Source organism: Brevibacillus sp. MER 51, from assembly GCF_023714195.1.
Lineage (GTDB): Bacteria > Bacillota > Bacilli > Brevibacillales > Brevibacillaceae > Brevibacillus.
This window is the reverse complement of record NZ_JAMAUS010000013.1, coordinates 1-55,270: the sequence shown is the minus strand read 5'-3', so window position 1 is coordinate 55,270 and position 55,270 is coordinate 1. Positions and strand designations below refer to the sequence as shown.

The 55,270-nt window shown below is 48.2% G+C and carries 61 protein-coding genes, 15 tRNA genes and 1 rRNA gene (1 of these 77 cut by a window edge); 13 read left to right on the top strand and 64 right to left on the bottom strand.

Annotation, left to right across the window (positions count from 1 at the left end; translation table 11 throughout):
- The 3 genes from M3630_RS23835 to M3630_RS31235 form a co-directional block, all read left to right on the top strand.
- Positions 1-536 carry the 3' portion of an RNA polymerase sigma factor gene (locus tag M3630_RS23835; protein WP_007716978.1) on the top strand. It extends 34 nt beyond the left edge of the window, so only the last 536 of its 570 coding nucleotides appear in the window; its start codon lies beyond the left edge, outside the window; the stop codon is at positions 534-536.
- Complete coding sequence (locus tag M3630_RS23830; RefSeq protein WP_251253745.1) at positions 517-1,911, top strand: hypothetical protein; 1,395 nt, start codon at positions 517-519, stop codon at positions 1,909-1,911. The genes M3630_RS23835 and M3630_RS23830 overlap by 20 nt, the downstream gene beginning before the upstream one ends.
- Positions 1,912-2,035: 124 nt before the next feature.
- The gene (locus M3630_RS31235; protein ID WP_353057258.1) at positions 2,036-2,236 is read left to right on the top strand and encodes a DUF1835 domain-containing protein; all 201 of its coding nucleotides are present in this window, start codon (positions 2,036-2,038) and stop codon (positions 2,234-2,236) included.
- Here the strand turns inward: M3630_RS31235 and M3630_RS23825 are convergent.
- Positions 2,199-2,459, bottom strand: a complete 261-nt coding sequence (locus M3630_RS23825) for a DUF2573 family protein (RefSeq protein WP_047068533.1) — start codon at positions 2,457-2,459, stop codon at positions 2,199-2,201. The genes M3630_RS31235 and M3630_RS23825 overlap by 38 nt on opposite strands.
- Before the next feature lie 146 nt (positions 2,460-2,605).
- Between M3630_RS23825 and M3630_RS23820 the strand changes: the two genes are divergently transcribed.
- Complete coding sequence (locus M3630_RS23820) at positions 2,606-3,064, top strand: GNAT family N-acetyltransferase (protein WP_251253812.1); 459 nt, start codon at positions 2,606-2,608, stop codon at positions 3,062-3,064.
- 48 nt (positions 3,065-3,112) lie between these two features.
- On the opposite strand, the gene M3630_RS23815 is transcribed toward M3630_RS23820, so the two are convergent.
- From M3630_RS23815 to M3630_RS23805, 3 genes are all read right to left on the bottom strand, one after another.
- Positions 3,113-3,553, bottom strand: coding sequence for a small multi-drug export protein (locus M3630_RS23815; RefSeq protein WP_173612287.1), 441 nt, complete (start codon positions 3,551-3,553; stop codon positions 3,113-3,115).
- 88 nt (positions 3,554-3,641) lie between these two features.
- On the bottom strand, positions 3,642-4,637 hold the full coding sequence (locus M3630_RS23810; RefSeq protein WP_251253744.1) for an ABC transporter permease: 996 nt from the start codon (positions 4,635-4,637) through the stop codon (positions 3,642-3,644).
- Positions 4,603-5,562: an ABC transporter ATP-binding protein gene (locus M3630_RS23805; RefSeq protein WP_251253743.1), complete on the bottom strand. Its 960-nt coding sequence runs from the start codon at positions 5,560-5,562 to the stop codon at positions 4,603-4,605. Before M3630_RS23805 ends, M3630_RS23810 begins: the two co-directional genes overlap by 35 nt.
- Positions 5,563-5,691: 129 nt before the next feature.
- On the opposite strand from M3630_RS23805, the gene M3630_RS23800 reads away from it, so the two are divergent.
- The gene (locus tag M3630_RS23800) at positions 5,692-6,480 is read left to right on the top strand and encodes a GDSL-type esterase/lipase family protein (protein WP_173612285.1); all 789 of its coding nucleotides are present in this window, start codon (positions 5,692-5,694) and stop codon (positions 6,478-6,480) included.
- Here M3630_RS23800 and M3630_RS23795 read toward each other — a convergent pair.
- The 9 genes from M3630_RS23795 to M3630_RS23755 all read right to left on the bottom strand — a co-directional run bounded on the left by M3630_RS23795 (position 6,472) and on the right by M3630_RS23755 (position 15,336).
- Positions 6,472-7,707 (bottom strand): MDR family MFS transporter, encoded by a 1,236-nt coding sequence (locus tag M3630_RS23795; RefSeq protein WP_173612284.1) that lies wholly within the window; start codon positions 7,705-7,707, stop codon positions 6,472-6,474. The two genes, M3630_RS23800 and M3630_RS23795, sit on opposite strands and share 9 nt — an antisense overlap.
- 230 nt (positions 7,708-7,937) lie before the next feature.
- Complete coding sequence (locus tag M3630_RS23790) at positions 7,938-8,786, bottom strand: YtnP family quorum-quenching lactonase (protein WP_251253742.1); 849 nt, start codon at positions 8,784-8,786, stop codon at positions 7,938-7,940.
- Positions 8,787-8,859: 73 nt separating this feature from the next.
- Positions 8,860-9,156 (bottom strand): hypothetical protein, encoded by a 297-nt coding sequence (locus M3630_RS23785; RefSeq protein WP_173612308.1) that lies wholly within the window; start codon positions 9,154-9,156, stop codon positions 8,860-8,862.
- A gap of 165 nt (positions 9,157-9,321) precedes the next feature.
- Entirely contained in the window at positions 9,322-11,325 is a 2,004-nt protein-coding gene (locus M3630_RS23780; RefSeq protein WP_251253741.1) for an FAD-dependent oxidoreductase, read from the bottom strand.
- A gap of 147 nt (positions 11,326-11,472) precedes the next feature.
- Positions 11,473-11,943, bottom strand: coding sequence for a hypothetical protein (locus tag M3630_RS23775; RefSeq protein ID WP_251253740.1), 471 nt, complete (start codon positions 11,941-11,943; stop codon positions 11,473-11,475).
- 75 nt (positions 11,944-12,018) lie between these two features.
- A complete protein-coding gene (locus M3630_RS23770; RefSeq protein ID WP_007717017.1) occupies positions 12,019-12,333 on the bottom strand; it encodes a hypothetical protein in 315 nt (104 codons plus the stop codon).
- A gap of 175 nt (positions 12,334-12,508) precedes the next feature.
- Positions 12,509-13,957: an LCP family protein gene (locus M3630_RS23765; protein ID WP_251253739.1), complete on the bottom strand. Its 1,449-nt coding sequence runs from the start codon at positions 13,955-13,957 to the stop codon at positions 12,509-12,511.
- Between the two features lie 230 nt (positions 13,958-14,187).
- Positions 14,188-14,325, bottom strand: a complete 138-nt coding sequence (locus M3630_RS23760) for a hypothetical protein (protein ID WP_007717021.1) — start codon at positions 14,323-14,325, stop codon at positions 14,188-14,190.
- Between the two features lie 57 nt (positions 14,326-14,382).
- Entirely contained in the window at positions 14,383-15,336 is a 954-nt protein-coding gene (locus M3630_RS23755) for a carbohydrate kinase family protein (protein ID WP_251253738.1), read from the bottom strand.
- A gap of 221 nt (positions 15,337-15,557) precedes the next feature.
- On the opposite strand from M3630_RS23755, the gene M3630_RS23750 reads away from it, so the two are divergent.
- Positions 15,558-16,775 (top strand): MFS transporter, encoded by a 1,218-nt coding sequence (locus M3630_RS23750; RefSeq protein ID WP_221868813.1) that lies wholly within the window; start codon positions 15,558-15,560, stop codon positions 16,773-16,775.
- Positions 16,776-16,846: 71 nt separating this feature from the next.
- Here M3630_RS23750 and M3630_RS23745 read toward each other — a convergent pair whose 3' ends face one another.
- The 7 genes from M3630_RS23745 to M3630_RS23715 all read right to left on the bottom strand — a co-directional run bounded on the left by M3630_RS23745 (position 16,847) and on the right by M3630_RS23715 (position 24,212).
- Complete coding sequence (locus tag M3630_RS23745) at positions 16,847-18,916, bottom strand: YecA family protein (RefSeq protein WP_251253737.1); 2,070 nt, start codon at positions 18,914-18,916, stop codon at positions 16,847-16,849.
- Positions 18,917-18,997: 81 nt separating this feature from the next.
- Positions 18,998-19,273: a hypothetical protein gene (locus M3630_RS23740; RefSeq protein ID WP_173612276.1), complete on the bottom strand. Its 276-nt coding sequence runs from the start codon at positions 19,271-19,273 to the stop codon at positions 18,998-19,000.
- Positions 19,270-20,265 (bottom strand): hypothetical protein, encoded by a 996-nt coding sequence (locus tag M3630_RS23735; RefSeq protein WP_173612275.1) that lies wholly within the window; start codon positions 20,263-20,265, stop codon positions 19,270-19,272. The genes M3630_RS23740 and M3630_RS23735 overlap by 4 nt, the downstream gene beginning before the upstream one ends.
- Before the next feature lie 166 nt (positions 20,266-20,431).
- On the bottom strand, positions 20,432-21,994 hold the full coding sequence (locus tag M3630_RS23730; RefSeq protein WP_251253736.1) for a YcdB/YcdC domain-containing protein: 1,563 nt from the start codon (positions 21,992-21,994) through the stop codon (positions 20,432-20,434).
- Between the two features lie 123 nt (positions 21,995-22,117).
- Positions 22,118-23,065: a 3'-5' exoribonuclease YhaM family protein gene (locus M3630_RS23725; protein ID WP_173612273.1), complete on the bottom strand. Its 948-nt coding sequence runs from the start codon at positions 23,063-23,065 to the stop codon at positions 22,118-22,120.
- A gap of 18 nt (positions 23,066-23,083) precedes the next feature.
- Positions 23,084-23,602: a YkvA family protein gene (locus tag M3630_RS23720; protein ID WP_173612272.1), complete on the bottom strand. Its 519-nt coding sequence runs from the start codon at positions 23,600-23,602 to the stop codon at positions 23,084-23,086.
- Positions 23,595-24,212, bottom strand: coding sequence for a DedA family protein (locus tag M3630_RS23715; protein WP_255688732.1), 618 nt, complete (start codon positions 24,210-24,212; stop codon positions 23,595-23,597). Before M3630_RS23715 ends, M3630_RS23720 begins: the two co-directional genes overlap by 8 nt.
- Positions 24,213-24,437: 225 nt before the next feature.
- Between M3630_RS23715 and M3630_RS23710 the strand changes: the two genes are divergently transcribed.
- Positions 24,438-24,923 (top strand): DUF2062 domain-containing protein, encoded by a 486-nt coding sequence (locus M3630_RS23710; protein ID WP_251253735.1) that lies wholly within the window; start codon positions 24,438-24,440, stop codon positions 24,921-24,923.
- 63 nt (positions 24,924-24,986) lie between these two features.
- Here the strand turns inward: M3630_RS23710 and M3630_RS23705 are convergent, their stop codons facing one another.
- The 3 genes from M3630_RS23705 to nadE all read right to left on the bottom strand — a co-directional run bounded on the left by M3630_RS23705 (position 24,987) and on the right by nadE (position 26,852).
- Positions 24,987-25,208 (bottom strand): hypothetical protein, encoded by a 222-nt coding sequence (locus M3630_RS23705; protein ID WP_017250368.1) that lies wholly within the window; start codon positions 25,206-25,208, stop codon positions 24,987-24,989.
- 64 nt (positions 25,209-25,272) lie between these two features.
- The gene (locus M3630_RS23700) at positions 25,273-26,097 is read right to left on the bottom strand and encodes an MBL fold metallo-hydrolase (protein WP_251253734.1); all 825 of its coding nucleotides are present in this window, start codon (positions 26,095-26,097) and stop codon (positions 25,273-25,275) included.
- 2 nt (positions 26,098-26,099) lie between these two features.
- The gene (gene nadE, locus M3630_RS23695; RefSeq protein ID WP_173612269.1) at positions 26,100-26,852 is read right to left on the bottom strand and encodes an NAD(+) synthase; all 753 of its coding nucleotides are present in this window, start codon (positions 26,850-26,852) and stop codon (positions 26,100-26,102) included.
- A gap of 132 nt (positions 26,853-26,984) precedes the next feature.
- Between nadE and map the strand changes: the two genes are divergently transcribed.
- The 3 genes from map (at position 26,985) to M3630_RS23680 (ending at position 29,547) form a co-directional block, all read left to right on the top strand.
- The gene (map, locus tag M3630_RS23690) at positions 26,985-27,731 is read left to right on the top strand and encodes a type I methionyl aminopeptidase (RefSeq protein ID WP_173612268.1); all 747 of its coding nucleotides are present in this window, start codon (positions 26,985-26,987) and stop codon (positions 27,729-27,731) included.
- A 179-nt stretch (positions 27,732-27,910) separates the two neighbouring features.
- Complete coding sequence (locus M3630_RS23685) at positions 27,911-28,936, top strand: LLM class flavin-dependent oxidoreductase (protein WP_173612267.1); 1,026 nt, start codon at positions 27,911-27,913, stop codon at positions 28,934-28,936.
- A gap of 14 nt (positions 28,937-28,950) precedes the next feature.
- Positions 28,951-29,547, top strand: coding sequence for a TetR/AcrR family transcriptional regulator (locus M3630_RS23680; RefSeq protein WP_251253733.1), 597 nt, complete (start codon positions 28,951-28,953; stop codon positions 29,545-29,547).
- A gap of 66 nt (positions 29,548-29,613) precedes the next feature.
- Here M3630_RS23680 and M3630_RS23675 read toward each other — a convergent pair whose 3' ends face one another.
- From M3630_RS23675 to M3630_RS23620, 12 genes are all read right to left on the bottom strand, one after another.
- The gene (locus M3630_RS23675; protein WP_047068559.1) at positions 29,614-29,793 is read right to left on the bottom strand and encodes a hypothetical protein; all 180 of its coding nucleotides are present in this window, start codon (positions 29,791-29,793) and stop codon (positions 29,614-29,616) included.
- Between the two features lie 149 nt (positions 29,794-29,942).
- Positions 29,943-30,293 (bottom strand): PspC domain-containing protein, encoded by a 351-nt coding sequence (locus M3630_RS23670; protein WP_173612265.1) that lies wholly within the window; start codon positions 30,291-30,293, stop codon positions 29,943-29,945.
- 115 nt (positions 30,294-30,408) lie between these two features.
- Complete coding sequence (locus tag M3630_RS23665; protein WP_173612264.1) at positions 30,409-31,029, bottom strand: flavin reductase family protein; 621 nt, start codon at positions 31,027-31,029, stop codon at positions 30,409-30,411.
- 19 nt (positions 31,030-31,048) lie between these two features.
- Complete coding sequence (locus M3630_RS23660) at positions 31,049-32,209, bottom strand: homogentisate 1,2-dioxygenase (RefSeq protein WP_173612263.1); 1,161 nt, start codon at positions 32,207-32,209, stop codon at positions 31,049-31,051.
- Between the two features lie 25 nt (positions 32,210-32,234).
- A complete protein-coding gene (locus M3630_RS23655; protein WP_251253732.1) occupies positions 32,235-33,152 on the bottom strand; it encodes a fumarylacetoacetate hydrolase family protein in 918 nt (305 codons plus the stop codon).
- A gap of 391 nt (positions 33,153-33,543) precedes the next feature.
- Positions 33,544-34,464 carry an RluA family pseudouridine synthase gene (locus M3630_RS23650; protein WP_251253731.1) on the bottom strand — a complete coding sequence of 307 codons (921 nt, stop codon included), beginning with the start codon at positions 34,462-34,464 and terminating at the stop codon, positions 33,544-33,546.
- An 83-nt stretch (positions 34,465-34,547) separates the two neighbouring features.
- On the bottom strand, positions 34,548-35,027 hold the full coding sequence (locus tag M3630_RS23645) for a hypothetical protein (protein ID WP_173612260.1): 480 nt from the start codon (positions 35,025-35,027) through the stop codon (positions 34,548-34,550).
- Positions 35,028-35,101: 74 nt separating this feature from the next.
- On the bottom strand, positions 35,102-35,806 hold the full coding sequence (locus M3630_RS23640) for an MBL fold metallo-hydrolase (RefSeq protein ID WP_221868807.1): 705 nt from the start codon (positions 35,804-35,806) through the stop codon (positions 35,102-35,104).
- A 7-nt stretch (positions 35,807-35,813) separates the two neighbouring features.
- Positions 35,814-36,443 carry a TetR/AcrR family transcriptional regulator gene (locus tag M3630_RS23635; RefSeq protein ID WP_251253730.1) on the bottom strand — a complete coding sequence of 210 codons (630 nt, stop codon included), beginning with the start codon at positions 36,441-36,443 and terminating at the stop codon, positions 35,814-35,816.
- A 176-nt stretch (positions 36,444-36,619) separates the two neighbouring features.
- A complete protein-coding gene (gene tpx, locus M3630_RS23630) occupies positions 36,620-37,141 on the bottom strand; it encodes a thiol peroxidase (RefSeq protein ID WP_015892342.1) in 522 nt (173 codons plus the stop codon).
- Positions 37,142-37,230: 89 nt separating this feature from the next.
- Positions 37,231-37,764: a hypothetical protein gene (locus tag M3630_RS23625; protein ID WP_237898889.1), complete on the bottom strand. Its 534-nt coding sequence runs from the start codon at positions 37,762-37,764 to the stop codon at positions 37,231-37,233.
- Between the two features lie 48 nt (positions 37,765-37,812).
- Entirely contained in the window at positions 37,813-38,256 is a 444-nt protein-coding gene (locus M3630_RS23620) for a gamma-glutamylcyclotransferase family protein (protein ID WP_251253729.1), read from the bottom strand.
- 112 nt (positions 38,257-38,368) lie between these two features.
- On the opposite strand from M3630_RS23620, the gene M3630_RS23615 reads away from it, so the two are divergent.
- Entirely contained in the window at positions 38,369-41,815 is a 3,447-nt protein-coding gene (locus M3630_RS23615) for a pyruvate carboxylase (protein ID WP_251253728.1), read from the top strand.
- A 73-nt stretch (positions 41,816-41,888) separates the two neighbouring features.
- Positions 41,889-42,575, top strand: coding sequence for a hypothetical protein (locus M3630_RS23610; protein WP_251253727.1), 687 nt, complete (start codon positions 41,889-41,891; stop codon positions 42,573-42,575).
- Positions 42,576-42,643: 68 nt separating this feature from the next.
- Here the strand turns inward: M3630_RS23610 and ytfJ are convergent, their stop codons facing one another.
- The 13 genes from ytfJ to M3630_RS23545 form a co-directional block, all read right to left on the bottom strand.
- Positions 42,644-43,126: a GerW family sporulation protein gene (gene ytfJ / locus M3630_RS23605; protein ID WP_173612254.1), complete on the bottom strand. Its 483-nt coding sequence runs from the start codon at positions 43,124-43,126 to the stop codon at positions 42,644-42,646.
- 108 nt (positions 43,127-43,234) lie between these two features.
- A complete protein-coding gene (locus tag M3630_RS23600) occupies positions 43,235-43,894 on the bottom strand; it encodes a DUF2953 domain-containing protein (protein ID WP_173612253.1) in 660 nt (219 codons plus the stop codon).
- A 66-nt stretch (positions 43,895-43,960) separates the two neighbouring features.
- A complete protein-coding gene (locus tag M3630_RS23595; protein WP_251253726.1) occupies positions 43,961-44,941 on the bottom strand; it encodes an S-layer homology domain-containing protein in 981 nt (326 codons plus the stop codon).
- A 146-nt stretch (positions 44,942-45,087) separates the two neighbouring features.
- On the bottom strand, positions 45,088-45,735 hold the full coding sequence (gene sleB, locus M3630_RS23590; RefSeq protein ID WP_232773785.1) for a spore cortex-lytic enzyme: 648 nt from the start codon (positions 45,733-45,735) through the stop codon (positions 45,088-45,090).
- A gap of 94 nt (positions 45,736-45,829) precedes the next feature.
- Positions 45,830-46,180, bottom strand: coding sequence for a stage V sporulation protein AE (gene spoVAE / locus M3630_RS23585; RefSeq protein ID WP_007717126.1), 351 nt, complete (start codon positions 46,178-46,180; stop codon positions 45,830-45,832).
- Between the two features lie 4 nt (positions 46,181-46,184).
- Positions 46,185-47,201 carry a stage V sporulation protein AD gene (gene spoVAD, locus M3630_RS23580; RefSeq protein ID WP_173612251.1) on the bottom strand — a complete coding sequence of 339 codons (1,017 nt, stop codon included), beginning with the start codon at positions 47,199-47,201 and terminating at the stop codon, positions 46,185-46,187.
- A gap of 3 nt (positions 47,202-47,204) precedes the next feature.
- Positions 47,205-47,678: a stage V sporulation protein AC gene (spoVAC, locus tag M3630_RS23575; RefSeq protein ID WP_173612250.1), complete on the bottom strand. Its 474-nt coding sequence runs from the start codon at positions 47,676-47,678 to the stop codon at positions 47,205-47,207.
- Between the two features lie 15 nt (positions 47,679-47,693).
- Positions 47,694-48,554, bottom strand: coding sequence for a DUF421 domain-containing protein (locus M3630_RS23570; protein WP_173612249.1), 861 nt, complete (start codon positions 48,552-48,554; stop codon positions 47,694-47,696).
- Between the two features lie 82 nt (positions 48,555-48,636).
- Positions 48,637-48,843, bottom strand: coding sequence for a DUF1657 domain-containing protein (locus tag M3630_RS23565; protein WP_007717150.1), 207 nt, complete (start codon positions 48,841-48,843; stop codon positions 48,637-48,639).
- Between the two features lie 150 nt (positions 48,844-48,993).
- Complete coding sequence (locus M3630_RS23560; RefSeq protein WP_047068578.1) at positions 48,994-49,200, bottom strand: alpha/beta-type small acid-soluble spore protein; 207 nt, start codon at positions 49,198-49,200, stop codon at positions 48,994-48,996.
- A gap of 88 nt (positions 49,201-49,288) precedes the next feature.
- On the bottom strand, positions 49,289-50,410 hold the full coding sequence (locus M3630_RS23555; protein WP_173612248.1) for an MGDG synthase family glycosyltransferase: 1,122 nt from the start codon (positions 50,408-50,410) through the stop codon (positions 49,289-49,291).
- Positions 50,410-50,994, bottom strand: coding sequence for a YkoP family protein (locus M3630_RS23550; RefSeq protein ID WP_251253725.1), 585 nt, complete (start codon positions 50,992-50,994; stop codon positions 50,410-50,412). Before M3630_RS23550 ends, M3630_RS23555 begins: the two co-directional genes overlap by 1 nt.
- Before the next feature lie 121 nt (positions 50,995-51,115).
- Entirely contained in the window at positions 51,116-51,766 is a 651-nt protein-coding gene (locus M3630_RS23545; protein WP_173612246.1) for a TerC family protein, read from the bottom strand.
- A 213-nt stretch (positions 51,767-51,979) separates the two neighbouring features.
- Between M3630_RS23545 and M3630_RS23540 the strand changes: the two genes are divergently transcribed.
- Positions 51,980-53,146: a sensor histidine kinase gene (locus M3630_RS23540; RefSeq protein WP_173612245.1), complete on the top strand. Its 1,167-nt coding sequence runs from the start codon at positions 51,980-51,982 to the stop codon at positions 53,144-53,146.
- 291 nt (positions 53,147-53,437) lie between these two features.
- On the opposite strand, the gene M3630_RS23535 is transcribed toward M3630_RS23540, so the two are convergent.
- The 16 genes from M3630_RS23535 to M3630_RS23460 all read right to left on the bottom strand — a co-directional run.
- Positions 53,438-53,511: transfer RNA gene (locus M3630_RS23535), tRNA-Gly, on the bottom strand.
- A gap of 14 nt (positions 53,512-53,525) precedes the next feature.
- Positions 53,526-53,613, bottom strand: a tRNA-Leu gene (locus tag M3630_RS23530).
- Between the two features lie 25 nt (positions 53,614-53,638).
- Positions 53,639-53,715, bottom strand: a tRNA-Pro gene (locus M3630_RS23525).
- A 34-nt stretch (positions 53,716-53,749) separates the two neighbouring features.
- A tRNA-Arg gene (locus M3630_RS23520) sits at positions 53,750-53,823 on the bottom strand.
- 6 nt (positions 53,824-53,829) lie between these two features.
- Positions 53,830-53,905 (bottom strand) — tRNA-Gly (locus M3630_RS23515).
- A 19-nt stretch (positions 53,906-53,924) separates the two neighbouring features.
- Positions 53,925-54,011 (bottom strand) — tRNA-Leu (locus tag M3630_RS23510).
- 65 nt (positions 54,012-54,076) lie between these two features.
- A tRNA-Lys gene (locus M3630_RS23505) sits at positions 54,077-54,152 on the bottom strand.
- 8 nt (positions 54,153-54,160) lie between these two features.
- Positions 54,161-54,245: transfer RNA gene (locus tag M3630_RS23500), tRNA-Tyr, on the bottom strand.
- Positions 54,246-54,252: 7 nt separating this feature from the next.
- Positions 54,253-54,328 (bottom strand) — tRNA-Thr (locus tag M3630_RS23495).
- 100 nt (positions 54,329-54,428) lie between these two features.
- Positions 54,429-54,505 (bottom strand) — tRNA-Asp (locus M3630_RS23490).
- Positions 54,506-54,582: 77 nt separating this feature from the next.
- Positions 54,583-54,659: transfer RNA gene (locus tag M3630_RS23485), tRNA-Met, on the bottom strand.
- 78 nt (positions 54,660-54,737) lie between these two features.
- Positions 54,738-54,813, bottom strand: a tRNA-Val gene (locus M3630_RS23480).
- A 34-nt stretch (positions 54,814-54,847) separates the two neighbouring features.
- A tRNA-Glu gene (locus M3630_RS23475) sits at positions 54,848-54,921 on the bottom strand.
- 17 nt (positions 54,922-54,938) lie between these two features.
- Positions 54,939-55,014, bottom strand: a tRNA-Thr gene (locus tag M3630_RS23470).
- Between the two features lie 6 nt (positions 55,015-55,020).
- Positions 55,021-55,096: transfer RNA gene (locus M3630_RS23465), tRNA-Asn, on the bottom strand.
- Positions 55,097-55,148: 52 nt separating this feature from the next.
- A 23S ribosomal RNA gene (locus M3630_RS23460) occupies positions 55,149-55,270 on the bottom strand; the annotation flags it as partial.

Genomic DNA, 55,270 nt, shown 5'->3' with positions numbered 1-55,270 from the left:
TTCAAGGCGACATCGAAGCGTATCGCGACCTCATCCAGCGATATCAGCATATGATCTACGTTTTCATTTACAAAATGGTAAACAATCGCTCTGATGCAGAGGATCTCACTCAAGAAGTATTTGTTAAAGCGTATGAAAAATTGTCCACATTCCGTGGGGACAGCCAGTTTTCTTCTTGGTTACATACGCTTGCCCGAAATAAGAGCATCGACTTCTTGCGTCGCCGAAAGTATCATGACTCGGATGAACAATTGGCCTATGTGCCATCTAATACACGGGACGAATCCCCTCAGGAATCGCTCATGACAAAAGAGCAACGTCGAGAAATTCAGGAAGCCTTTGCTCTACTGTCAGATTCTTATCGTGAAGTGATCGTCCTTCGCTGTACGCACGAATATCCGTTTGAAAAAATAGCTACACTCCTCGGCATCGCCGAATCTACAGCTCGCGTCCGTTACTTGCGTGCTCGTCAGGAACTCGCAAAATTGTTATCCCGCAAGGAAGGGGGGCTCGTACATGAACTGCCAGGCATTTAGAAAAGCATGGCTAGATGACACAGATAGCGATTCATACTCACATATTGAAACCTGTGACGAATGCATCGCTTGGATAGAAACGCAAATGACAACAGAAGAGGAGGTGCAGTTCTTGAAGGAGGTTCCACTGCCTCAAGCGAACCTGGAAGACAGAATCATGCAAGCAATCTACCAGACCGCCGGAAAAGGTGTACCCCCTCACGCCGCTACTGCATCTTCAGAACAACAAACGAGCACAGTGATTTCAAAGCCAAACAAGCGTTGGACCAAAGGCTTCCCTTCATACGCTTGGGTTAGCGCAGCGGCAGTCTTGCTCGCAGTCGGTTTCGTCGGTTACCAACAACTGACACCAAGTAATATTCAAATGGCTGCCATACAAGAAAACGGAATGAAAGACACCAGGAACACGATTGCACACGACGAAACGGAATCAAAATCGGAACCGCAAGCTCCAGCACCTGCTATCGCTTCACTACCAGCAGCCGCTGATAGTCCGACGATGAAAAAAGCAGAAAGCAATCCAGAGTCTGCGGCTACACAATCGCAGGTCGCTCCGACTGCGCCTTCAAAAGATACACCTCCTGCCTCACCTGCCCAATCGAACAATGCGATTGCAATGGTGAAACCTGAGGAAAAAGCAACCACACCAGAGCCACGTACGATCAATAAAGACGGGCAGAACAGCGTGGCATCTCGCGGATTACAGGGGAACTCAGCTGATCAAGCGGCAAAAGCGAAATCAGAAGTTCCAGCGGAGTCAGCTAATACGGGTAACCATATAGCCGCTAAGGAAGCCAATGGGGCTGCTGCTGAGAATCCTACGACATTTGGGATCGCTTCCCAATTGGAACCAGACACGGCTGATGGCGGTGCGACTGAGAGCGCATTGGTCGGTCCAACGTTGCCGACGGCAGCGAAGCAGCCCATTACGCTCTCTTCCTTCACAGATTTGAACACCGCTGTACAAGCATCAGATATGCCCGTTCCAGCCCTGTCGCAATCACCGAATGGGTTCTCGATGAGTACGGTATCGGTCCAATATGAATCCGAAACCAGCCAGAAGGTGACTCGCTTAACTTCAGATTACAAGCGAAACAACGACTGGATTCGCATAGATGTTGTGCGAAATACTGAAGGCAAGCGCAGCCTCTCTATCCCAGGTACTTTCTCGGCTACTCAGTTGTTCGCGGTCAACGGAGAGCAAGCTATTGCTGTTTCTTTTGATCAAACGGATTCAAAAGCATCAACAGCCCAGCACTCGGCTCATTTTAACGCTCAATCCGACAACCAATCGTTGTATGTAGTCATGACGGCACATGGTGTCACCTTAAATGAATTAATGGATGCTGCCAAACATATCACATGGAATCCGTAAAAAGATCCCTACGATTAGAAAAGACACGACTTGATTTTCAGGATCGTGTCTTTTTTCTGTTCTGTCTTTTGATCCAATCCAACTTACGATATACTGAAGGAAGATAATTCTGAGGAGCTAACGAATGGACAAGTTTCACATCTGCTTCGGCCTATCTGCCTACGGTACACTTCGATCCGTCTTCCGCAAACAGAATCTACTACAAACGGAAAGCATCATCTGTATCGAGGATGATTTTTCAGTTGGACCGCCTCTACGCTGGTTAGTGACAGCGTTTTTTCCTACTTTTAATGCTTTTGATTTTTCTCCTGATTCCACTGCTTGATCTGCTCGATGATTTCCCGAATTTGATTGCGTGCTTCCATATGCTCAGGCTCGCTTCCCCAATGCTGAATCAGCGGTGGCATTGCTTTTGCCATTGTCGTGTATAGGCACCATATTTTTACCATCTCTACGCGCTCAGGGGTCGCTTCTCCTGTCAACAGCTCTGTAAATTTATGAACTAGATCCTCCAATTCAGGGACCAACGCTTCTTTTTTCTCGTCCATGTCAGTTACCTCACTTTCGGGAACTTTTCTATTTGTATCCTTGGTTTATTTTACGAAAAAACACCCACGCGGAAAAGGAAGATTTTTCAGGTGGGATCTGTTAGGCTTAAGCTATCAGAGGATCGAGGTGAAGACTTATCAAGGGCATTCGTATTCGACTGGTGCCAACAACCAGAGATAACTGGCAAGATGCATTACGCTTGCAGGTACAAGATGAGCAGCAGCGCTTTGTTCCGTCTGTTGCCGTTTCACTGGCGAAGGTCCATATCCGACCTGATGGTGACAACTGCGAATATGAACCATTTTGCTTGTATGATGCTGATAAAATGGTTGGGTTTGTCATGATTACCTATGACGCCTCAACAGATTGGTGTTACTGGTTCAACGGTTTTTTGATCGATCACCGGTACCAAGGTAATGGATATGGCAGAGCGGCTCTCGTAGCGATCCTGGATACGGTTCGGAACCGTTTCCCACAGAGCAGATTTATCAATCTGACCGTATGCCCGGACAATGCAGGTGCTAGAGATTTATACAGTCAAACCGGTTTTGAAGAAACAGGCGACGTATACGATGGAGAGATTGTCTACAGACTCACATTATGAACTGCATAAACAAAAACCGCCAGAAATTGGCGGTTTTCATGCGTATAGCTATTTCGTTTCTGGTACCATGAATTGCAAAAGACCAAAAGCCACTCCTGCCGTCAATAGCGCACTCCAGATAATAATGCCCACTGACATCCACAGCATGAGCTTTTTGGTAGGGGCTCCCAGCGAGATACCGATAGCAGCTCCCAGCGGGGCTCCTGTTAAGAGCGGCGAAGCGAGACCAAGCCCGACCACTCCGTATTTATCCCATATCTGCCACATGCGCCCCTGACGATTGCTCCGTTTCTCTACACGCTTTAAAAGCCAGTTGCGCAACGAACCTCCCACAAAAATAACAGCACCTGCGCTGATGATCGCACCCACCGCACTAAATATTCCGATCAGAATCGGTGGTAGCTGCAACATAAAACCTACAGGGATCGCTGCCCACAGCTCAAACATGCCAGATAGTGTCACCGAGCCTGCTTTCCATAATACATCCATTCTATTTCGCCTTTCTCCTCTCGCTGTCTATTTCATTCGTCATGATAAAGACGAGCAGACTTGCGATAAAGTAACGAAAAAGGTCAAATTAGGATGTGACATCCCTTCGGATAAAGGTTGCGTACGCAATGATCAGCGCTGCGATCGCCCATACACTCAACACGGTCAACGAGAAGGGCAACGTCATCCCCTTAATCGGAGGCAGTGTTCCATTGAGATAATCCGTCAGCTGCAAATTAACCACGAACAAGTATTTGGACGATTCCCAGGAGGATGCCATCTGCGTCAGGATCGTTCCGCTAATTAACGCGGCCATCATAATTCCCATCCCCGCAGCCGCACTCCGAACCCAAACAGAGACCATAAGTGTTACCGTTGCAACCACAACGCAGACGAACCAGCCCAGACCATACTGCATCAGCAAAAATTGCCATTGTGGCAGCATGAAAGCCCCAGATGTCTCCAGTTCTCCTCCCGATACTTCAAAGCCAGTCAAAATAGGAAGGTCCCAACCCGAATAGCCAAACACGACCCCAGAGAGCAAATAAGCGAGAATTAGTGTCGTGAGAACCGTTAGAGAGGTAAATAGCAACAAGGTGATGTATTTGCTGGTCAGCACCTTCCAACGCCGTACAGGCCGCGTCAATAGCAGCTTGACTGTCCCCTCGCTAAACTCAGAAGATACAAGGTCAACTGCGAGTACGACGATAATCATCGGCAAAAACATCGAAATGGCTTGGTCCATAAAGCCACGGGCAAAAGTAGGTCCACCTGGCGCCATCGGGTTAATGTCGTGATCCAAATAATATTGCTGCTGTGCGATCCGGACCTTGATAAAATCTCTCCACTCTTCTGGAAGACGGCTTGATGCCAGCCTGTTTTGCATATCGACGATTTGTTGGGTTAAGAGCGGGCGCCAGTCGGTCGTCCCCATTCGTTCTTGTGCAGTGACAACCGAGCGGTACTGTGCGTATGTAAAAATCGGAATCAGAATCGCCAAGATGAGCACAACAACGAGAAAACGGCGCCTGCGCAGCAATTTTATGGTTTCATTCTGTACGAGCCCCACCATGCTCTGCTCCATGACTTCCCCCTCCTCCCGTCAATGTAAGGAACAGGTCTTCCAGTGTAACCGTCTTCGTCGCAATTCCCATCACAGGTATGCCGCCATTGACCAACGCTTGGTTAGCCTCGCTTACTTTTTCAATATCCATGCGGGATTTCAGACGCTCTTCACTGACCACCCACACTTCTGTCACTGCTGGTAGGTTTCGCAAGAGCTGCTCGGCCTTTTGTATATAGGAAGACGGGATTGTCCAATCGACCTGATCAGCAAACTGCTCCATCAGTTCTTTGACTAATCCAACCGAGATGACCTTTCCTTGGCTGATAATCGCCACCCGGTCGCACATCATCTCGATTTCACTGAGAAGATGGCTCGAAATAAAGACAGCGAGCCCTTCCTCCTCGGCAAGCTTGCGAATAAACTGACGCAACTCACGAATTCCTGCCGGGTCCAAACCGTTCGTCGGTTCGTCCAGGATCAATATTTTCGGCCGGTGCAAAAGTGCCTGCGCAATCCCAAGGCGCTGTCTCATTCCGAGTGAGTACGTTTTTACCTTATCATCAATCGCCCGTTCCAAATCAACAAAGCGAACAATTTCCTCAATACGCTCAGGCGTAATACCACCGCTCATTCTCGTAAACTGCTCCAGATTCTCTCTGCCCGTCAAAAACTTGTACAGCTCCGGGTTTTCGACGATACAACCAACCTGCGCAATCGCTTGCGGAAACTGTTCCTGAAGGGAGATGCCTCCGATGCGAATATCTCCCCCATCCGCTTTTGCCAATCCAACGAGCATGCGGATCGTGGTCGTTTTGCCTGCGCCATTCGGCCCGAGAAATCCAAATACCTCTCCGGCGAAAACGTCAAACGTAATATCATGAATGATCGGCTTTTTGCCAATCGCTTTTTGCAATCCTTTTACTGAGAGGACCGTTTCGGCCAATGTGCGCCCTCCTATCTGAGTCTCCCCTCGTCAACTGACGATGGCGTTCTGTTTATGGTACACTGTCATAAGATGTCCATCCACATTATACCATGACCATACACTTTACAACGAATAGGAGGATACCCGATGCGCACATCCGGCCAATTTCTTTGGCGCACGGCAGGTCTCTTGTCTTTACTCTCCTTTCTCTTATTTGCGACAGGTTTTGTCCTCGCGATGAATCCGCAGCAGCTGGCCCCATCCACAGCTAACCCACCTGCGCAAAAAGAGCAGCCACCCTCTCCTTTACCAGAAAAGGGTGTCCACAAAGTAGTCGCTCTAGGGGATTCCCTCACGCGCGGTGCCGGAGACGCAAACGGCCAAGGCTATGTCGGACTCGTTCGCCAAGCATTGGAGAAAAAATCGGGACAGTCGATTACGTTCACAAACCTCGCGATAAATGGACAGGAATCATCTGAGCTGCTCAAGCAAATGTCCCAGGAGCAAGTGAAGAAGCTCCTCGCTGAAGCCGATCTAATTCTTTTTACCATCGGCGGCAATGACTTGTTCAGGCAGACAGGCGGGCTGTATACCATTGAAAAAGAAAAAGTGACCACGGCTCTTAATAAGCTCGCGGTCAACTATGAAGAGATTCTCAAACAAATTCGCAGCGTTAACAAGACCGCGACGATCGTTTACACTTCCCTGTACAACCCTTTTGGCAATACGGAAGCATCCGTCGACACCATCGGGCCCGTGCTCGATTGGAACAATCAGGCGTCCCAAATCGCCTCACGATACCCGCAAGTATTCGTGGTGCCGACCTACGACTTATTCTTGCGTAAAGAACAAAATTACCTGTATACAGACCACTTCCACCCGAATGCGGAAGGCTATAAACGGATGGCTGATCGCATCTTGCAAGCCCTAGAGTGATTCAACCCTCGCTTCATTCAAGGATTTGCCCCGGGTTGCCTCAAAAGCACGAGCACCCGCCCATTGGAAGGCACTACTCATCATCGAAGTCGCTGCTACCACCAGGAACAAGGTCGTACCTCCGTAATGTGCCAACAGCAATCCGCCCATCCACGGACCGATGAACTGGCCAAGGTTGCTGAAGCTTTTCGCACCGTAATAGCTGCCCCGCATATTCTCCGGGGCCATTCGGTCGATCAGGACGTCTCCTGCGGTAAATGTAAGGATTTCGCCAATCGTAAAAAACACCATTGCCACAATGAATATCAGCCACGAATTGGCAAAGGCATACCCAACGTCACCAACTGCATACATGGCGTTTCCCACCAAAATGGCGGTGAGAGGCGTCTTTTTTTCTGCCCAGGTCGTCAACGGAAGCTGCATCACAACGACGACAATCGCATTGACTGTCATCAGGATGGCAAACAGCTCTGTTCCATTCACGACCGTCATTTCTGCGAATTTGGCCAGCGTAGAAGACATTTGCGAGTAGCCAATCGCTCCTAAAACACCGGCGAGCATGTACAAACGAAACGCTTTATCTTGCACCACCACACTGAATGCTCGGCCGAATGTAACAACTTCTTTCTTTTGGCCTTCAATTTGCTTAATGCCGAACTTGTTCAATAATCCTTGCAAGCTAATCACATAAATGAGATATATCAGTGCAGTCACCAAGAAAGGTAGAGCGACAGAGCTTTTCGCAAGCACTACCCCTGCGATAGGCCCTACCGCTACCCCAACATTAATCGCCATGTAGCGAATACCGAATACACGAAGCCTCTTCTCTTGTGGCGTTACATCTGCCATCAGCGCCTGTGAGACCGGTTCGTAGAAGGATCGACAGAGTCCCCCTGCTATATTGAGCAAAAGCAGAATCCACGGGTCTTTACTAAGCGCAAACCCGACGAACACGAGTGTCCACACGTACAACGCACCTAGCATGACTCGCCTGCGCCCGATTCTGTCCGACCATGCTCCCGCAATAAACCCCCCGATTGTACCCGCGAGCGGTCCTGCTCCAATCGTCAATCCGATCATTGCCAAGCTCATATCTGTTTGATTGGACAAGTATAAAAACAAAAACGGCATGCTCATCGAGCTGGCAGCCCGGACGAACACGGTCCCGACGACTAATGACCAGACGATCGGGTGAAACTCCTGTAAACGCATCTTGATCCAGCTCATTTTCTCTCTCTCCCCACGACTGTTATGTGCTCCCACCTCTGCCAGAACAGATGCTCTGTGATGTTCCCATTGTAGAGAGGCAATGGTCGTTCGTCAATGAGCATTCAAAATTTTTTGATTATGAAACTTTTCTATGAGAGTAATCAACAATTCGATAAGGTTGGACACGCTAACCCTAGAGAACGCAAAAGACCGCCAGAAAACGCTGACGGTCTTTGCCTATCCTTTTTTTATAAAACAACTTCGATACGATCAATTATTTCTCCCTGTTCGTTCCATTTCACCGCGCGGTAAACGCTATCATGGTAAAACGTGAACCAAGCGCCTTGCTTGATCCCGTTGATGATCCATTCTTCTTTTGCATAGATGGAGGTCATCGGGTAATCGTCGTAGGCCATCACCCATAATGGATTTTGGTGAGCGTGTGTAGGCATGATGTCCGCCAGATGCAAAAGCACCTGCCCCTCTGTCTCCATCCGGACGATAGCATGTCCCTGGCTGTGACCACCTGTATGATGAAGCGTGATTCCTGGCACAACTTCGTGCGAAGCTCCATACGTCTTCACCTGATTCTCAATCGGACGCCAGTTTTCTTCCCAATATGTATTTTTCGAGCGAACATTCGGCTCTCTCATCTCCGCCCATTCCTGCTCCTGTACGTAGATGACGGCTTTTGGAAATGTAGAGACAAGTTGTCCTTCACGTATAGAGACAAGTCCGTTGGCATGATCGTAGTGCATATGTGTCATGATGACAATATCAATATCGGCAGGAGTCAACCCTTTCGCGGCAAGGGATTCCACCACTTGAGACTCTTCTTCCAAGCCAAAATTGCGCTTCTGTTTTTCCGTTAGCCGATCATTCCCCATACCTGATTCAATCAAAATACGCTTGCCATGAGCCTGTACCAGGATCGGGTCGGCACGCAAAGGGATTTGATTGAGATCATTCGATGGGTATCTTTTGCTCCATAGCGGCTTGGGCACCACTCCAAACATGGCGCCTCCATCCAGCTTCGTGAGCCCCCCTCTCAGCCAAGACAATTGAAACTGACCTACCTGCCATTCGTTCCCTATCATGATCCTGACGCCTCCTCGATTGCTCGGAATGATGATTGAAGTTCGAAAGCGAAAAGCACCCCGTTCAGGGTGCCTACAGCTTTTCTGCTACACTTACAGTTCTAGTCGCCGGGGCGATTTCTAACAGGAGATCACTCGATACAGCCTGCACTGTGACATCTGAATCACTTCGTCTATGATGAAGCACGAGTTGCGCTACCTTTTCAGTCTCTCGGTAAACGCTGATTAATGTCTGTAATGGATTGGCACTCCCGCCCGCGATCAACTTAAACCCCGGGGCTATCGTAAACGTCCATCCCTCCACCTCTACTAACGGTGCTAACGAGTACAGGAAGTAACGTTTCCCTAAGAGAATGCCATTATGGTTCATCAAGGCGAGAGCCCCCAATCAAATGAATTTGAACAGTATAACTTCATTTTGCAAAAATTAGCGGTGGTTGAAAAGCGATTCGACAAAACTTCTAAAAAGACGACATACTTTTCTTAATCATATCCGATTCGCCTTGTTTTCGAAATAGAAAATCTTTTCAGCACCTTAAATCGCTCTTCCGACGGTCGCACCCTCCAAAATAGCTCGCTTGGCATCGAGCTCTCCCGCTTCTTTCGCCCCGCCTATGAGGTGCACAGGCAGCCGATCAAGCAATGCGTGGTATAGCGCATTGTTGGAGGTCGCTCCAGCCGCTACAATGACCGTATCAGCGGGTATCATGCGTTCCTCGCCGTTCTGAATAAAATATACCCCTTCTTCTGCAATCCGGCTATATTCAATTTGTGTCAGCATCTCCACGCCACGTTTCTTCAGGTTGGCGAGAACTGCCCAGCGCGTCGTCTTGCCCAAGCCCGATCCGACATGCTTCCCACGCCGCAGCATGCTGATTTTTCGTTTTCGCTGTTGTAGTTGCTGTACAGCTTTTCCATCAAGAATCCGATACTCCTGCAAGTATTCCGCTGCCTTCGGTGAGATCGTTTCGTCGTGCATCAGCAAATGGGACAAATCACACGCGATTCCTCCCGCACCGACGATGACCACTTGTCTACCTACCTTGGCTCGCTTTTCAAATACCGCATCATATCCCTTCACATGTCCGAGCTCCATACCTGGAATCTCTGGACGCCGTGGAATGACTCCCGTTGCCACCACAACTTCTGCAAAGCCCTCTTCGATCAAGGCTTCTGCCTCTGCCAGTGCTCCCAGCCTGATTTCGACACCAAGACGCGCAAGCTCTGTCTGATAATAGCGAAGCGTCTCATTAAATTCCTCTTTGCCAGGCACCTGTCTGGCGTAGTTTAATTGTCCACCGATCTGTTTTTTGGCCTCCATGATGACCACCTGGTGCCCTCGTTCAGCCAGCACACGAGCTGCCTCCAAGCCGGCAGGACCCGCGCCGATTACAGCTACCTTCTTGCGGTTTTCCGCCGGAACCAACTGCCACTCTGCTTCTCTGCCGACGAGAGGATTGACCAGACAGGAGGCTACCTTCCCATCAAAAATATGGTCGAGACAAGCTTGATTGCAAGCAATACATGTATTTACCTCATCAAAGCGTCCTTCTTTGCTTTTCTGAACGATATACGGGTCCGCTAAAAATGGACGGGCCATCGAAACCATATCACTGCATTCTTCATACAAAATCTTCTCAGCCTGACGTACGTCGCTGATTCGATTGCTGGCGATAACCGGGATGTTCACGACCTGCTTGACTTGCTGGGCTACCCATACATATGCTCCACGCGGCACCATCATGCCAATCGTCGGTACTTGTGATTCGTGCCAGCCAATTCCGATATTGAGAGCATCAACACCTGCCTCCTCCAGCATTTTGGCAAATTGCAATGTCTCTTCCATCGTCGTACTATCTGGCATCAAGTCCAATCCCGACATACGGTAGATGATTGGATAATCCGGTCCCACTGCTTGGCGGACACGCTTAGCCACCTCAATGCCAAAACGTGCTCTGCGTAAAAAGTCCCCACCCCACTCATCTTCTCGTTTATTGGTCACTGGGGACAAAAATTGATTGATCAAGTATCCTTCCGAACCCATGATTTCTACGGCATCAAAACCAGCTTTTTTGGCGCGGACGGCACCATCAGCAAAGCATTGGATCTTAGATTCGATCTCCTCTGCGCGTAACTCTCTCGGCTTCCAACGGTTAATCGGTGCCTGCAATGGCGATGGGGCTACCGGGTCTAATCCTGTCGCTTCCTTGTACGCATAACGCCCGGCATGGAACAGCTGCAACGCAATTCTTCCATTGGCTTGATGAACCTCTTTCGTGATCAGGCGCAATTTCTCGATATCCTCGTCTTGGTATACATTGCAATACTCGTCGCCCATGCCGCCTTCTGGATGTACGGCAGCCCCTCCAGTCACGATCAGACCTGCCTCTCCATTTGCACGCTCTGCATAAAAGGCAGCAAGGCGCGCTACACCATTCTGCAGCTTTTCAAATCCAACGTGCATGGACCCCATCATAATCCGATTTGGCAACGTCATCGAACCAATCTGAATCGGTTCCCATACTTTTGAAAGTTCCACGTTAAACGCCTCCCAACGAGTGAATGCTCATTCATTTTCATTATCTATACGATTCTCTCTCTCCTCCTCATATTCCTCCCTACTCGCCTTTCATGCAAAAAGCTCAGGACATTACGCCTGAGTTTTCCTTATGTACAACCTATTTTCTTATGTGCCGAGTTTGACGAGCATCCCCAAATCCCCGGAAAACCTGGCGATGGTTTCTGTAAATGCCATATCCTCTTCTTCTGTTTGCGGCATCTGCACGACAAAGTGATAATCCAGCACGACATTCGCTTCTGCCTGTATGCCAGACTCCACAAAGCGGCGCTTTTCGGTCAGCGAGCACTCAGCTACCAAGCTTTTTGCTTGCGTCCATAATTTTTGAATCTCCTCATCTTGCAAGCAATAAGGATAGACAATTTCCACCTCAATTTCACAGCTGTCCTCTTCCGTAAGTGGAAACAAATGAATGGTAGCCGTTGGTTGCTTCTCGTTCTCCGCCTCGGAAAATGTGATCAGAACCTCTTGCCCTTCCGATTCTTCCAACAAAGAATGATCAGAGCGCAAAACGATATCTGAGATCATTCCATGCATATGTAACTGTTGATTTAGTTTTTCCACCATAAATTGTAGCACGTACTTCTTTCCTCCTGTTTCACGATATCCTCTCGTAGCAGTATAGCACGACTTCTACAGATGCGAAAAACCCCTTCACGAGGAAGGGGTCGGTGTATTGTTCATATTTTTTTGATTCATGAATTCTGACAGCCACGCACGACGTACTTCTTTGTTTGGACAGTAGCCTAAAATGTAGCTTTCTCCGCGCATATATTTTTCCTTAATCCACTCTTTATGCTTGCGGAAAAAGGCGTGCTGGAAATCAATCGGCATCTGCTGATATTCTTCCAAAGCTGAAGGATTCTGGAGGAAAAAATCTTCATCGTACACAAACTCTTCATTTTGTTGGCGGCTGATCAGGTACACAAAAGCAATCACCAAGAACAGGTTCACCAAGAAAATCGTCATAGAAATCCCTCCAGTCAGTAATAATTATCTGATTAATCTGTCTTATCAGCATATTATTATTGTACCACGAAATTGGTGTTTTCTAAACCTTTTCCATAAACGAATTTTTAAAAATTTATATGAATCGACAAGTACGAAAGCACCCGCTCGTGATGAACGGGTGCTTTCGTACTTGTTAGGAGTTCGTGCTCGGACCATCTGTAGTTGAAGGACCAGCATCCTGATTGGACGGCGGGATGTCCGGCGGTGGAGTAGAGTTGTTGCCGTTATTACCTGTTGGTACAGTTTGGGTTGGATCAGTCGCAGGCGTCTGTGCTCCCTGACCTTGATCTGTCGACTGACCTTGCCCTTCTGGGTTTACGACATCAGGTGGCGGCATTGCACCTTCATTTGTTGAACCATCTTGATTGCCTGTTGAATTTGTCGGCTCTTGTTCTTTCGGAGCCTCCGTTTTATGTTTCGCTGACGTTGACGTAGCTGATTCTGTCGTTTTCTTCTTAACGCTCTTTTTGTTGCTTGTCGCAACCGCTTCACCAGAACCGAGTATCGGGGAATTGTTAAACGCTACTGCACTCCCGGTCACTCCCATCTCTGACTGCAAGGAATTGCGAACAGACTCGAGCTTTTCTTTTTCGAGATACGTATATCCTCCCTGCCAATATGCCCCATTATCCAATGCAGTGACCGTAGAGGAATTAAATCCTTTGAAATCGTAGGCCAATCCTTTGATCTGATCTTTGGAAAGATCGGTATGTATATTCTTGGCACCTACGTCCATAACGTTAAATATCTTCGTCAAGCCTTCAAGAGAAGCCGCTTTGTCCACGACAGCCTTAATGACCTCTTGTTGGCGGCGGTTACGGTCGAAGTCACTGGAATAGTACTTCGTTCCACGGTTGTCATGACGATGTCGAACATAACCAAGTGCTTGCTCGCCATTCAATTTTTGAAGTCCTGGCTGGAGATTGATGTGTGTATCGTCAGTTGGATCATCGTATACCAGTCTGCGATCCACATTGACTTCTACTCCACCCAATTCGTCAATGACCGCTTTGAAACCATCAAAATCAATGGCTACAAAATGCTCAATTGGGATACCCAGTATTTCATTCAACGTTTTCTTGGTTAAAGAAATACCATCTTCGGTAACCGTCTGGTTATTGCGCTCTGCTTGCCTGCGTTCTGCTTCGCCATTGGCATAGACAGAATTGATCTTATGGTAGTCGCGATAGCCTGGGATTTTGACGCGTGTGTCCCGCGGAATCGATACCATGGTAACTTTCTTTGTCTTCGGGTTAGCAACTGCCACGATCATTACGTCTGTATTCATGGAACCTGTTTCAGGACGGGAATCAGAACCAAGCAATACAAACGACATTGGCTTATCCGAGTAGTAAACAGGATCGACATTTTGGGATACTGGCGAAGTAAATCCACTGTTTGTAGGGCTCGTTACTTCCGTCAGAGTGTCTTCAATTTTCCAATAAATTGCTCCAGCCACACCACCAACCAGCAGCAAGGTGATCAATGTGAAGGATACCACGAGTTTACGTATTTTTCGACTACGGCTCGGCTGTTTCTTTCGAGAAGCTGAAGCGCGTGTTTTCACAACAGTATCTGGCATATGAATCAGTCTCCTTGTTCGCGCACGCTTTTTGACAAAGTAAAGGGAGGCACGATTTTGAATTGTGCCACTCGACAATATGCACCACTTTTTTCTTCAGTTGGCAATACTCTGATTCAGGTATTGTACCATAACGTTGTCTGCATTTGTAGAAAAATGTTCCTTTAAACGAAAAGTCCCCCATCTTTTTGTCGATAAGGGGGACTTTAGTTTCACATATCATTTTTGGCTTATTGCAAGCCGCGTGGTGCCTGACTAAATCCCTGCACAGGACCTTCAGGACGTTTGTTTTTGGAGCGGTGTGAATCTCCGCCCTGTCGAACATGGCTCTCTTGTTTCCCGTTCACATCATTCGATTTCTTTTCCATGACATACACTCCTCCTCTGTACCAACTAACGGGTAGTGTACGTCAAGCTATGTATTTTCATTCCCTGTCGAGGAACTCTCTTTCTTTAGCGGCATAGTAATCTTTTCGTGCCAAAAGGACATCGATATCGTATCGTCCATTTCCTTTTGTTCGCATTTCGGCCAGAGCAACGCCGAAGGCTGCTTGTTCTGCAAGGGACAACGTTTTGTTTTGCGCATAAATGATCCCGGCAGCAAACGCATCTCCCGCAGACTCTCGAATCGGCATAGCCGGGGCAGCAAGCCATTTTTCCTCCCGTTCAGTGCACAGCCACAGCCCTGCCTCCCCACAAATGACCATGACCTGATGAATACCTTCAGCAACCAATTTTTTCGCGCATACTTCTACATCATTATAGGAATGAAGGGTTTGGCCACCTAACACTTCCAGTTCATCAATGCTCGCGACTAGTATATGAACGCCTTCAAGCAACCCTTTCCATTTTTCTGCTTTTTTCACAGAAACAGGGTCTACGATGACCTTTTTGTCGAGTCTCCTCGCTTCCGCCAAAAATGCCCGCATAACCTCGACAGGAAGATTGGCATCAAGAAACAAGCCTGCAGCCTGAGGCAAGCACTTAAGACCTTGCTGGACAATCTCTGCTGGCCACTCTTCATTTAGTTCCATATCAGCGACAGCCGTGTACAATTCACCATCACGATCACGAATAGCCAAGTAGCGCCCAGTCGATTTCCCTGCGATTCGCATCATGCCATGGGTAGCCACTCCACTACTTGCTGTGACCTGTCTTAACCACTCGCCATCTGCATCTTCTCCAACCAAAGCAAACAGCTGCACTTCTTCTCCTAGCCATCCCAGATTTTCCGCCACGTTTCGAGCTACGCCGCCTGCCGCTTGATGCACTTCACCCGGATTACTTGTTCCGGGCAACAGTCTGGCAGAAGTGACTCCCTGCACGTCAACATTGGCTCCACCCACGCATAGCCAGTATTCTGTTATACCTTCCAGCATTCCCCCTAGCCTTCTGCTCATGGTCTAGTCCATTGTGCTTCTCTCTTTTTTCGACAGCGTCTTCCTTTTTACCTACCTTTTTAAAAACTTCCTGACAGATCAAATCCTTTATATCCAACCATCATATTCCCAGCATTCATGGATGACGTCCTGTAGAATCCGTGCTACATTGAAAAAAATGAAAAAGTAAGTTACGAAAGAAAGGTTGGGGATGAACTGACATGAGTGCCTCATCGACACCCATTCAATCTACACCTGCAGGGACTGCGGCACCGACTGTCTATCGCATGCTCTTTGCCATTAGCATTGCGCATCTGTTAAACGACAGCTTGCAAGCAGTCATCCCTGCATTGCTTCCTATTGTAGAGAAGAATCTAGCATTAACGTTTACACAAGTCGGAATGATTTTGCTCGTCATGAATCTTACTTCATCTGTTTTGCAACCATTCGTCGGTTACTTCTCCGATCGCAAATCGATCCCTTTATTGCCACCTCTGGCGTTGATCGTATCGGGATTGGGGATGCTTGCACTCGCTTTCTCTGGCAATTACTATTTCGTACTGGCAGCAGTCGCCTGTGTTGGAATTGGTTCAGCCATCTTCCACCCAGAAGCCTCACGCTTCGCCCACTTGGCATCTGGTCCTCGCAGAGGGCTGGGGCAATCTATTTTTCAAGTTGGGGGAAATGCTGGTCAAGCACTCGCTCCCTTGATGACGATCTTGGTCTTTGCGAACCTGGGACAGACAGGAGCTGCCTGGTTTCTGCTGCCCGGGCTATTAGCTAGCGGCATCTTGCTCTATGTTGCGCTCTGGTATCGTGGACAACAGCGTTTGAAAAAGGCCACTGCCGCACCTCTCACGTATACCAATCGAAACAAGCGGCTGATTGCTCTCGGCCTCCTGATTGTCATCGTCAGTGTGCGTTCCTGGATGAATGCTGGCTATCAAAGCTTTTACCAGTTTTATTTGATGTATGTGAAAGATATGGATTATGCCAACGCACAGCTTGTCATTTTTGGTTTTCTTTTCGCAGGAGCGATTGGGACATTTTTTGGTGGACCGCTGTCGGACCGGTTCGGAAAAAGGAATTTGCTCATCCTCTCCACACTCGGTTCACTGCCGCTGACATTGCTGACCCCTTACGTCTCCGGCTTTTGGGCCTTTCCATTGCTGGTGATCAGCGGCTTTATCATGCTTTCCAGCTTCTCCGTCACGGTCGTATATGCCCAAGAGCTATTGCCTGGCAAAATCGGTACCGTATCCGGGCTGATTATCGGACTTGCCTTCGGAATGGGAGGCATGGGCGCTCTCGTATTCGGCTATCTCGCCGATCTCTACAGTCTGAGCTTTGTCATTCTGTTATGTTCGTTCCTCCCGTTGATCGGGTTTATGGGCTTTTTCTTGCCGAAAGACAAAACACTCCGCGAATGGGCTCACTAATCTATGCCAATAAAAAGTCAAAACAAAAACCCGAGGACACACATCCTCGGGTTTGCTTCATGTTAGGGAATCTAGACCAATACACCTGTTGGTGCGCCCAGCACTTGGGCAATGACTGGCGGATACACTTCAGGCGTACCATACAGTCTCCAAGTACCGTCCTCACCTTGACCGAACAAGCCATGGATCATCCAATCTGCTGACAGCATAGTACCCCAATCAACGCCAATAGACAGCTTGATTGTCTCGCCATTCGCACGTTTTGCCGTACAACCAGATGCAGTGATCTCTTGCACGAGCAAGGATTCTTCCGTGATATCTTTGAGCGCCACCGTGTTGCTGTAAAGATTTTGAGTCGCTTCTTTTTCCAGCACACCACGCAAGCGATAGGATTCCGGCAATGTTTCCTTCAACTCGGCGAACAGTGGCTGCATGACAGGATAAAGCGTGTATGGTCCTTGCTTATCCAGCCACTTGAAGAACGCCGTCAAAACAGACATCAGATTGGTTCCCAATGTTTTGGTCGTTGCGTCCGTGCGCGTGAAAATGTCGTGGACGAGGAAGTATACCAGGTCCTCTCTGCGCAACTGCTCCCATGTGAAAGATGGGCCAAACGCTCCTCTGACGAATGAACGGAAGTTGTTCATGACCTCATCATACTTTTTGACGGTTGCTTCCGACTTGCCATCGGTCATCTCTTGCACGAAGCGATTGATGTCCGCAAGTCTGTCAGGATGTACAGTGTACACACTCTCCGGCAATCCCTCGATCAACGGACGGCGCAGCAGGTTATGCACATGCAGGCTGTCATTTGACAACGAGAGACGAGGACGAAGCATGTCCATTCGGATAAAGCGAGCCAATCCTTGTCCAACTTTATGATCCTGTTCCATTTGCTCCATCAGTTTGTGGAGTTTTTCATGCAGCTCCTCGTTTTCAGTAGCCGCAACCAAGAGCGGAGCCAAATCATCGAGCTGTTCATGGGAAGTAACCAGCCATTTTTCAGCAAAATAAGTTTGGACTGCCCACTGCAACACTTTTGGTGGCAAGGTAGGCTGACTCGTGATAAACAGAGTTCCTTTGGATAAACGAGAGCCCGTTGAAGTAAGAACGCGGATCTCCTCTTCGCTCTCAAATGCAAGCAGCAGCAAAAGCTCTGCGACTTCATCCAACTGCGGTGCATACCCTTCCAGAATCAGGCTGTCATCCTGCAAAATCACTTCTGCTTGTACTTCGTATAGCTCCAGCAAGGCATCCTTTAAATTCGGGAACAAATGCTCTTCCTTGCGTGTCGCATATACCCATATCTCACGTGCACCATCCCGTTTTTTCAGCTCAAATGAAGGATTCGACTCGATTACTTTCAATAGCTGTTTACGGTCTGGCATAGCATAGGTACGACGCAGAAGCGATTCTTGCTTCGGCGCTTCCGACTCGCTTGCCGCTTCACCAAATTGAACGATGAAATGATACAGCTCTGTCGTATAGCTTCTCTTGCCCGTATCTGTCTTCGCAGCTTCTACTTCTGGATGCTGTTGTAACCACTCGAGCAGGCTTTCCTTGACATGTGGCTGCAAGATGATGCTGCCAGAGAAGAGCATATCACGCAGACCCAGATTCAGCAGGCGCCCTACGATCAATTGTCCAGGGACAACATTCAACGTATTGGCGCGAAGCAGATAATGTTTTTCTTCCGAAATCGGGTGTTGAACCGTGATGACATCACGCTCCACTTCCACGATTTCATAAACATTCAGGTGCAATCCAGCAAACGCACGGCGAAGATCAGGCTCCATCCGACGTCCATGCTGTTTGATATAGTTCTCAAGCAGCGTGCTTCCACCTGTTTTGACGTCCAATACACACCAGTTGAAGAAATGGGCAGCCCATTCAGGACGTGCGACGCTCTCTTGGGTCAAGCCTACTTCTTCGGCAAAACGATTGCGTGCTTCTTGAATCGTCTCGCTGGTTACATTTGCGCCGACAAAATGATTCAGTCTTTCGACCCAGCCAGCGTATTCTTTTTGCAGCTTTTGCTCGTGGCGGCTACGCAGCTCCGTAATAGGAGTAACAACCCCACAGCATTTTTTGTATTTTTTTCCGCTCCCACAAGGGCACAGTTCGTTTCTTCCTACCGACATAGAGGGTTTGGATCTCCTTTCCATCCCACGCGGCATGCGCGGGGAATCATGCACAATCCCCCTATTTTACCGCATTACTCGTCATGTGTTCAAGTGTTCTCGCTTTGGTTCATGTGCGATACCCACATCCGTGTTGTTGCTTTCCCATTGGACAATAAATTGTTCCAGACGATTCATCAACCTGACGATGCGCTGCTTCTCGCCCATGCATGCTGAAATAGCAGAGAGTTGGTTCGTGGCAAAAAGCTCCACCACTTCCTTCTCCATTTCTTGAAGGCGAATCCGATAGCCCGCGATAACCTCGCGCAGGATGGCAAATCTCTGCTCTAACCGGATCGTAGCCTCAAGTTGACTCATTGTTGCTCACTGGTCGCTAGCACCTGTTGAATGCCAAGTACGATCTGCTCATGCTTATGTTTCTCTTTCATGAGCACTTCTATAGCTTGCATATTGCTTTGTTGAAAATGAGCGACAACTTCTTGGGACATTTCTTGGTTTCTTGTCTCCAAGCGGCTGATAGCTTCTTGCATCAGTTTTTGTACTTCCTCGAGAACTTGCTGGTTGGTAATGGTAGACATAGTAGCTTCCTCCTTAGTAAATAATCGTTCTTGTTGTTCTTCCACCTGGTGTAAGGGATTCGCTGGTTCTTCCGATGCAATTTCTTCTGAGACGGACTCGCTGTTTCCTATCGATACAGAAGGGGCAGCAACAGCAACCTCGAGGGCCGCCTGCTCTTCCTTGGAATCTTCGCTACGAGCAATGATGTACATGGTATCACCGTCAATGCGGAAGCGGTCATCTTGCGCTGGGAGAAAAGCAGCATCTGCAGCAATGCCTACTTCCTGCTCCAGAAAATGGACTAATGTGCGAGCAGAAACCTGCGTAATGCCATTGTCGCGGCAAAACTCATACACTTGGTCATTGCCCAAAGTCCACTCTGCCAAAAACCATCTGCTGTCGCCTTGATATTGCACAAAGCGAGGATCGCGTTCCAATTGCAGCATACGAAGAATCTGATTCCAACCAAACTGCGTTTGACGACGCAGCTCTGCGACAATTTGCTCAAGCTTTTTTGGTGTTTGGCTATCGCGCAAATAGCGATGAGCCAAGTCGTACACTTGATGCGGCTGGTGAGTGACCTCTACGATCGCCTCTGAGCTTCCAACTCGCACTGGAGACTGCTCCATGTTCAACACTTTATCCAGTATTGTCTTGCAGTCCAGATCCAAAAAAGCATTCAGCTCATTCGCTTCCATCCGGGAGCAGATCTCCGTACGTGGAAGGGAGCGCTCACCGGGCCGGAATACCTTTTTTACAATACTTGGTAGGGTATAAGTTGGCCGTTTCATTGCACTTTCTCCTTCTCGTGATCGGCATTGTTTGCCAAATCAAATGGGAATCAAGAAGTTATTCTACAAAAAGAAAAAAAATCCTACCTGCCTTGAAGTGTTTATGAATTCCGATAATGATGAAAAGGAAAACCCGACGTGGCTTCTACACCATATCGGGTATTGGTTATTGGGTAGCTTTCCATTCCAGCCAGGTTTCCTCCACCGCACCCGTTGCAGCATCAATCTGCAGAGACTTGGCATCGGCTGTCGGTAAATAGGCCAGCTGCGGCAGTTTCGCAGAATGCGTCCCTACCTTCGGATACCAGTATGCCAAGCGCAGATTTGCTTCTTTGACATACGCATCCTTTGCTTTCTCACCCTTCACAATACCGTCTTTACTGAAGGTAGCAGGCATGGACGGCAGGTCATTTACTTGAGCAAGGACTACATTGCCCTTCTTTGCGTCCACTTCCAGGTAGAACAGTGGTCTCTTGGTAGGGATACCGTCCATCTCAGGGTGAAAAGCAAAGCTACTGACCGGCCGCACCAGATTTTGATCTGCCCAACCTGGCAGATTTTCTACAAGACTCGTCTCCTTTACAAAGAAGGATTGTTCTTTGGACGATAAGTATTTCTCCACAAATTGTACGGCGATGTTTTTTGCCTCATCATGCGTGAGCGGCTTCTCAAGCTCCTTTTCTACGGGACCGTCCAGTTTGAATTCAATAGGTGATTTTGTTTTACGGTCGAGCGTAATCCACGCGCTTTGATACGAATTCGCATTCCATTCATGGCGATCAATATCACTGTTTTTATACTTTTTGTCTTCTTTTACATTTTTGTACGTGCGTTGATTTAGCTTCAGGCCAAAATCCTTTTCGAGCATCTGCTCCATTTTTTTCGTATCTCGCCAGACGCCCATGTCTGCTGTTCCTTTGATTTTCATCGTCTTATTCGCTGTTTTATAAACAGATGGAACTGCTTCACCAGACAGAGCATCTATTGTTGGCAATTGGTCAGGGACGTAAACGAGCTTGCCCGCTGACTCATCGTAGACCAATTCCAAGGATACCTTGTCTTGCCACTCCTTCATTGCCTTCTCTAGCGGTACAGCCTTGCTTGGGTCCGCTACTTCTTCTGCGGTAGGAAGCTTTAGCTTCTCTTGCTGAAAATGGACAACCTGACCCTTTGCGTCAACCATGACCCGAGCTGTCTCTTTATCCACCCATGTATTGTTCAACTGTGGGTAGACACTGACAACGGCCAGATGATCCAGCTCAGATGCGCGATCGAAAGAAAGCATCGCTTGCGGGGAAATAACATGATCAACTGTTATGTAATTCCGGATAAAGTCCACAGCCTTTTGATAGGCTTCCTTTTGATTGATTTTGGGTGTTTTGTCCCGATTCACATCATACAGGACAAAACTGGTCATATCTCCCTTTGCATTCGTGGAGATAGTGAGCGTTGTATTCGTGGTAATGACACTCTTTCGGTCCGAAAGATTAATGACATACCCCGAGTTGCTTGTCCCTCCGTATGAGTCCACATGAAGGTCTTTCATGAGAGGCACATAGTCCTCTTTCAATTCTGTTAACAAGTGGACGATGTCTTCTGGCAACTCAATCGGTTCCAGACTCGATTTGCCATCATACGCATAGGAAGACAACGGATGCAGAAGTGCCACTGGTGTCGTGACCATGCTGACTGCCAAGACAAGCATGGCAGCTCTGTTTCGCTTTTTCATAGGAATACCTCCTCATTACAAGACATTACTGTTAAGACGAGCTTCCTGCAAAAACGTTTCTGATTTATCTAAAAAAAGCCAACTGCTTCGTTTTGCTTGGCAGTTGGCTTTTTGTTCCATGGATTAATACCCGCGCCAGACTTTTCGTCTAAGCACGCCAGCATACGCCCATTCCTCTTCTTCCGGCATGTCCGCTAGTGTTTGGCTCAAAGCGTTCATTTTGCTGTCGATCTGGTCCAGGTAATGGAACATGACAGCTGTAGGCGTTTTTCCGGATACAGCACTTCCCCAGCCGTTCTCTACCTCTCCATGATGACTCAAAATGCAATGCTTCAAATGCAGAACCTCCGCGTCCCCTAAAGAAATATCGAGCTTACGACAAATGCCGCTTACCATCTCGACTCCCATGACCAAGTGACCAATTAGCTGACCTGGCGTGGTGTAATCCGGAGCGATGGGATCAGATAGCTCGTACAGTTTTCCAATATCGTGCAAGATGCAAGTCGCAATCAGTACATCCCTGTCTACTTGGGGATACAGTGGCAAGAGGCTCTGTGCCGCTGTCAACAGAGAGACGATATGCTCGAGCAAACCGTGATAATAGTTGTGGTGCATACGAACGCCAGCCGGATAATGGCGAAGGCGATCCTGAATCTCCTCTGTTGCCAACGCTTCTTGAATAATGGCCTTGAGCGTGGCACTCCGCAGGCTTTCGACTGCATGGGTAAGCTTTGTCCACAGTTCATCTACTGGAACGGGCGAGATCGGAATAAGCGACTCCATCTGAACTTCGTCTGAAGCGGCAGCCGGTCTGATCCGTTGAATCACTAGTTGCTTTTTCCCACGGTACATTTGGACGGCAGCGTCGATCTTCACGACAGACTTGACGTTAATCCATTCCTTCATTTCTGCATTGACATCCCACAGCTTTGCCATGATCGTACCGGAGCGGTCTCCCAGCTCCAGATTTAAGTATTCACTCTGATTACTCGCTACGCCCGCTTCCTTGTTTTTGATCAGGCAAAAGGCGACAACACGCTCTCCCTCTTGATAATCCAATAAATATTTCATCTATTTGCCCATCCTAGCTTATTTTTTACGGAACAGGGTTTCTTCCAGCTTTTTCACTATTTTTTTGCCGACCAAATCATCCGCTGATCGAATCACCTTCGTAATGACGGCCAAGAGGTCTTCTTCGCCATTCCAATGCTCGCGTACAATCGACTCATCGATATCCACCAAAATCTTGCGCAAAGCATAAACAGCCAGAATGACGTCGTCCAGAAGTCCGAATCCGCCGACTAATACCTCTGGAATAAAATCAATCGGAGTAATGAAGTAGGCAACCGCTACACCCGCTAACGCTTTTGATTGAACACCTACGCGCTTGTCCAGCAGAAGGCGGGCCAAGAGAACAAACAAATCTGGTGCAAGCAAAATAAAGTTGGCTACAGAATCATTGACTCCCTTGTCTTTAATGAACGCTTCGATTTTTTCACGCAATTTATCATAAAATCGCTGATGTTTTTCCGGTAATACTACAGGAACCAGTTCGGTTGGCTTGTGAACCACAGGCAGTAGATTTTCGTTGCGGTTTTCTTCACTCATTCTGATCCCTCCGTAATTGCTTTTTTACATTTGCCTTGTGCCTGAAATACGACCAGGCTGCGATCAATGCCAGCAAAGCGATAAAGAAGATCGCAAGGTTACGGGCAATCAAATCAAACAGCTCATCCCAGCGTTCTCCTAATTGCCAGCCCAGCGTCACGAAAAGCAAGCTCCAAAACAACCCACCCAAATAGGTATAGAGCATGAAAGTCGGAAATGGCAATCGCGTGATCCCGGCAAAATAGGCCGTAAACTGGCGAACACCAGGGATGAAATAGCCTAACGGAAGCGCCCATTTACCGACGCGATTAAACCATTCTTCCGTTTTTTTGTAAACGGTATAGCCCATCCCCAATCGTTTCCCATATCGTTCGAGAAAAGCGTAGCCTAATGTTCTGCCGATCCAGTATGCCACCGTCATCGCCGTAACAGAACCGAGAAAGCAGACGAAAAAAGTAGGCCAATAATCCAATTTTCCCGTTGAGACAAGAAATCCGGAAAAAACGAGCAGCGTTTCTTCAGGCAAGGGCATTCCCAAAATTCCTAGAAAGAACAATCCAAACAAGGCGCCATACCCATATTGCGAAATATAGTCACCAAAGGTTCCCATTACACCTTCCACGAATGTCACCACTTTTCCAGCAAGCTGCCCTCTTCCATTATGCCAAAAGAAAGGCGCATTCACAAATCAGAGCTCCTATGGCAACTATTAATTTTTGCCAATTGGGAGATACTCTACAACAACAACCAAAAAAACGAATCCAGCTTCACCATTCGCCATACCCTTAGGGAATTTTGCGGACAAATGACTTGGGACAAACGAGGGATAGCACGGATGTGGAAAAAAGCATATCGAAAGCTAAAATTCGAATACTACAAGGTGCTGAGAATGAAAGGGGCTCCAGCTTTTGTCGCCCGCGGATTTTCGCTCGGAATCTTCATTGAGTTCATTACTCTGCCTACTTTTGGCATCGCGTTTCTGTTGCTTTTCCCGCTATGCAAGCTGTTTCGTGCCAGTTTGCCTGCTGGTTTGGTTGCGTTTGTCATCGGAAAGCTCATCTTACCGCTTTTCATTCTTTTCAATTACAATATTGGATACGTGTTGATCGGCAAACCGTTACAAGGGCATTCGAACCATCACGAGTCTGGGATGCAATGGCTTGTCTGGGTGAGGGAAAAAGGACTTGTCTTTTTCACCGGGAGTGCCATCATGGGGCTTTTTGTCGCGTTAGCGAGCTACTTTCTCGTTTTAACTGGCCTTCAATGGTATCGCCGCAAGAAACTACGGCGCTCATTACCTGAGGAAAGTCCTAATCCCTAATTGCTCGAACGAAAAAGACCGGTCCGACAATCGATGTCAGTCCGGTCTTTTTTGCTCGCAATGTTATGCAAAGTAGCCTTTATCGTGCAGGTGCTCCATGATTTCGGCAACAGTTTTGTCTTCTTTCAAGAGCTCCACGGTTACTTCCACTTGCTCTGGGGACAAACCGTTCGCTCCGAGGCTTTCCTTGATCAACACGTCGTTAGGGCGACGGAAGTACGTTTGCAACGTACGCTTCACACGTCCTTCCAGACTTGTTCTCAGCATCAATTCAGTCGTAGACATCTGTTCCACCTCTTTCCTAGAAAGATTTGCGTAACCCCTATTATCTTATAAAACCGTGGAATAATCAACCTTTCTGCGAAAGAGCTTCCTTGCATAGTTGATCCCAGTTTTGCTCATGGGAAGAACGGAGATGTTCATCGATCGATACACCATCATACGTCAGTTGGGAAAACTGTTCTTTGAGTACATCTTCCTCTACGTTATTGGCGATACCCTCGAAAACAACTGCACGTGCATCCAACAAATACTGGCGATCCCGTTCAATCCGATGCAGGATTTCCTCGCGTCCTTTGGCAGGTACTCCGTGCCCAGGAATGACTTCTTCCACTTCTCCTTGGAGAACCAACCGTTCGATCTTTTCCAGACTTTCCAAATAGGCACCGCTGTCATCGATAAACGGAAACTCCAAATTGGATAGCATGTCACCGACAACAAGCAGCTTCTGCTCCCGGAACAAGGTCGCCATCTGATCGGCTGTATGTCCTGGTACAGGCAAGAAAAAGACTTCCTGCCACTCTTGTGCATCGTCCACTAATTTCATGAATGTCGGCATTCCTACTTCATACGATCTGACCACGTAATACGATCCGTCAAACTTTTTCGCTTTGTTTAGCTTACTCTCGATCCGTCCATCGGTCAGGATTTCCTTTTGCGCAATGACTGTGGCATCCGAAAACTTGCCTACTCCGACAACATGATCCCAATCTCCGTGAGTGAGGACAAGTACGAGCTCTCTTCCATTCCTCTCACTTTGCACATAGTCAGCAATCGCCTCTATCTCATGAGGAAAATAGGCCGGATCAAACAAGTAGAGACGTTGCTCGGTTGCTACAACTGCACTGGTCGTTTGCCATAGACAACTTGTAAACAGCTTGTAGGATTTTGCCATATCTATATGCCTGGCATGATATTGCGCTTATGCTCAGAGATTCGATGCAGGTAATCGATGCGTTCTTTGGCTTCCGGTCGAGTTTCCCCTGTAATCAGCAAACGATCCAGATCCTCATAAGTGAAACCCATCTCCTGTTCATCCGTCTGTCCTTCCCACAAATCGGCAGAAGGCGGCTTCGTGATGATTTCTCCAGGCACCCCGAGCTCAGCAGCAAGAATTCGCATCTCATGCTTCGTCAAGCTAGCTACTGGATTAAAGTCGGCAAGACCGTCTCCGCCTTTTGTCATATAACCAACATGAATCTCACTGCGGTTGCACGTATCCGCTACCAAGTATCCTTTTTGGTTAGCGATGGCGTACAGCACTGTCATGCGCAAGCGAGCCTTTGTATTTCCCTTTGTTTTGTCATCAAGCCCAAGTACACCCTCGATCGCAGGTACCAAAGCATCGTAGGCAGGCCCTACATCTACTGTGTGCAAATTCAATCCAATCGCTTCAGCAAGTCGCTTGGAATCTGTTTCATGAACGGTTTGCGAGTAAGCAGGCAACCAAATGCCAATGACGCGTTCTGAACCTAATGCACGCACACACAGCGCTGCTGTAACGGCACTGTCAATCCCACCAGAGATGCCAACGACTGCACCGCCAAGGCCATTTCCGTCAATTTGCTCACGAATAAAGGCAATACGTTTTTCCACGTCTTCTTTTACATGAATCTGGTAGTTCGCCAGATGTTCTTGAAACTTGTCCACGCTACCTACCCCCAGGGTTGATTATTTCTTCCTCATCCTACCATGCCGTTTTCGGTGTGGCAATTGGCGCAGAACAGGACTACACTATATACTATAGAGAGTTCTTGACTAACGAGGAGAAGGAGAGAGTCGATGATTATCCTCAAGACACCTGAAGAAATTGAACTCATGCATGCAGCAGGTCAGATTTTGGCTGCTTGTCATCGTGAGATTGCCAAGATGATTCGTCCAGGCATTTCTACCTGGGAGATTGATCAATTCGTTGAAGAATTTTTGGCTGAAAATGGCGCGACCCCTGAGCAAAAAGGGTTTCATGGATATCCTTATGCCACATGCGGTTCAGTAAATGATGTCATCTGCCATGGCTTCCCGAAAAAAGAGCCTCTGCGTGATGGCGATATCGTTACCATCGACATGGTTGTTCGCAAAAACGGTTGGCTGGCTGACTCCGCTTGGTCTTATGAAGTGGGAACCGTGTCTCCGGAAGCGAAAAGACTGCTGGAAGTCACTGAAAAATCGCTGTATCTCGGTATTGAGCAAGCTGTCGTAGGCAATCGGATCGGCGATATTTCACACGCCATCCAAACGTATGCGCAAGCACAAGGCTACTCCGTCGTGCGCGATTTTACCGGACATGGTATCGGTCAGGAAATGCATGAGGAGCCGTTCGTTCCTCACTTTGGCCCTCCCGGGAGAGGTCAACGCCTCAAAGAAGGCATGGTCATTACCATTGAACCCATGCTGAACATTGGGACGTATCATGCAACGGTCGATGAAGATGGTTGGACAGCACGTACTCGCGATGGGAAGCTGTCCGCTCAATACGAGCACACCCTCGCTATTACCGCGAATGGACCTCTTATCTTAACAAAACAATAAGGATGTACGAAGAGCCCTTGCATTGTCAGGGCTTTTTCTTTTTCTCCCAATGTGCTCTGTCGCACATCCAAACGTTGACATCCCTTCTGCCGCTCCGTATGATTCAAGTACGTTTTGTTACTACTCAGTAACAAACTTATCCGACCAGCAACCGCTAAGCACAAGGAGGGTTCCATCCCATGTCCGATACAATCTCATCTAAGCAACTGCGAGATATCCCATTGTCTGTTCTCGATTTGGCACCTATTACGGAGGGTAGCAACGCTGCTGAATCGTATAAAAACAGTCTCAATCTGGCGCAACAAGTGGAAAAATGGGGCTTTACACGTTATTGGCTCGCCGAACACCACGCAATGCCCAGCGTAGCCAGCTCTGCCACCTCCGTTCTCATTGGTTACATTGCCGGCGGCACCAGCAAAATCCGTGTAGGTTCAGGCGGCATTATGCTGCCCAACCATGCTCCACTCGTGATCGCCGAGCAATTCGGGACATTGGAGTCCCTCTATCCAGGCCGGATCGACTTAGGTCTAGGACGGGCACCCGGGGCGGACCAGCGAACAGCACGTGCGCTACGCCGCGATTTGCGGGTTGGCGGAGAGGATTTTCCAGAGTTATTGGAGGAGCTGCGTGAATATCTTCGTCCACGAACAGACGAGTCGGCATCAGCCATCCGCGCTATCCCTGGCGAAGGTCTGAACATCCCGATCTGGCTGCTCGGTTCCAGCGATTTCTCAGCGCGACTCGCGGGCATGCTCGGATTGCCGTTTGCTTTTGCTGGGCATTTTTCACCGAACTTCACCTTGCCCGCCTTGCAGACGTATCGCCATTGTTTCCGTCCATCGGAAGTACTGGATCAGCCATATGCCATGGTTGGGGTCAACGTGATGGCAGCCGATACGGATGAGCTCGCGAATCGACTCGCCACTTCCCATTACCAGGCATTCTTAAATCTCGTCCGCGGTGATCTCAAGCCAATCCAACCACCTGTGGACAATATGGATGAACTGTGGAGCGAATTCGAAAAACTGTCTGTCCAAGCTCAACTGCGTTCCTCCATCATTGGTAGCCCTGTTACCGTGAAAAGCAAACTGCAAGAGTTGCTCGATGCCACAGGAGCAGATGAGCTCATGATTACAACGCAAATGTACCATCATGCCGACCGTGTGCGCTCTTTTGAAATTGTCGCCGACGTCTGGAAGTCCTGAATGGGGGATGGTATATGACGGAAGCAAAACGGCCTCGCGTACCTCGTGAAAAAGCACAAGAGATCATCTTGAACGCTGCTGAAGAATTGTTTTATCAAGAAGGGATCCATGCCGTCAGTGTAGATGCCATCGTTGAGCGTGCCGGAATGAATAAAATGAGCGTCTATCGGCAGTTTTCCTCGAAAACAGACCTGATTCTCGCCTACATGAAGCGCAAGCAAGACGTTTTTTGGCAAGAGTGGGAAGAGAGCATCGCCAAACATCCCAATCGGCCACGAGAGCAACTTATTCAGTTTTTTGCTGATCTGGCTGCGCGCGCGTCCAACGAGCAATTTCGCGGCTGTTGCTTTATCAATATAGCTGTCGAGTTTCCTGATCCGGTTCATCCAGTTCGCGAGCTGGTTTGCTCCCATCAGAAACGAATCCGCGACGCTTTTTTGGAACGCACGACTGCCCTTGGCGCTGCGAATCCATGCGAGTTGGCCTATACGCTGATCTTGTTGATGGAAGGTACTTACGCGGATAGCCAGACGTACGGAACCGATAGTGCAGCGATCCGCATGGTTCCTGGCATCGTAGAAAAAGTTTTGGACCAAGCGCTTCCCAATTAAAAAAGTGGCTCCCTGCCTTCTTCCGGCAGTTGCCACTTCCTCTTTTTGTCGCTCATGAAAGATGCTTTAGCGCTGAGCACTGGTCGCATACTTTTCTTGTTTCGCCGTCATTGCTTCTAATTCTTTGACGTCTTGTTCCAAGTCATGGATGTCTTCTTCAATCAGTTTTTTCAGATGTTGCTTTTCCCGCAGGATTTTGCGGGTTTGCTCCAAACGCTGATTCAAATCGAACACGCCGAGATACACTGCTTTTCCCTCCCTATGTAGGTTTTCCACCTTATATGTTATGCAGCGATTTCCAGAAGTTGCCGACCATTTTTTTGGTAGGATCAAAATAGGTAAACGTGAAAAGAGACTTCCCGTGAGCGTAATGCCCAGGAAGTCTCTTATTTGCTTTAAAGTCCTTTGTATTTGCCCAATTCTTCGCGCAGGCGATACACTTCCTGTACCAAAGCACGCTTTTCCAGACGGTCAATCTCTTGATCCAAATCATTCATACGTGCATGTCCACTATATGGCGCATCATACATTGGGAAGCTGTCAGAAGCGTATGACCACTGCTGTTCTTTTGGCATGATCATTGCCATCAGCAAGTAAAGCAGAATCGGTACTCCTGTAAAAACAGTAAGAACGACAACTCCTATACGTACCAGCGTAGAGTCAATGCGCAAAAACTGCGCAACCCCACCACAAACTCCAAATAACCGTTTATCATGATGCGAACGATATAGTCGTCTTTCCATCATTGCTTCCACCCTCTCTACAGTATCCGCTTGCCTTGTATCTACAGGATACCCGATAGGCGATTTCGGTAAAATGGTCCGTAGAGGGATTTGTCCTCCGTCGCTGGACGGAGATCAATCATTTGACAGGTGGCTCATAAACGGGACGTGGACGATCAAACTGTTCGCCCAGCGTCGCATACGTATGACCCGCTAATCGGCTGACGGGTGCAAATGCTGTAGCATCAATCCGTCCTGCATGATACAACTCATCCACTACATGTACATGCACCACTTCCCCGATAATCAAATCCGAAGTCGTTGGACTCCCTAATTCCACAATCTGATGCAGCTTGCACTCAAAATGGATGCGGGATGCACGCAGCCTTGGCACCTTGACGCGAACGGATGGTGCGACTTCCAGCCCCAATGCCTCTACCTCACTGATCTGCGGTGGATAATCAGCAGAAGTCTGATTGACTGCATCCACATTGTGTACGTCCACCATATTGACCACGAATTCTCCCGTTTGCATGATGTTTCGTGCCGTATCTTTTGGGACACTTCCCGGCTTGCGCATGACCGCAACCGAGACCATCATCGGTTCAATGCTGGCAACATTAAAATAACTGAAAGGAGCGGCATTGACGATTCCTCCCTCCGCTAACGAGGTAACCCAAGCGATCGGCCGCGGGACGATACACCCGATCAAAAGCTTGTATTTTTCCTGCCGCTCAATCTCATGAATGGCGATTTCCATTGCGTTTTTGCACCTCTTTCTATTCCTTCGGTGGCAACCAGCTTGCCATGTATGCGTCATCCTCAATTTCCAACGCTTGCTTTGTGACGTGTAGCGGGTGGAATGTGTCCAGCATGACAGCCAGCTCCTGCGTTTCTTTTTTCCCAATGCTCGCCTCTACCTTGCCTGGATGCGGCCCATGTGGAATCCCCATTGGATGCAGGGTGATAGACCCCTCATAAATCCCTTTTCTGCTCATAAAATTGCCATCTACGTAGTATAACACCTCGTCACTTTCTACATTACTGTGATAGTAAGGCGCAGGGATCGCTTGCGGATGATAGTCGTACATCCGCGGAACGAATGAGCAGATGACAAAGTTTTGACCGGCAAAGGTTTGATGGACAGGTGGCGGTTGATGAATGCGTCCAGTAATCGGTTCAAAATCATGAACACTCAGTGCATACGGATACAAATAACCGTCCCACCCCACCACATCGAACGGATGGAAGTCAAAGAAGTAGCTGTAGACCACGGACTGGCGTTTGACTCGCACCTCGAAGTCTCCGCTTTCCACATGCGTCACCAATTTTTCCGGTACACGAATATCACGTTCACAAAACGGCGAATGTTCCAATAATTGACCATGCTCGTTACGATAACGCTTTGGTGGCACGATCTCATTCTGGGACTCAATGACAAGAAAACGACTCTGCACAGACGGTACTATCCGGTAGGTCGTGCCAATCGGAATGACAAGGTAGTCGCCAGGCTTGTAAGTGAGCGTACCGAAAATCGTTTGCAGCTCTCCCTCACCTTGATGGACAAAAACAACTTCATCCCCATCTGCATTGCGATAAAAGTAATCCATCGGTTCTGTTGGTGCGCACACAGCCATGACGACGTCGTTATTCCCCAGCATGTAGCGACGTCCGAAAATCGGGTCTCCGCCCGGCTGAACATCAAACGTTTTAAAATGCTGATGCTTCAAATCAACCTGCTCCACATATTCCAAGCGGACGTCTGCATATTTGCGCGTCTCCCTCACTTGGGTAGGTGGATTGTGATGATACAGAATCGATTGAATCCCGGAAAACCCTTTTGTTCCCATCACTTGCTCGCGGTACAGTCCCCCATCCGGCTTGTAAAACGTCGTATGCCGCTTTTTTGGAACTTCCCCCATTCGTTGATAAAAAGCCATACGTTCCTTCCTCCTTTTTTCATCCTTATTCACAAATCGTATTGCGAAGCACACCGAGGCGTTCCACCTCTAGCTCCACTACATCACCTGGCGCAAGCCAAGGATACTGCTCTGTTCCCAGCTCCAAAATGCAGCCAGTCCCTACTGTTCCCGATCCGATAACATCTCCGGGATACAAGAAGCAATCCTCCGAAGCACGGGCAATCATTTCTGCGAATGTATAGTGAATGTCCTTGAAGTTTCCTTTTGAATACTCTCTGCCATTAATGCGTGCCACCATTTCCAGATTGTAGCGGCTGCCCTTCTCGCCTGTGATGCGTACATCCGCAAGCTCCTCAGGTGTAACCAGCCAGGGCCCCATGGCCGTTGCGAAATCTTTGCCCTTGGCTGGCCCCAAGCCAACCTTGACCTCCTCCCGTTGTATATCCCGGGCGCTCCAGTCGTTTAAAATACAATATCCAGCGATGTGCTCTTCCGCTCGTTCTACTGGAATGTTTACTCCTGCTTTTCCAATCACGCAGGCAATTTCCAGCTCATAGTCCAGCCACTCGGTTGCTTTGGGTCTGCGAATATTCGCTTGCGTCCCCGTAAAAGCTGCTGCATTCGAAAAATAAAAAACGGGGAAGTGGTACCATTCGGGCACCATCGGAAGTCCGCGTTTGGCTCGCGCTGTCTTCACATGAGCCTCGAAGGCGTAAAAGTCACGAAAGCTGGCGGGACGCGGAAGTGGCGAGCCTAGCTCGACCTGCTCCAAATCCCAGCCTTCCTCTGCCTCATATGCGGTTTGGATAACGGGTAGCCAGTTTGCCCACTCCTCAAGCAAACCTAGCACTGTACTCGGCGCCCCCGGACACGCATGCGCAATATCTTTGACTTTTCCTTCGCGCACGAGCCCTGCTCGCCAAGCATCCCTTTCCCTTTCTCGATAGGAAACCAGCTTCATGAAACCCTCTCCTTCTCTTGGGCAAATAAGAAAACCTATATCGAGGCTTGCTCAAGGATGAGCGACCGCGTATTAGCGGAATGTTTTCCGTACTATCGGGAAGAAACCCGAAGAGGTGTATGCTTTCCGATATGATAAGAAAACCCAGCTCACCCCCAAGGCAATTCCGGCGCATGACAAATAAAAAGGGAAGCCCTCTTTGTCAAAACGATCCGAAACAGGCATCAGGCGCAAGCTGGGTCTCGTCTGCTACTGAAAAAAATCTTTGCGTGATTTTCCCCCGCAGACAGCCAGCTATTCTCTGTTATGTTTCCACATATTTGAATTGAATTTCTTCTATCATATCGAAAACGCTTACAGCTTTCCAGAGGGAAATGACGAAATTTTTCGCCTAAGTCATTTCCTTGCATGGATCATCGGGAAAAAATTGTTGAACTAGCTGTTCCATATCACTTGGCAGCGGCTCCTCCCAGCTCATCGCAAGACCGCTGCGCGGATGGACAAAAGATAGCCCCCATGCATGCAAAGCTTGTCTGCCGATATGCTCCCGTTCTCCTCCGTACAGATCATCTCCGGCGAGTGGGTGCCCTTTACTGCTCATATGTACGCGAATCTGATGCGTGCGCCCCGTCTCCAGCTTTACCTCGACAAAACTCATACCTTCCCCTCGGGCAAGCACACGATAATGGGTAACAGCCGTCTGCCCATCCGGTCTTACCTGTCTGGTGATAAACGAATTTTCCGCAAGGCCAATCGGCGCATCAATCGTACCTTCGTCTGACTCCATGATTCCTTGAACAATTGCTCGATAAGTCCGCTGCAACGTCCGGATCTGCTGCATACGACTGAATTGTTCATGTGCCCATTGATTCTTGGCTACGATCATCAAGCCTGATGTATCTTTATCCAAACGGTTCACCGCTCGGAACTTTCTGTTTTCGCCACGGCTTTTCCAATAAGCGATCATCCCGTTTGCCAAGGTTCCGCTAGGATGATTTCCTGTCGGATGAACAACCAATCCCGCTGGCTTTGCAATGACCATCAAATCCTCGTCCTCGTAACGGATGGAGAGCGGCATATCCTCTGGCGCGACGGTCTCTTCCGCCTCTTCTTCAACCATGACTGCTATTTTATCGCCGGCTTGCAATTTTTCGTTTACAAATACGAGGACGCCATTCCGTGTAATGGAGCCTTTAAACTTGGCACGAATGAGCAAGCGCCGCGATACACCATACCGCTTTTGCAATACTTCTCGCACGGTTTGCCCTGCATCTGCCTCATCAACCGTGAAGCTAATTAATTCTTCCAGCATGTTGTCTCTCCTTTAAGTCTTCCCTTCTCCTCAGTATAGCAAAAAACGATCAGGCTGTTTGGCCACGACCGTTTGGATGTCTATCATATGTTGTCTTTCACTTCGATAACAAATGCATGACCTGCATCGCCTTGGGTCCACTGACCGCGAACATCGAACAAATACCAGCCCGGCTGTTCGGGTGCCTTCCACTGATTGCCGTTTTCCACTGCTTGCTCAACTTCTTTCACGCCGTCCCATTGGGTTACCTTGAGCGTATTTGCAGTTGGCTGCTGGGCAAAAGTGACAGTCAGCGTCGCCCCGGGCTTTACTTGCAGGGGTGCAGGCTTTTGCTCTGCGACGAGTTCCGGTGGTGCCGCCGTATCCTTGCAGATCGCCTCGCTATTATAGCTCCAGCAGGAAGATGCCGGCACCGTCGCAGCTGTTTTTCCGCGCCATTCAATGACTGGCTGTGGTGGTTCCGCAAGCTGCGCAGTCCCTTGCGCGGACGATCCATTCCCACACCCCGTCAATAACAGTGTCGCTATCAGAAATAGTTGACCAAGCCATTCTACCTTTTTCATCCAATCACCTCAAACCTATGACGCGACAAAAAAGGGATTCGTTTCATCCGACTTGGCTCCGGTCGATCATTTCCTTATGATTGCCAAACACTTGTTGGAATCGAAAAAGAAGTAGAGACCTCTTTCAAGTAATCATCGAGCTGTTCTGCCGGATTTTGGATTGGCTTGCCATGGCATACTTCCAAATGCCGTGGTCGCAATTGGCGGACGATCAGACTGCTTTTGAGTGCTTGCGCCATATCCGCCGTAAACATCGGCATGGGACGATGCAATCTGCCGTGTTTGGAAGTAAACAAATCTCCCGCCAAAAGCACTCCATCCTTTTCGTGAAAATAAACCACATGCCCTGGAGAATGACCGGGTGTCAGATAAGGTTGCAGCCCGCCAACGGCAGCTATATTTCCTTCGGCATCCTCTGGCAAAGGCTGCGCCAAGCCAGGCTGTACGTTTGCTTCCAGCTTTTTACGACGAGGATATAGCTCTTTCCCTTCCATATACGGAATCTCGATTCGATGCGCATAGACTGGTACAGATTCTGCCTCCGTGATTTTTTTTAACGCCCCAACATGATCCGAATGACCATGCGTCAGCAAAATTCGCTTGAGTGGTCCTGCATTCAACTGCTTGATAAAAGCCATAATCCGTTTCGCCATAAATGGCATTCCTGCATCGATAAGCGTAACGCCATCCTCCTCCCTGACAATCCAGACCCGCAAAGGAATCAACAACCACGCTTTGATACACCAAATGTTCGCTGAGATTTGCTCCACTCTGATCATTCTTTCTTCACTCCCTGTTCATTATTTTTTGACTGCCTGCAAGAAAAACATCTATGGATAAAGCGAATGTAGGGGCTAGCCTTTCCATCAAGCTGTCCAATGATTCTTCGGAATGAGTATACGTACCGACGATGCCATGCAACGTGTAGAAGTATATCCGTGCATGGGCAAGCGCTTTTTCTTCCTCTATCTCACTTGGCAAGCAACGTCTTACAGCCTCCCTCAACAAACCAAACAATTGATTGCGCAGCGTTTGCAATTCTTTTTCCGGTTCCTCTACATCAATCCGAGAGGCTTTGATCATGAAGAATAAGGTATACATGGTTCGATTGCGCAAGCAAAAGTGGATGAACTGACTGCTGATTTCCCGCAGAATCTCTTCTGGTGTTCTTCCTTGTTTGGACAGTGTTTCTTCCATTTGTAGAGCCAAGCTCTGCAAAGGTTCTTTAGACAGATGATGAAGCAGTGCTTCTTTGTCCTTGAAATAAATATAGAGGGTTGTATGGGAACAGCCGGCTGCTTTGGCGATTTCCCTGATAGATACCGTATCAAAGCCTCGGGTAGCGAAAAGGTCTGCTGCCGCCGTCAAAATGGCCCGTTTCGTTTCTTCCGAGCGTATTTCCTGTTTGCTTGCCATGCGAGATATTCAGCTCCTTACCTCTTTAAAAATTTTATAACCAATGGTTAGTAACCGTTGGTTATAATATAACCACTGGTTATAAAATCCGTCAAGACTAATTTTCCCACTTGCTGCAAATAAAAAAACTCCCTTCTCGTCCTTGGACAAAAAGGGAGCTTACTTATGAAAATTGCTTATTTCGCAGCTTGTGCAGCAGCAATCGCAGCTTCGTAGTTTGGATGCTCACCAGCGGCAGCCACATACTCAGCGTGTACAACCTTGTCGTTTGCATCGATTACGAATACAGCGCGAGACAAGAGACGGAATTCTTTGATCGCTACGCCGTAAGCTGTACCGAAGCTCAGGTCTTTGTGGTCAGATACTGTTTTCACTTTGTCGATGCCAGCAGCACCGCACCAGCGGTTTTGCGCGAATGGCAGGTCAACGGAAACAGTCAGCACAGTAACGCCTTCCAATTTCGCAGCCTCTTCGTTGAAACGGCGAGTTTGTGCATCGCACACGCCAGTGTCAATAGAAGGGATTACGGAGATGATGCGAACAGTGCCTTTGGAATCTTCCAAAGTTACAGGGGACAGATCGCCACCTACTACAGTAAAGTTAGGAGCAGTATCTCCTACTTTGATTTCAGGACCGAGCAGTGTTACAGGACCACCTTTGAATACAAACGCGCCTTGACGCTCAACAGCAGTTGTCATGATTTCTTCCTCCTCACCAAATCTTTCAGTATGTACATCAATTATCATACCCTATCATTCACTTTTTTTCACTATGCCAATAGTAGAAATTACAGATTCACTTGCACTTTCCCGCTTCGTTTGGCTTGGACCTCAGCGATTCGCTTCACTTCATGCTCGTACTCCCAATCCGTTTTCGCATTCAGCTCATGACAGCGCATCAGCGCGTGATAGAGGGCAAATGCAAAGGTCACCTGCTTCATTTCGTACCGCGTTCCATAAGCTTTCGGCAATGCCGTGTTGATAATCTCAATTTGATATGTGGCTTTTTCCCGCTTGTCCCTGACTGGCACGATATACCCCATATGCTTTAGGACATGACCGTAATCGAATTGTCCTTCATCGTCAAAATCAATGGTGTCGTCCGATGTTGCCAAATACTCCAGCAAGGTCCCCATATCGAGCGTATCGAAGCAAGCGGGCTGTGGCATGGACAAAACTGAGCCGTCATTGTTTACAAAATAAATATGGTCGCGATAATGAAAGATCAGTTCATCTTCTGGAACTTCGTCGGCAAACATCCAGTGATTTTGCGGAATCAGGTAACGCCAGATTTGTGCGGGTTCACAATGGAGTAATTCCATGGCAGGGTCCCTCCTTTTCCCTACCAGTTTTGGCAAAACTAGCACTGGCTATTCAGGCAGCTCCTGCATGTAGCGTCGCCAATTTCCATCCGCAATGTGCACCCCTGTTTGCTTGACCAGGTCTTGATCCAAATAACGATAAACAAAGACATTCACGACCTGACCTGTTCCTTCCATGGTCGCTGGAACGATGATCCGTTCATATTCATTGCGCGGATCACCCTCGCCATAGTACGTCTCCAGCTCGTCCAGTCCAGCTAGCGCTCGCTCGTACACGTCAGGGGCAAACGTAACGATCTCCCCCACAACCTCCTGCTCTCCTTTCAGCAATCCCGGATAGCCTGCCGGTAAATGATAGATCTCACCTTGAATCGTCGCAGGTGTTGCCTCATGTTGATACGGTTTCACGTAATTCCTATGATTTCCAAAGCCCGCCAAAAGTGTGCCGTACACAAATACAGGCAGCTTGTCGTTCTGATTGTTCACGCTCATCCATCCTCCTGTGATCGAAAAAAGTGTGTCTTGCGTCGAGAAAATTTTGTATATTTGTTCTATATATAATTTTAATACGTCTTTTTTTCCGAGACGTTAGGGGGAGAGAATAATGAAAAAGAGAAAAATCAATCGCCTACTGGTAGCAAACCGCGGTGAGATCGCCATTCGAATCTTTCGCGCAGCAACGGAGCTCGGCATACGTACGGTAGCCGTATACTCCGAGCAGGACAACGTTTCTATCCATCGCTTCAAGGCTGACGAGTCTTACTTGGTCGGAGCGGGAAAAGGGCCTATCGAGGCTTACCTCGATATCGAGAGTATCATCGAAATTGCCAAGCGCAACGATATTGATGCCATTCACCCAGGCTACGGATTTCTTGCTGAAAATGCTGATTTTGCAAAGCGCTGCCAAGAGGAAGGCATCATTTTCATTGGACCATCTCCTGAGCTGATCGACAAATTCGGGGACAAGGTAGAAGCACGTCGTCTGGCAATTGAAGCGGGAATCCCAGTGATTCCAGGCACTCCTGAGCCAATCGAAACACTCCAAGAGGCGCTTCTCTTTGCCAAAGAATACGGCTACCCCATCATTATTAAAGGCGTATCTGGCGGCGGGGGCCGTGGCATGCGCATCGTCCGCAGTCAGGAGGAATTGCAAGATTCGTTAGATCGTGCCCGTTCCGAGGCCCGCTCTTCCTTCGGCAATGCCAAGGTGTATTTGGAGCGATACTTGGAACAGCCCAAACACATCGAGGTCCAGATTCTCGGTGACAACCACGGAAACATCGTCCATCTGTATGAGCGCGATTGCTCTGTTCAACGGCGCCATCAAAAAGTGGTCGAAGTAGCACCGAGCCTATCTTTGGATGACAAGCTGCGTGAAGATATTTGCCAGGCTGCTCTCACACTCATGAAAAAAGCTGGCTATTCGAACGCTGGTACTGTCGAGTTTTTGTTAACGCCGGACAAGCGTTTTTATTTCATAGAAGTCAATCCACGCATTCAAGTAGAGCATACCATCACGGAGCTCATCACTGGAATCGACATCGTTCAGTCGCAGATTCGTGTAGCCGAGGGTCATGCCCTCTCCGATGAAGAGATTGGCATCAGTGGGCAGAACAATATCCAAATGAGTGGCTTTGCCATCCAATGCCGTGTCACGACGGAAGACGCAGAAAACAACTTCCTGCCAGATGCTGGTCGCTTGTCCGCTTGGCGTTCCGGTGGCGGTTTCGGAGTAAGGCTCGATGGAGGCAATGGTTATCCAGGTGCGATCATTACACCGTTTTATGATTCGCTACTGGTCAAAATCTCCACGTATGGCGCGAGCTTTGATCAAGCCGCTCGCAAAATGCTCCGCACATTGCGTGAGTTCCGTATTCGTGGCGTGAAAACGAACCTGCCGTTTTTGGAAAATGTCGTGACACATCCTGATTTTTTGAGTGGCAACTACGATACGTCGTTTATTGATACCAAACCAGAGCTATTCGTCTTCCCTGGCCGTCAAGACCGGGGTACCAAATTACTATCTTATATCGGAGACACGATTGTCAACGGATATCCCGGTCTCCAGAAATCGGAGAAAAAGCCGCACTTCGACTCGCCCCGCATCCCGCGGACACCATTTACCCAGCCATATCCGGACGGTACGAAGCAAATTCTGGATAAAGAAGGTGCCGACGGTCTGGTACGGTGGATTCAGGCGCAGAAACACGTGCTCGTCACAGACACGACTTTCCGCGATGCCCACCAGTCTTTGTTTGCTACGCGTGTGCGTACCTACGATCTCGCTTCCATTGCAGAGGCGACAGGCAAGCTCGGTTCTGGCCTCTTCTCGTTGGAGATGTGGGGCGGCGCCACTTTTGACACAACGATGCGCTTTTTGCAGGAATCTCCCTGGGAACGGCTGCAAATCCTTCGCCAGCGCATACCAAACGTCCTGTTCCAAATGCTCTTGCGCGGAGCAAATGGCGTAGGCTACACCAACTACCCGGATAATGTGATTCACGCTTTCGTCAAAGCCTCTGCTGAAAATGGCATTGATGTCTTCCGGATCTTTGACAGCCTGAACTGGCTTCCCGGGATGCAAACAGCCATTGAAGCCGTTCGTGAATCCGGCAAAGTGGCCGAGGCAGCGATTTGCTACACTGGAGATATTCTGGACCCGACCAAGACCAAGTACACCTTGGCCTACTATGTCGATCTGGCAAAGGAATTGGAAAAAGCAGGTGCCCATATTCTCGCAATCAAGGATATGGCAGGTCTTTTGAAGCCGTATGCTGCTTATTCGCTCGTCTCTGCTTTAAAACAAGAAATCAGCATTCCGATCCATCTGCACACGCACGATACATCAGGGAATGCTGGCGCCATGCTTCTGAAAGCCATCGAAGCAGGCGTGGATATCGTCGATGCTTGCGTCAGTTCCATGTCTGGACTCACTTCCCAACCAAGCTTGAACGGATTGATCGCAAGCCTTGCCCACACGGAGCGTGAGACTGGTTTATCTCTTGAATCGTTCAACAAGCTGTCTGATTACTGGGAGGATGTACGTCCGTACTACCAAGGCTTTGAAAGCGGCATGAAAGCGAGCAACACGGAGGTCTACGTACACGAAATGCCAGGCGGACAATACACCAATCTGGAGCAGCAAGCCAAAGCGGTTGGGCTGGAAGGTCGTTGGGACGAAGTGAAGCACATGTATGCTGTCGTCAATCAAATGTGCGGCGACATTGTAAAAGTGACCCCTTCTTCCAAGGTCGTCGGTGATATGGCACTGTTCATGGTCCAAAACAACTTGAATGAAGAAAACATTTGGGAGAAAGGAACACGCCTCGACTTTCCGGATTCCGTCATTCAATTTTTCCAAGGGTATCTTGGCCAACCGCCTGGCGGATTCCCTAAGAAGTTGCAGGAACTCGTGCTAAAAGGTCGCGATGCCTTTACTGCTCGTCCTGGTGAATTGCTCGCACCCATTGACTTTACGCAAGTTGCTGCTGAGCTGGAAGCCAAAATCGGACGTGAGCCCAGTCATTTAGACGTCCTGTCTTATATCATGTATCCGCAAGTCTATTTGCAATTTGAACAACGCCTAAAGGAATACGGTGACTTGTCGGTATTGAATACGGGAACATTCTTCTACGGATTGCGTCCGGGTGAGGAAACCGCCATTACGATCGAGCGCGGTAAAACGTTGATTATCAAACTGGTCGCAGTTGGAGAGCTTCATCCAGATGGCCGACGCATCATCTATTTTGAACTGAATGGACAGCCACGTGAAATCTTCATCCGAGATCAATCGGCAAAAGTCTCTGAACTGATCCGCCGAAAAGCAGAAGCGCAAAACCCTGCCCACCTCGGTGCCTCCATGCCAGGAAAAGTGCTCAAGGTGCTTGTAGCAGAAGGTGACAAGGTTCGTAAAGGCGAACATCTTTTGGTGAGTGAAGCGATGAAAATGGAGACGACGATTCAGGCTCCACTCGACGGAAAAATTAAAGCCGTCTATGTGAAAGCAGGCGAAGCCATTCAAACTGGCGATCTGCTCATTGAAATGGAGTAGGCATCGTCTATAATAAGAGATAGTAAATTGTTCCTGGGGATTCATTCCATTAGATTTTGAGGAGGTGACCGACATGAAAACGAATCGAGTCAGCCATGTTCCATTTACGCAGCGGGTAGGCCGCTATCATTCCCATATGCTTCAGGCAAAATTAAGCACGCCAGTCAATCCGATTCTCAGTTTTAATTTGCAGCCGTTCTACACTCGTCAGCAGCAATGGACAACGGAGCTTTCCGATTCCTTATCGCGTCTGTACCGGTTTTCCTCAGATTTGGAGAAGAGTGCAGGAGAATTTATTGCCGCGGGGAAAGACAGCGAGGCTGAAACTGACATTGAGCAATTACAGGAACGCACACACTCGTTAGTAAGTAAATACAATCGCCTGCAGCTATTTCTTGCAGAAAAAGCAGATACCTTGGCGATGCAAAAGCTGGACGCATTCGCTCAAGTGGCAAAAAACGCAGAGGAAAAACTCCAATCCTTTGGAATCAAGCTGTTACCAGATGGACAACTGGAAATGGACGATGAGAAATGGTTGGAAGCTGTACGGACTCGCTATGTGGACTATACAAATTCAATGGAGCGTGTAGCTCAAGCATTCAGAGCAGGTACATTGGGATTGCAAAGCAAACCCTTTGGCTCCTTTTCACGTTACTACGAGGAAGCAATGGCCCTCCATCCTTATATCGCCTCCTCCAGCTCAAGCCTTTATTATCAGCATGTTGCGAAGACAGGTTTGTATGTAAACGAAGTCTGGTAATGCCATACGCCTACTACCGAAAAAACAGGTATGCCCCTTTTATGGAGCATACCTGTTTTGTGCTTTTCTTACTTTCGATCCATAAGGTCTTCCAAATCTTGTTCTTCTGCTCCGGCAATAATCGTATTGGAATAAACAGTGGGTTCATCTGATTTGGTAAACATCCCCTGAACTTTATCCACGATTTGCGGAACAGAATCCAAAATCCGGTCGTAGAGATGGGTCGTATTTTCAAGCGGAATCGAACGAATTCCTTGTTTGCCAACGACCAAAAAGGCTACAGGTGTGATGGAGACACCGCCCCCACTACCCCCGCCAAACGGGTGACTAGCAGGTTCAAATTGTTGATGGTTTTGATGCCCATTATGATGGTGATCGTATTGGAACTCACTACCCCCGGCCGCGAAACCAAATCCTACCTTGGAGATTGGAAGAATGACACTACCGTCAGGTGTCTCAACGGGATCACCAATGATTGTATTCACGTCCACCATTTGCTTGAGGTTTTCCATCGCTGTTCTCATCAGGCCTTGAATCGGGTGGTCTGCCATTTTTGTCGCTCCTCCTTCCTGTCTGTGTCATGTTTTATCATTCCCCCAACAAATCCGGAGCATGTACCTTGCACAAAGGAATAAATATGTTTGCTACCACATTTGTATTTAGGCGCGCGTAGGCGAAGTCTGCCATTTTCGTTGCTTGCTTTTTCGAATCCGCAGAAATACTTTTAGCGAAGAGAAAACGAAATGACCCAAATAAAAATGCAACACCGCATGAACCTTCGTATGTAGAAGTGCTTGGTTCCAAACAGGTTGTACACTGATGGCAGGCATCGTCTGTAAAGAGATGGAGTGGGAGAGGATCCCTACAACCAGGCTTTTCACTCCCCAGACTATTCCTGTCAGCGCCCCTGTTTCAGCAGCCTGACCTGTTCCCAGCAATGTATGCCATTCTAACTTCGTACAACGAATTTGTCTGAACAGGTCTTTTATCAAAGGCAGCAAATCACGTACTCTTTCCAGCACATCCCGATAATTCCGATACCATATTTTCACTTGCCTCCGTGTAAAATCTTTGACCCTCTCCCGAAGCTTGCTTCCCTGTTGGATGGTTTCTACCTTCGCGACAAGCTCAGGACCAGCTTCTGTCATTTTCACAAGGAGAATGGGTATTTCGTATTTCCTGCGAATGATTCCCCAAGCTGCTATCGTAATATCCAATTGATCATTATCGCCCTCGCGACTGTACAAACACGTCAATTGTATTGGCGTGATCACTAATAGGACAATGAAACCAAGCAATCCTAACAACACCCATACCATCAAAAAATCCCACCCCTTCCACGTTAGTATGAGTGGAAAGAGCAGGAAATATGTTCAGCATTTTTATTAATCAAGCACGTATACTTTGACGCCTTTTTGCAAGCCGTGATTTTCAGCTTCGTTCAACGTTGGAAGATACAGATCCACATGTCGTTGCTTTACCGCACCACCGATATCAGCTGCCACTGCATAACCGTAGCCATCGATGTACAAGTGTGTACCAAGCGGGATGACATTTGGATCAACCGCGACAACACCTTCGCGCAGTGGATACTCCAGATACGACATAATCTTGTCGTTCTTGTAGCTGTAAGCAGTCGTCTGTACCGTTAATTCCTGGCGAAAAGGTGTACCGTTTGCGAGGGCTTTTGATGTTCTCGGCTTATTCGGAAGCAAGTGAAGGGCAGCGTATGTGGCTGCTTCGGCTCTCGTCATATACTGGTTCGGCTGTAATGTACCGTCCTCGTAGGCACTCATTAGCCCGTTTTGCATGGCGTAAACGAGTGGGCGCTGCTCTTTTTCTTTCACGTTGTTCCCATCCGGGTATTGGTTCAATGTCTGAATCGTCGTAGACCACTTCAAGTTATTGACTGCTCCGCTGTCCCCCATCGTTCTTACCAGAATAGAGGCGAGCTCCGCTCTTTTTACTGGGGCATCTGGATGCAAATACAGGTGATTCCCCTGCTTTTGCCCATGGACAATTCCCAATCGATAAGCTGTCTCGGCATAGGACGACAGCCAGCTGTTTGCTGGTACGTCCGCAAAGGATGATTGCTTGTTACCCAGAGGTTCAATTCCTTTCGCATTCACAAACATCGTGAGCAGTTCACCCAATGTCACGTTGTCATCAGGTCGAAAATATTCGTTTTGACCAATTACGTCGGCTATGTATAGTTGTTTGATTTCTTTTTCTGCCCAATGGCCACTAATGTCTACATAAGGTGTTTCGTTCATGTGAGCTGTTTCTGCCTCGACAACTGGTGTAACTGGTGTACCTATAAGCCAAAAGGCTGCCAGCGAGGCAAGGATCATCCGTTTCTTCATCATCAACCTCCATGGGGAAATATGCGATTCCTTTCGTATCATTTTATCGAACTATTTTGCAAAAACAATGAACAATAGTTTCCAGTAAAAAGGAAAGCCCTCGAACAGCAACATGACGAAGACTGTTTCAAGGGCTGCATGAACAATGGTTAAATGGCAAAAATGTGTTTGCCGATCTTCTTCACTTGGGTACGAGACCAAATCCAATCGGAGGTCGCCGTAACAGGGTTAAAGTAGTAAAGAGCATGGTTGGTTGGGTCCCATCCTCGTACAGCATCCCAAGCTGCCTGGTAAGCAGTCTTGTCAGGAGTCAACCAGAATTGTCCATCATCTACAGCGGTAAACGCTAATGGCTCAAAGATGACACCCGCAAGTGTATCGGGAAAGTTTTTGGACTGGACACGGTTCAACGCGACCGCTGCCACAGCTACTTGGCCCTCATAAGGTTCTCCACGAGCTTCGGAATAGACCAGCTGCGCCAGCATCTGCATCTCCGCTTTATTTACTGACACTTTCTTGAGAACGCGCCATGTATTTGGACCAGTGATACCGTCAATCTGTAATCCGTATGCTTTTTGAAACTGTCTGACGGCCTTTGCTGTATTTGCTCCGTAAATGCCATCCAATTTGCTATCATAGTAGCCCAGCATCTGCAAGCGATACTGCAAATCCCATACATCCCCGTTCACACTACCACGCTGAATCTGTGTGGCTGCCAGGGAGTCGGCCGGGAAAATAAATGCTACAGCCATAAAGGCAGCAAGCAAGGTTGTTACTACTTTCTTGCTCCACCACATAAATTGTACCCTCCTTTACCCAACCCATTCTACAAGTTGGCGAAAGTAGGTTCAATTCAAGTATTTTGGCATAAGTGGAAACATGTACCTGCTGCTATCCTTTTGGTCGGAACAAGACTGCCGTGATAAATCCAAAGACGATGGCAGCCGAAATCCCCGCGCTCGTCACTTCAAAAATGCCAGTGATGATGCCAATAACTCCATGCTTCTCGGCCTCCGCCATTGCCCCGTGTACGAGTGCATTTCCAAAGCTCGTGATAGGTACGGTTGCTCCTGCTCCAGCAAAATTAACTAGAGGCTCGTATAGACCGAGTCCGTCTAGCACTGCCCCTGTGACAACAAGAGAGGACATCGTATGGGCAGGTGTGAGCTTGACGACATCCATGAGAAATTGACCGATTAAGCAAATCGTTCCTCCTACGAGAAACGCCCACAAAAACATCATGGTATCACTCTCCAAGTTGCTCCGACTCAACAGCCACGGCATGCGCGATGCAAGGAATGCTTTCTCCCTGCTGGAAGGTCAGCGGGGATAAGAGGGCTCCCGTGGCAACCAGCAAGATCCGCTTCCATTCTCCTTGCTTCATCCGCCGAAGTAGATGCCCGTAGGTCACTGTCGCGATACAGCCACATCCGCTCCCCCCTGACCACACATTCGGATTTTCTCCATAAATGAGTTTCCCGCAATCGACATAACGCTCTAGTGGGATGTGCATGTGATGCTTGGGCAACAGATCAGATAAAATGGCATGGCCCGTTCGTCCTAAATCGCCTGTTACGATCAAATCATAATGGTCGTGAGGGAGCTGAAAGTCACGGAAATGCGACTCAATCGTGGATAATGCGGCTGGAGCCATCGCCGCTCCCATATTAAATGGATCTGTCAATCCCATATCGACGACATGCCCGATGGTAGCTCCCGTAATCCGCAGCCCCTTACCCTGACTGGCTACAACAGCAGCCCCTGCACCTGTCACTGTCCATTGTGCTGTTGGGGGCTTCTGGGAGCCGTACTCCGTTGGATAACGATATTGCTTTTCCGCAGCCCCATTGTGACTGGAGGTAGCAGCCAAGACGTAATCAGCAGCTTGACTATTCACCATGAGAGCAGCCAAGGCCAAGCCTTCCATTGCTGTTGAGCACGCGCCGAATATCCCCAGAAACGGAATCGAAAGCGTCCGGGCCGAAAAGCTGGCAGAAATAATCTGGTTCATTAAATCCCCGGCAAGCATAAAGTTTATTTGCTCTTTGGTGAGCCCCGCTTTCTCTACCGCTTTCGAGCACGCTTCTTCCAGCAGGACCTTCTCTGCCTTTTCCCAGCTGTCTTGCCCAATCATCAAGTCACCGTGCAGGATATCAAAGTCGTCGGCTAGCGGTCCCTTAGCCTCAAAAGGCCCACCAATTGCAGCGTGCCCGAGAATGACAGGTTTTAAAGGAAAGACCCAAGACTGATGACCTTGGCGCATCCGTCAGCCTCCCATCGTAAACAATGTTTTGATCAAGCCAACGACGAATGCCGCCGCCACTCCAAACACAATCACTGACCCTGCCAGCTTGAACATGTTACCACCGACCCCCAGCACAAATCCTTCGCTGCGGTGCTCGATGGCCGCAGAGGCAATCGAATTGGCAAAACCTGTAACTGGCACACTCGTTCCTGCCCCAGCCCATTGAGCAATCCGGTCGTATAGTCCTAGACCGGTCAAAAGGGCAGAAAGAATAATCAAGACAGCTGCTGTAGGATTCCCAGCGGTTTTCTCCGTAAAATCGAAGTAGTGAATGAACATTTCTTGTATCCCTTGTCCGATCACACAAATGCCACCACCTACTAAAAAGGCACGGGTAAAATTGCGCAAAAGCGGTCGCGGAGGCTCGTGCGTTTTTGCCAATTGCTGATATTCTTGCTGGACGGGGGTCAGCTTTTTCTTTTTTTGATCCGCCATGCCACTCACTCCTTTTTACCGTATCATGAACGGTTTTACTTGATCGATTATCTGTTGGAGCTTTTCCGAATCGGTTTGGTAGGTACGTTTCATTTGTTCATTTTTTGTATTGAGTGCATACAGTTCCAGATCCGCCTGGCATTTTTTCAACGTAGCAAAAGCCAGCTTCGTCGCTTGGGCACCAGGAACCATCAGTTTATCGTCATACAGGTCGAGATAGAGCTCTCCCCCTTTGTCTACTTGGCCGAGGAACACATTTTCCAAAGCCACTCCTGCTTTTTGCAGCTCTGTGCGAACCCATCTGCGATTTAGACCTGCTGTTGCCAGGGGCTCGTCCATGATTATCCCATCCATAATGACCACTTGATTCTCTTCCGAAGGAGCCACTGTCAATTCAAGATGTTTGGGGGTTACGGGCTGACTCTCTGATTTTAAGAGGACACTGACCTCCCCGCTTGTTTCCATTAATGCAAACTCTACATCGGCTACTCGGAACACGTTTTTGATTCGTAATTGTTCCATCAAGTCTTCCGCGGTCAAGCGTTCCTTTTTCAGATTGTCTTCCAAAATCTTGCCTTCCTTGATAAGAACCGTTGATTTCCCTTCAAATAGGTCGCGGAGAAACTTGCTCTTGAGTGAGAGCCACTCCATTAAATAAGGAAAAAGCGCAAAAATCCCCATGGCGATTAAACTATGGTAGACCGGCCCATCCATTTCGGTTGCCATAAAAGCCGCAATCGAACCGATGCTGATACCGACGATATATTCGATGTATGTAAGTTGCTTGATTTGCCTTTTCCCAATGATCTTTGTCAAAAGAAATAAGTAAGCAACAGCGCCTATTGAGCGCAAAAGGATTGATAACCAATCAGGCATAAGCCACCTCCATCACCTGAGGTGATTTTTTGATTGTAAAACCAAGAGAGAGGAAGTCCCTCTCCCTTTCCCAACACTTCCACTAGAATCCCTTAAACTGTGGTTCTTCCTTTTCCAGCTCCGTTACACGCTGCTGGAGGTTATCTACGATGGATTGCGTTTGCTCTGCTGCTTGCGAATACAATTGCTTCGCTTTCTTGTTTTGCGTGCTAAGAGCAAACGTTTCAAAATCTGCTTGTGCGCCTTTCAAGCTGGCAAGCGTTTGTTTCACTTGTGCTCCTACTGTCATATCCACTCACCTCCTAACACATATAGAATCCGCCTCCACCCTTTATTTATGCGGTGGTCTCCCTCATTTTCATCTGTCAATAATTTCCCTCTTTCTGGAAAAATAAAAAGAGAGACACCATGGGTGCCTCCCTTCATCCAGCTTATTAGATTAGCCACGTCCAGCCAATTGTTGCTCAGCAAAGGAGACAAGACGTTTTGTAATCTCTCCTCCAACTGAACCGTTTTGACGGGAAGTGGTGTCTGCTCCGAGCTGAACGCCGAATTCGGATGCGATTTCGTATTTCAGTTGATCCAGAGCTTGGTTTGCTTGAGGAACCAGCAAGTTGTTACGAGATCCGCTGTTGTTGTTAGCCATCTATATCACCTCCTCGTCGTTGGTAAGTTTAATATGTGTGAAGTTTTGCTTGTTCATGCGTCCTTTTTTTCTTCCAATTTTAGTCTGTTCATTGAAGAAGGGCTTGTGCAATTTGGTAAGCTGCGTCTGGTCTCCCCAGCTTGTCCAAACATCCTGCAAAAGCATCCCTTTTTTCAGGCTGACGCCATGATCTGATGATTTCTTTGATTTCAACCGGTGTTTCAGCCAAGATCGCTGCTTGTTGCTCGAGTAAAAAGGAACAATTATGCATTTCCTGTCCGGGCAATGGGTGGAACAAAATGAGCGGTGTCTTAAGAGCAAGTGACTCCGCGCACGAAATGCCGCCTGGCTTCGTTATATAGGCGTCAGCTGCTCCAATCCACTGCCACATTTGCGGCTCAAACCCTTTCAATATAAACCGATGTCCTTTGCTCTCTGTACTTAGCAAGCCCGCTAGGCGTCTGTACAGGCTTGTATTCTTCCCTGTCACGACTACCATCTGCAATGGTTGCTCTTCCAACAGCAACTCTCGTACGACCTGCTCCACTCCACCATGACCGCCTTCTCCTCCACCAATCAATACGGTGAATTGATCTGGCACGAGTCCAAGCTGTTTTTTCCAAGCCGCTTTGTCGGTATGAAGCGCTGTAGTAAAGGCAGGCCGAACTGGAATGCCATAAACATGGATTTTTTCAGGGGAAATCCCATAGCGCTCGATTAGCATTTGTCCAATTTGCTCATGTGCCACCATGTACGCATCAATTTCTGGATGAACCCAAAACCGATTAATATGGAAGTCCGTGGGTACACAAACGAGCTGGAAAGGCTTGGACACCCTTCTCTTCGCTTCTGCCAATGCGGACAAGCAGTATGCATGCGTAGCGATGACGACATCCGGCATCTCTTCTTGCAACAGTTGATTGATTAATCGAGCGGATAGCCACCATCCGAGTGGTTTAGTCAATGCACTGCCCAGCATTTCTTCTTGTTCATAGATGCGTTGCCAGACTGGTTGGCCGTAGCGAAGCATATTGCGATAAAAAAAATGAGAGAGTACACGTAAGCCTGGACTGGCGGTTTTCAGTCCTCCCACCACTCGTGCCGATCGTGCACCCTCACTTTCCAGCAAAACCTCTTGCAAAGCTTCGGCAGCCATGCGATGACCACTTCCTGCCCATTCCTCTGTCACTAACAGAAACCGCTTTGCCATTAGTAGGACTCTCCTAGAGGCTGCTTACCGTCAGCATATCGATTGAGTAAAAATTCCTTGGACATATAAACACGCTTTAGGGGCATTTCATAATTCCATGTTTGCAATCGTCGCTTTCCATTGGGATGCACGATTCTGAGCATGAGACGCAAGTACCATCGCTTGTATCGAAAAAACCAGGTCATGGGTACATCCGAAATCGAGAAGCCCAAGGGTGTTACCCCTTTATGTAGCATAGTCGTTCCCACTATCCCTTTTATTTGATCCTTATTTTCCATCGAATTCAGGAACGCGGCCAGCTTCGGCAGGGATTGGAGGATATGTCTTCGCAAAAGAAGTGCCACGCGCAGTTCATCCTTCACTTCTTTGCACAGGGTAGCAAAGTAATAATTGTGTATATGTAACTTCAAGATCAAATCCCCGTCATGAATGGTGCAATTATCGGTAGTAACGAGTGGCTCTCCCCGATAGCGTAAAACCACAACCCGAAATATATTTTTCCCTTTCTCAATATAGGTAAGTCTGGTGCAGCGCTGGTAGATTTCATCCCAGTATCCCCATAGCATCAAGAGGCTTGTATTCATTTCGAAAAAGTTCCTTTCCCGCTATGTTTTCATTAAGCTGGATGTGACCACTTACATTTTCGCAAAACGGTCATGACCTTTGTTGTAGTATGCCCAAGAATGGGCAATCTTCATCACCTTTTCACGTCCTTTTCATGCGCCCCCAAAACATGACCACGACGGCAGCAAATACGGGCAGCCACATATGGTTGAGAAGCAAAGGATTCACCCACTTCCAGACATACGGATCCTGAAGACACATCTCCACTGCAGTAAAGGTAAGAATTCCGCCCCCAATGATGACCATACTGGGAAAACGATTCATCATGCGGGCAATCCACACACTTCCCCACATTAATAACGGAATGCTCATCGCTAACCCTAGCAAAACTAACCATAAATCGCCATGTGCCGCTCCACCAACTGCCAAAACATTGTCCAAACTCATGACAAAATCTGCTACTATGATGGTCCTGACTGCCTGACCAATTGTCTGATTATGCGATACGTCTGCGAGCTCTTCATTCTCACCCAGCATCAGTTTACACGCGATCCATAGCAATAATATTCCCCCGATTGCCTTCACGAGAGGAATATCCAACATCCAGGTAGTCATTGTCGTTAGCACAATCCGCAAGAGGATTGCACCCATTGTCCCATATAAAATTGCCCGTTTTCTCTCATTTCTCGGGAGTCCGCGGCAGGCCATACCTATGACCACAGCATTGTCGCTGCTTAATACCAGATCGATCATGAAGATGTGTACAAGACCCAGCCAAAAATACTCGCCCATCCCTGCCTCCCTTGTCCAATAAAGTTCGTCCATTCTACTTTATGCGACTGGAATCGGACTCATGATTGAATATTTTTCCGAAAAAAGGCGGTTTTCAGCGGATTTTGTAGATAAAAACTTCCGAAAAAAATACATTTTATTGCGAATTCAGGCTAATTATACCTTGTCTAAATTAGGCATTTTCCCTTACGATTTTAGTGGGGTGGATAAGAGATGGTGGAGACTGTGACGCTAAACCTTTATGACGTTTCAAGAAAGATTTTAGACTTAACACCAAGTATCACCACAATATGGCTGCAAGAAATTGTTCGCAGCATGGAAATTCCTGTAACCATTCCTCGCGATTTTGCAGAAAAACGAACAGTGCTCTTGGCTCGCTATCTGGTTGAGGATGTAGATCATGACATGCAGACTTGGGCACTAGATATGGGAGAGTGGCTTCGTTCTCAGGAATTCCCCTTCTCCTCCATTTTGCGCACATATCAATTGTACCGGAATGTATTCTGGCGGGTTCTCCAACCAGAATTACAGAGATGGTCCCTCTCTTCACAAGAAATGCACTATTTGGAAAGCCAACTGGGTAAGGCCATGGATGAAAGTGTCTTCTGGGCTGTCTATCACTTTGAACAAATGATGAATAAAGAGCTCGTCCAGAAGGAAGAAACGATCTCCTATTTGCATAACGACAAACTGACCATGCTCGGAAAAATTGCCGCCAATATGGCTCATGAGCTGCGCAATCCATTGTGCGCCATTGAAGGGTTCCTAAAGCTGATCGGCGAGTCTACACGGGAACAGGCCCAGCTTCAGACGTATATCCAAGTCGTCATGCATGAGTTTGAGAATTTACATCGGCAACTGACCGGATTCCTCAGCTTTTCCAAAAAACCAATTCTCGATGAAATTTTTAAAACCGTTCAAGTAGAAGAACTGCTTGAAGAAGTAGAGATGCTGATTACCCCTCGCCTCGTGGGAGAAAACATACGTTTTGAAAAACAAATCCACCCCTGCTTACTCGCATGTTATGAAGAAGGCTTGAAGCAAGTTGTCGTCAATCTATTAAACAATGCCATTGACGCCGTGCAAAATCGCACAGACAAGTATATTCATGTCATTTCCACTTCTTCTGATGGATGGCTCTATTTGAGTGTGGAAAACAACGGCGAAAGGATTCCACCCGAGATCGTCGAGAATCTTTTCCAACCATTCTTTACGACTAAACAAAATGGGACGGGTATTGGCTTGTCCATCTGCAAAAATATTATCGAAAAGCATCAGGGCACGATCCATTGTGATTCCAATGAAAAACGCACACGCTTTATCGTTTCTCTGCCGATTGCAAATGCCCAGGAAGTTGGTCCGCGAATGGAAGCTCTCTAGGTCGCTCTTTTTTGAACCACGCAAAAAAGCCCCCTGACAATGCAGGAGGCAAGGCAAGAGATCCGTTACCAACTTCATCGGTAAGCGATCTTAGTTTTACTGTACACGAAAACATATGTTGCTACCATAGAAAACGTCAGACAGCTTTCGACAAACTTTTATACCTGTATTGAACAAAGGCTTATCTATTCAACTGTTGGATAAGCCTTCATACTTTTGCCTCAAGTAAAAATAGGCCTGCTTTCCTAGACGCAAAAAAACAGAGAACCTATTGGCTCTCTGCTTTATGTATGGAGCGGGTGATGGGAATCGAACCCACGCGACCAGCTTGGAAGGCTGGAGTTCTACCATTGAACTACACCCGCATCAAAATAGATGCTGGTGCCGAGGACCGGACTTGAACCGGTACGGGAGAAACTCCCGACAGATTTTAAGTCTGTTGCGTCTGCCCATTCCGCCACCCCGGCAAACCTGTAAAACGTGGGCAAATCATGGTCGGGAAGACAGGATTCGAACCTGCGACCCCTTGGTCCCAAGCCAAGTACTCTACCAAGCTGAGCTACTTCCCGACAAATTATCATCTTCACTTTTGTAGTAAAGAAGCGTGCCCTGAGAGATTCGAACTCCCGACCTTTTGATTCGTAGTCAAACGCTCTATCCAGCTGAGCTAAGGGCACATGTTATGGAGCGGACGAAGGGTCTCGAACCCTCGACCTTCGCCTTGGCAAGGCGACGCTCTACCAATTGAGCTACGTCCGCATTATAAGAAGAAGTTGATTGGTGCGGTCGAGAGGACTTGAACCTCCACGGTGTTGCCACCACTAGAACCTGAATCTAGCGCGTCTGCCAATTCCGCCACGACCGCATTTTCCCATCCAAGTAGTCAGAGGTGTTAACAAGCTGACTTTCACTTTTCGGGTTTATGAAAACTGGTGAGCCATGAAGGACTCGAACCTTCGACCCTCTGATTAAAAGTCAGATGCTCTACCAACTGAGCTAATGGCTCATGAAAAATGGTGGGGAGAGACGGATTCGAACCGCCGAACCCGGAGGGAGCAGATTTACAGTCTGCCGTGTTTAGCCACTTCACTATCTCCCCAATTTCATGGTGCCGGCAATAGGACTTGAACCCACAACCCCCTGATTACAAGTCAGGTGCTCTACCAATTGAGCTATACCGGCATATCTTTAATTATGGCATATCTTTCATGAAAAATCAACGTTTTTTTATTCCGTTAAACCTTTTTCATGTTCATGAACTATGCCATCTCATTAAGAAAGATGGCGGAGCTGACGGGACTCGAACCCGCGACCTCCGGTGTGACAGACCGGCGTGAACTCCAACTTCACCACAGCTCCATATTTGGTTGCACCCACTGGGTACTCCGATCCTACTTGATCAAGAAGATTACTCGACGTAGAGCAAGTAGAAAATTTGGTTGCGGGAGCAGGATTTGAACCTGCGACCTTCGGGTTATGAGCCCGACGAGCTACCGAGCTGCTCCATCCCGCGATAGTCAGGACGACTGAGTGTCAGTGTTGCCACAGGACGTGGCGCTTTTAGCTGACCTTCCTTGTCCATTTATATAAGTGGTGGAGGCTGACGGGATCGAACCGCCGACCCTCTGCTTGTAAGGCAGATGCTCTCCCAGCTGAGCTAAGCCTCCAAATTACCTACAAATATGTAGGGATTTTTCTAGGTGACCCGTAGGGGATTCGAACCCCTGAATGACAGCGTGAAAGGCTGCTGTGTTAAACCGCTTCACCAACGGGCCAAGATCAAGATTACTTCTGGTGCTCCCGACAGGAATCGAACCTGCGACCTCTTCCTTACCATGGAAACGCTCTACCGACTGAGCTACAGGAGCATATTATGGCTCCTCGGGACGGACTCGAACCGCCGACCGATCGGTTAACAGCCGATTGCTCTACCAACTGAGCTACCGAGGAACGTTGAAGGTTTGTTCCTTCAAAACTGAATACGCATGATTGCTAAGAGTGTGTGGATAAGTCCTCGACCGATTAGTATTCGTCAGCTCCACGCGTTACCGCGCTTCCACACCGAACCTATCAACCTCATCGTCTATGAGGGGTCTTACCAGCTTGCGCTGTGGGAAGTCTCAT

What these genes read in the sequence shown, in the direction of transcription:
- M3630_RS23610 (WP_251253727.1), top strand. Translation starts at nt 41,889, where the DNA reads ATGAAAACGAATCGAGTCAGCCATGTTCCATTTACGCAGCGGGTAGGC.
- M3630_RS23715 (WP_255688732.1), bottom strand. Translation starts at nt 24,212, where the DNA reads ATGGGAACCTTTGGTGACTATATTTCGCAATATGGGTATGGCGCCTTG.
- M3630_RS23735 (WP_173612275.1), bottom strand. Translation starts at nt 20,265, where the DNA reads ATGAAACGGCCAACTTATACCCTACCAAGTATTGTAAAAAAGGTATTC.
- M3630_RS23760 (WP_007717021.1), bottom strand. Translation starts at nt 14,325, where the DNA reads ATGGAAAAGAAATCGAATGATGTGAACGGGAAACAAGAGAGCCATGTT.
- map (WP_173612268.1), top strand. Translation starts at nt 26,985, where the DNA reads ATGATTATCCTCAAGACACCTGAAGAAATTGAACTCATGCATGCAGCA.
- M3630_RS23720 (WP_173612272.1), bottom strand. Translation starts at nt 23,602, where the DNA reads ATGAGTGAAGAAAACCGCAACGAAAATCTACTGCCTGTGGTTCACAAG.
- M3630_RS23625 (WP_237898889.1), bottom strand. Translation starts at nt 37,764, where the DNA reads ATGGAATTACTCCATTGTGAACCCGCACAAATCTGGCGTTACCTGATT.
- M3630_RS23740 (WP_173612276.1), bottom strand. Translation starts at nt 19,273, where the DNA reads ATGAGTCAACTTGAGGCTACGATCCGGTTAGAGCAGAGATTTGCCATC.
- M3630_RS23755 (WP_251253738.1), bottom strand. Translation starts at nt 15,336, where the DNA reads ATGCTGGAAGGTATAACAGAATACTGGCTATGCGTGGGTGGAGCCAAT.
- M3630_RS23570 (WP_173612249.1), bottom strand. Translation starts at nt 48,554, where the DNA reads ATGCCTGATTGGTTATCAATCCTTTTGCGCTCAATAGGCGCTGTTGCT.
- M3630_RS23815 (WP_173612287.1), bottom strand. Translation starts at nt 3,553, where the DNA reads ATGGATGTATTATGGAAAGCAGGCTCGGTGACACTATCTGGCATGTTT.
- sleB (WP_232773785.1), bottom strand. Translation starts at nt 45,735, where the DNA reads ATGTGGTGGAGCAAGAAAGTAGTAACAACCTTGCTTGCTGCCTTTATG.
- M3630_RS23795 (WP_173612284.1), bottom strand. Translation starts at nt 7,707, where the DNA reads ATGAGCTGGATCAAGATGCGTTTACAGGAGTTTCACCCGATCGTCTGG.
- M3630_RS23810 (WP_251253744.1), bottom strand. Translation starts at nt 4,637, where the DNA reads ATGGAGCAGAGCATGGTGGGGCTCGTACAGAATGAAACCATAAAATTG.
- tpx (WP_015892342.1), bottom strand. Translation starts at nt 37,141, where the DNA reads ATGACAACTGCTGTTGAGCGTCAAGGCGCGTTTGTATTCAAAGGTGGT.
- M3630_RS23830 (WP_251253745.1), top strand. Translation starts at nt 517, where the DNA reads ATGAACTGCCAGGCATTTAGAAAAGCATGGCTAGATGACACAGATAGC.
- M3630_RS23645 (WP_173612260.1), bottom strand. Translation starts at nt 35,027, where the DNA reads ATGAAAAAGGTAGAATGGCTTGGTCAACTATTTCTGATAGCGACACTG.
- M3630_RS23550 (WP_251253725.1), bottom strand. Translation starts at nt 50,994, where the DNA reads ATGAATACAAGCCTCTTGATGCTATGGGGATACTGGGATGAAATCTAC.
- ytfJ (WP_173612254.1), bottom strand. Translation starts at nt 43,126, where the DNA reads ATGGCAGACCACCCGATTCAAGGCCTGATGAGAACAGCGATGGAAAAC.
- M3630_RS23560 (WP_047068578.1), bottom strand. Translation starts at nt 49,200, where the DNA reads ATGGCTAACAACAACAGCGGATCTCGTAACAACTTGCTGGTTCCTCAA.
- M3630_RS23730 (WP_251253736.1), bottom strand. Translation starts at nt 21,994, where the DNA reads ATGAAAAAGCGAAACAGAGCTGCCATGCTTGTCTTGGCAGTCAGCATG.
- M3630_RS23545 (WP_173612246.1), bottom strand. Translation starts at nt 51,766, where the DNA reads ATGGGCGAGTATTTTTGGCTGGGTCTTGTACACATCTTCATGATCGAT.
- M3630_RS23665 (WP_173612264.1), bottom strand. Translation starts at nt 31,029, where the DNA reads ATGGAAATCGCCATTCATGAGATTGAGCGGCAGGAAAAATACAAGCTT.
- M3630_RS23600 (WP_173612253.1), bottom strand. Translation starts at nt 43,894, where the DNA reads ATGGTATGGGTGTTGTTAGGATTGCTTGGTTTCATTGTCCTATTAGTG.
- M3630_RS23725 (WP_173612273.1), bottom strand. Translation starts at nt 23,065, where the DNA reads ATGAAATATTTATTGGATTATCAAGAGGGAGAGCGTGTTGTCGCCTTT.
- M3630_RS23655 (WP_251253732.1), bottom strand. Translation starts at nt 33,152, where the DNA reads ATGAAGCTGGTTTCCTATCGAGAAAGGGAAAGGGATGCTTGGCGAGCA.
- M3630_RS23700 (WP_251253734.1), bottom strand. Translation starts at nt 26,097, where the DNA reads ATGGCAAAATCCTACAAGCTGTTTACAAGTTGTCTATGGCAAACGACC.
- M3630_RS23770 (WP_007717017.1), bottom strand. Translation starts at nt 12,333, where the DNA reads ATGACGATTTTCTTGGTGAACCTGTTCTTGGTGATTGCTTTTGTGTAC.
- spoVAE (WP_007717126.1), bottom strand. Translation starts at nt 46,180, where the DNA reads ATGATGTTTTTGTGGGCGTTTCTCGTAGGAGGAACGATTTGCTTAATC.
- M3630_RS23540 (WP_173612245.1), top strand. Translation starts at nt 51,980, where the DNA reads ATGGTGGAGACTGTGACGCTAAACCTTTATGACGTTTCAAGAAAGATT.
- M3630_RS23745 (WP_251253737.1), bottom strand. Translation starts at nt 18,916, where the DNA reads ATGTCGGTAGGAAGAAACGAACTGTGCCCTTGTGGGAGCGGAAAAAAA.
- M3630_RS23785 (WP_173612308.1), bottom strand. Translation starts at nt 9,156, where the DNA reads ATGAACCATAATGGCATTCTCTTAGGGAAACGTTACTTCCTGTACTCG.
- M3630_RS23620 (WP_251253729.1), bottom strand. Translation starts at nt 38,256, where the DNA reads ATGAGCGTGAACAATCAGAACGACAAGCTGCCTGTATTTGTGTACGGC.
- M3630_RS23595 (WP_251253726.1), bottom strand. Translation starts at nt 44,941, where the DNA reads ATGATGAAGAAACGGATGATCCTTGCCTCGCTGGCAGCCTTTTGGCTT.
- M3630_RS23670 (WP_173612265.1), bottom strand. Translation starts at nt 30,293, where the DNA reads ATGATGGAAAGACGACTATATCGTTCGCATCATGATAAACGGTTATTT.
- M3630_RS23565 (WP_007717150.1), bottom strand. Translation starts at nt 48,843, where the DNA reads ATGACAGTAGGAGCACAAGTGAAACAAACGCTTGCCAGCTTGAAAGGC.
- M3630_RS23800 (WP_173612285.1), top strand. Translation starts at nt 5,692, where the DNA reads ATGCGCACATCCGGCCAATTTCTTTGGCGCACGGCAGGTCTCTTGTCT.
- M3630_RS23615 (WP_251253728.1), top strand. Translation starts at nt 38,369, where the DNA reads ATGAAAAAGAGAAAAATCAATCGCCTACTGGTAGCAAACCGCGGTGAG.
- M3630_RS23555 (WP_173612248.1), bottom strand. Translation starts at nt 50,410, where the DNA reads ATGGCAAAGCGGTTTCTGTTAGTGACAGAGGAATGGGCAGGAAGTGGT.
- M3630_RS23710 (WP_251253735.1), top strand. Translation starts at nt 24,438, where the DNA reads ATGTGGAAAAAAGCATATCGAAAGCTAAAATTCGAATACTACAAGGTG.
- spoVAD (WP_173612251.1), bottom strand. Translation starts at nt 47,201, where the DNA reads ATGCGCCAAGGTCATCAGTCTTGGGTCTTTCCTTTAAAACCTGTCATT.
- M3630_RS23660 (WP_173612263.1), bottom strand. Translation starts at nt 32,209, where the DNA reads ATGGCTTTTTATCAACGAATGGGGGAAGTTCCAAAAAAGCGGCATACG.
- M3630_RS23680 (WP_251253733.1), top strand. Translation starts at nt 28,951, where the DNA reads ATGACGGAAGCAAAACGGCCTCGCGTACCTCGTGAAAAAGCACAAGAG.
- M3630_RS23790 (WP_251253742.1), bottom strand. Translation starts at nt 8,786, where the DNA reads ATGATAGGGAACGAATGGCAGGTAGGTCAGTTTCAATTGTCTTGGCTG.
- M3630_RS23685 (WP_173612267.1), top strand. Translation starts at nt 27,911, where the DNA reads ATGTCCGATACAATCTCATCTAAGCAACTGCGAGATATCCCATTGTCT.
- M3630_RS23640 (WP_221868807.1), bottom strand. Translation starts at nt 35,806, where the DNA reads ATGATCAGAGTGGAGCAAATCTCAGCGAACATTTGGTGTATCAAAGCG.
- M3630_RS31235 (WP_353057258.1), top strand. Translation starts at nt 2,036, where the DNA reads ATGGACAAGTTTCACATCTGCTTCGGCCTATCTGCCTACGGTACACTT.
- spoVAC (WP_173612250.1), bottom strand. Translation starts at nt 47,678, where the DNA reads ATGGCGGATCAAAAAAAGAAAAAGCTGACCCCCGTCCAGCAAGAATAT.
- M3630_RS23765 (WP_251253739.1), bottom strand. Translation starts at nt 13,957, where the DNA reads ATGCCAGATACTGTTGTGAAAACACGCGCTTCAGCTTCTCGAAAGAAA.
- M3630_RS23635 (WP_251253730.1), bottom strand. Translation starts at nt 36,443, where the DNA reads ATGGCAAGCAAACAGGAAATACGCTCGGAAGAAACGAAACGGGCCATT.
- M3630_RS23750 (WP_221868813.1), top strand. Translation starts at nt 15,558, where the DNA reads ATGAGTGCCTCATCGACACCCATTCAATCTACACCTGCAGGGACTGCG.
- M3630_RS23705 (WP_017250368.1), bottom strand. Translation starts at nt 25,208, where the DNA reads ATGTCTACGACTGAATTGATGCTGAGAACAAGTCTGGAAGGACGTGTG.
- M3630_RS23825 (WP_047068533.1), bottom strand. Translation starts at nt 2,459, where the DNA reads ATGGACGAGAAAAAAGAAGCGTTGGTCCCTGAATTGGAGGATCTAGTT.
- M3630_RS23650 (WP_251253731.1), bottom strand. Translation starts at nt 34,464, where the DNA reads ATGCTGGAAGAATTAATTAGCTTCACGGTTGATGAGGCAGATGCAGGG.